The organism is Arthrobacter sp. Leaf337, assembly GCF_001423745.1.
In the GTDB taxonomy this organism is placed as follows: domain Bacteria; phylum Actinomycetota; class Actinomycetes; order Actinomycetales; family Micrococcaceae; genus Arthrobacter.
Genome location: NZ_LMPC01000004.1, coordinates 114334 through 170765, shown reverse-complemented (window position 1 = coordinate 170765; position 56432 = coordinate 114334). Strand labels below are relative to the sequence as shown.

Genomic DNA, 56432 nt, shown 5'->3' with positions numbered 1-56432 from the left:
AGTCTGCGGCAATCAGGAACAGGCCGGTCCAGACGGCGGCGTCCCCGAAGTAGTTGGGGTGCCGGGTGTAACGCCACAGCCCCGTCTTCAGCACTGTTCCCTTGTTGGACGGGTTCTTCTTGAACTGTGCGAGTTGCCAGTCGCCCACCGTTTCGAACACGAAGCCGATGACCCACAGCAGCACTCCCAGGAGGGCGACCCAGCCCACTGCACCGGTGGCGAACATCCCTACCTGAACCGTCAGGGACACGAAGAACATCACAAGGCCCTGGGGCAGGTAGACACGGCGCAGTGCGTACACATCGCGGGAGCCCGGGGCGTCGCTGAGCATTGCCTCGTAGCGGGGATCTTCATGGCCGCCACGGGCGCGCCAGCCGATGTGGGTTCCGAGGCGGAGGCCCCAGACGCCTGTCAGCAGCAACAGCAGGAGGCGCCTGCCGTCGTCGCCCGTGCCGGAGGACAGCAGCCATGAGGCGACGGCGACGGCAACGAAGCCGGGTCCCCATGCCACGTCCATGACGGAGTGCCGTTTCTGCACCACGGCCACGGCGAAGGTGACCGCGAGGACACCCGCCACGGCCAGCGCCGTCCAAGGCAGGCTGGCCAGGAATTCGTTCACGGGAAAGTCGGCCATGGTCACAGCACCACCGGAATACCGGGGGCGGCGCCGGCCGGAAGCAAGGCATCCAACCATGCCGAATCGCCGTCCAGTTCCACACCGGTGCTTTCCGCAAAGGCCTTGAGGACAAAGCCGGCGGCCAGCGTGTGCCACAGCCGGACCTTGCGGAACATGAAGTGACCTGCCCCGGCCAACGAGACATAGCGCATCTCGTCGGCCAGATCCGCTGCCCGTTGCGCAAATTTCAGCGATTGGGCCGGGCTTGTCCAGCGGTCCCTGGAACCGTGGACAATCAGCACCCTGCGGCCAGCCACATTTTCGGCCGGTGTCTCGGCGCTCAGCCAGGGGGCCAGGGCCACCACGGCGTCCACCTGGGGATCGTCGGCCGCGCACATGGCAGTGAGTCCGCCCATCGAGTGCCCCAGGAGGTAGACGGGCACTCCCGGGTGCCGGGCGTGGATCCGGGCCAGCGCCCATCGAGCATCCTGCAGCGGTGACATGTCCGGGCCGTTCCAGCCGCGTACGCTGTTCCGCAACGTCCAGACGGCAAGTCCGTGGCTGCCGCCGGCGCGGTGCAGGTGCTTGGCGAAGGGCACCATGCGGGCGGGGCTCAGGTGGCGGGCCTCTACGGGCTCGTAGCTGTGCGAGCGGCCGCCGTGCAGGACCAGGGCCACGCCGCGGGTAACGCCCGCCGCCTCGCGCACAGTTAGTACGGGCTTGTTGCTGCCTGCGTCATTCCTGCGATTACCCATGCGGGCCTCCAGACTCCTCGTCCTACATTTATAAACCCAAGGGTCCCGGCAATACGTCCAACCGGCCCTTCCCGGATCACAATGGGCATTCGGAGCCGCCGGGCCAGAAGATTGTGCGTGCTCCTAAAATCCCTTGACGGCGCCCGCTCAGAGGAGTAGGCCGGACGCGTAAGCTCCGGTCGTTAGCCCGATGGGAGGCGAAGTGGGCGGCCGGATCCGAGGTCGAAGAGGATCGGCGGTACTGGAAATGAACGCAACATCGTTCGATGCCCTGCGGGAACAGGTTCGCGGGCAAGTGATCACAGCGGATGATGCGGACTACGACGCTGCCCGCGCCGTCCACAACGGAATGATTGACAAGCGGCCCGCTGCCGTCGTGCGGGTGTCCCAGGTGGCGGACGTCATCGCTGCCGTCAACCATGCCAGGGACAACGGCATGCCCGTCGCCATCCGGGGCGGCGGCCACAGCGGGCCCGGGTTTGGCACGGCGGACGATGCAGTGGTCGTCGACTTTTCCGCCACCCGGGGGGTCCGGGTTGATCCGGCCGGCAAAACGGCCAGGACCGAGGCCGGCGCAACGTGGGCCGACTTCAACCACGCCACGCATGCCTTCGGGCTGGCGACCACCGGCGGCATCGTCGGTTCGACCGGTGTTTCGGGGCTGACCCTCGGCGGAGGCATTGGCTACCTTGACCGGAAATACGGCCTCAGCTGCGACAACCTCCTCTCTGCCGACGTCGTCACCGCGGACGGAAAGTTCCTCACCGCCAGCGAAACCGAGAACGAAGATCTTTTCTGGGCGCTGCGCGGCGGCGGCGGGAACTTCGGCGTCGTGACGTCGCTCGAATTCCGCCTGCATCCCGTGGATATGGTCCACGCCGGCATCATCATCTACCCGCTGGAGCACGCCGAAACCGTCGCGAAGTTCTACCGCGAGAACGTGGCTGCAGCCCCGCGGGAGTTCGGTGCCTTCCTCGCGTTCCACCAGGGGCCGCCGGTTCCGTTCCTTCCCGAGGAGTGGCATGGCAAGCCCGTCTGCATTGTCGTGGGTATGTGGACCGGGGATCCGGCCGAAGGACCGGCCCGCTGGCAGCCGTTCCTCGACGCCGCGCCGGTGGCGGGGTCCATGGTGGGGCCGATGCCCTACCCGGCCCTGAATTCGGCCTTCGACGGGATGTATCCCAAGGGGCTGCTCGCCTACTGGAAGGCGGCCTTCCTGACGGAACTCAACGACGGCGCCATCAACGCCCACTTGGAGTACGGGAAGCGGGTGCCCAGCATACAGACCGCAGTGCACATCTACCCGATCGACGGCGCCGTACACGATGTGGGAATTGCGGACACGGCCTTCCCCAACCGGAATGCCAGGTTCTCCCCGGTAATTGCGTGCCACTGGGCGGATCCCGCGGAAAGCGCGGCGAACATCGCCTGGGTGCGGGACTTCGCGGCGGCGCTTCAGCCCTACTCTGAGACTGCGGGCTACATCAATTTCATGGACGGCGATGACACGTCCCGGGTCGCGGAAAACTACGGACCCAATTACGGCCGCTTGCAGGAAATTAAGGGCAAGTACGATCCCGGGAACCTGTTCCGTGTCAACCAGAACATCCAGCCCCAGTAAAGTGCAGGCATGAGGTTTTACTGCTGATGGGTGCCGGACACTCCCACGGTCACACAGATCATTCGGAGCCAACACCCGGGGCTCTGGCTGCCCGTAAACGGGCCAACTGGCTTCTCGCGGCGGTCTTGATTCCGCTGACGCTCCTGACCCTGGCGGCCATGGTCATGATGTGGCCGTCCGGGAACAAGGAGGACCTGAAGCTGGCCAGCCCGTACGCGGCAGCCCCGGGCGTGACGTTCGACACCGGCAAGATCCAGCGGGTGGTGGTGGAAAGCTGCATCCAAGGAAGCGCCGGCCAAAACGCCACCGCGCAGCCAGGCACGGGCCAGGATGCCGCCCAGCAGGGGAGCGAGTGCACCTTCGCCTTTACCGAGCCGGACAAGGGCGGCAACCCGGTCAAGGTGGTGATCAACCCGGACGTGGTGAAGTCCCACGGCGTCAAGGTGGGTGACGACATCCGGTACCTGAACCTGTCCAACGCGCAGGGCGCATCCGCCGGCCAGGGCGGCGCGCCCGCCTATATCTTCGTGGACTTCGTTCGCACCCTGCCGATCATCCTGCTGGCCGTCCTCTACGCGGTGGTGGTGATCGCCGTGGCGCGCTGGCGCGGTCTGCGGGCGCTGATCGGCCTCGTGGGAGCCTACGGGGTGCTGGTGACGTTCATGCTGCCCGGGCTGGTGGAAGGGAAGCCACCCCTGCTGCTGGCCCTGGTGGGTTCCACTGTGATCATGATCGGCGTTCTCTACTTCGCCCACGGCTTCTCGGCCCGCACCTCCACGGCGTTGCTGGGCACCATGTTCGGCCTGGGCATCACGGCGCTCCTGGCTGCCTGGGCCACGGACGCGGCAAACCTGGCGGGCGTGGGCAGCCATGACGCCGCCACGCTCGCGAACATCTCGGACAACATCTCCATTTCCGGCATCATCCTGTGCGGTCTGATCATTTCCGGACTTGGCGTGCTGAACGACGTCACCATCACCCAGTCTTCCGCGGTCTGGGAACTGTATGAACTCGCGCCGGAGACAAGCGCCCGCCAGCTCTTCTCCGCAGCCATGCGGATCGGCCGCGACCACATCGCGTCCACTGTCTACACCATTGCGTTCGCCTACGCTGGCGCCGCGCTGCCCATCCTGATCATCGTGATGCTGTACGACCGTCCGCTCGGCGAGGCGCTGACCAGCGCGGAACTGTCCGAGGAAGTCATCCGGACGCTCGTCGGTTCCGTAGGGCTGGTGCTGGCCATCCCCGTCACCACGCTGATCGCGGTGCTCGTGGTCAAGGCCACCGGGATCAGGCAGGCCGCCGTCCCGGAAACGGGCGGCAACGGCTCCGGCACCACCGTTTCCGGCAGCATCCCTTCCCGCCGTGCATCCGTAACGCCCGACGACGTCGGGGACACCGGCGCGCTCGCGGCGGCAGCGGAGTTCTCCCGCGGCGGCCGGACGCGCGCAGCCGGCACCCCTGCCTCCCGTGAACCCGCGCGGGAACCCGTGCCCGGCAGCCGGCGTGCACGGCGGGCCGCGGAAGGGGAGTAGCAGGGGACAGGCCCGCGGTTGAACCCCTTTTCCGGCCGCCGGCTCGCCGACTTAACCGGCTGGAGGCCGATTTGCCCGGCTTTGAGACAATGAACGGGTGACTGTTGTAGCAACGCCTCCCGCCCCCAAGCTGGAACTCCCGCCCCTGAAGCTGGGCCCCATCACGGTGGACACCCCTGTGATCCTGGCTCCCATGGCGGGCATCACCAACTCCGCGTTTCGTCGCTTGTGCCGTGAGTACGGCGGCGGCATGTATGTGGCGGAGATGGTTACTTCGCGTGCCCTCGTGGAGCGCACCCCTGAATCCCTGCGGATCATCTCCCATGACCCCGACGAAAAAGTGCGGTCCGTCCAGCTCTACGGCGTGGACCCCGTAACGGTCGGCCAGGCTGTCCGGATGCTCGTCGAGGAGGACCGTGCGGACCACATCGACCTCAACTTCGGCTGCCCCGTGCCCAAGGTGACCCGGCGCGGCGGCGGCTCAGCCCTGCCATGGAAGATCGACCTCTTTACCTCCATCGTGCAGACCGCGGTGAAGGAGGCCTCCAAGGGCGGCGTCCCGCTGACCATCAAGATGCGCAAGGGCATCGACGAGGATCACCTGACGTACCTTGACGCCGGCCGGATTGCACGCGATTCCGGCGTCGCCGCCGTCGCGCTCCACGGCCGCACCGCGTCCCAGTTCTACTCCGGCCAGGCCGACTGGTCCGCCATCGCCCGGCTGCGCGAAGCGCTGCCGGACATTCCGGTGCTGGGCAACGGTGATATCTGGTCCGCTGAGGACGCGGTCCGCATGGTCCGCGAGACCGGCGTGGACGGCGTGGTGGTGGGCCGCGGCTGCCAGGGACGCCCGTGGCTGTTCGGCGACCTGCAAGCCGCGTTCGAAGGCAGCGACAAACGCCACAAGCCCAACCTGCGGCAAGTGGCCGAAGGTGTGTACCGCCATGCGGAGCTTATGGTCGAAACCTTCGGCAACGATGAAGGCAAGGCACTCCGCGAGATCCGCAAGCACATGGCCTGGTACTTCAAGGGTTATGTCGTGGGCGGCGAACTGCGGACGCGGCTGGCCCTAGTGACCAGCCTGCAGGTCCTGCGCGAAACGCTGGCCGAGCTGGACCAGGACTCTCCGTACCCCGGCGTCGATGCGGAGGGGCCGCGCGGACGTGCCGGTTCCCCGAAGAAGCCCGCGCTGCCGAAGGACTGGCTGGTCAGCCGGCAGATGGATGCCGACCAGACGCGCGACATCGCTGCTGCGGAACTGGACGTCTCAGGTGGCTGAAACCCGGACCACCGCGCCCGTGCTGCCAGGCTACGAGGCCCACGACTCCGCCCGCTGGGTGGAGGAACCGCCCAAAACCACCTACCGCTCCGACTTCGAACGGGACCGGGCACGGGTCCTGCACTCGTCCGCGCTGCGCCGGCTCGGCGCCAAGACACAGGTGGTTGCCCCGGACACTGACGACTTCGTCCGGACCCGGTTGACGCACAGCCTGGAAGTAGCCCAGGTGGGCCGCGAACTGGGCCGGACACTGGGCTGCGACCCGGACGTCGTGGACACCGCCTGCCTCAGCCACGACCTCGGCCACCCGCCCTTCGGGCACAACGGTGAATCCGCCCTGAACGAGATGGCGCACGGCATCGGCGGCTTTGAGGGCAACGCCCAGACCCTCCGGCTGCTGACCCGGCTGGAGCCCAAAGTCCTGGCCGCGGACGGAACCCCGGCCGGTCTGAACCTGACACGCGCCAGCCTGGACGCCGCCGCGAAGTACCCGTGGTCGGCGCTGAACGCCCCGGTGATCCACGGCCAGCGGACCAGCAAGTTCGGCGCCTACGAGGACGACCTTCCCATCTTCGACTGGATCCGCCAGGGCGCGCCGGAGCGCCGGTCATGCCTCGAGGCGCAGGTGATGGACCTCGCCGACGACATTTCCTACTCGGTCCACGACGTGGAGGACGCCATCGTCGCGGGCCACTTCCAGCTTCGCTGGATGGACAACCCGGACCACCGCGCCCGCGTGGTGGGATACGCCAAGCAGTGGTACCTGCCGCACAACGATCCCGCTGCCATCGACGCCGCCCTGGCCCGGCTCGAGGCCACCGACGTGTGGGTGCGCGAAGCCGACGGCAGCCGCAAGGCGATGGCCGCGCTGAAGAACATGACCAGCCAGCTGATCGGCAGGTTCTGCCAGAGCGCCCTGGAGACCACGCGGGCCGTCTACGGGCCCGAGGACCTCACCCGGTACAACGCCGAGCTGATGGTGCCGGACGAAACCGTGATGGAAATCGCAGTCATGAAGGGCCTGGCCACCACCTTCGTGATGACCACCGAGCACCGCCAGCCCATTTACGAACGCCAGCGCGAGGTCCTGCATGCCCTGGTGACGGCGCTGAACGCCACCGGAGACCGCCACCTGGAGCCGATGTTCGCTGCTGACTGGAGGGACGCGCCCGACGACGGCGCCCGCCTTCGCGTCGTCATCGACCAGGTCGCCTCGCTCACCGACGGTTCCGCGCTGGCCATGTACGAGCGGTTGGTGGGCAGCCTGCCGTCGCTTTGGTAAGGACTAGGATGGCTCTGTGGCCGGGCTGATTAAACGCGAAGATATTGACGAAGTACGCCAGCGCACGGACATCAAGGAAGTCGTCGACGGCTACGTGACGCTCAAGGGCGCCGGGCTGGGATCGTTCAAGGGCCTGTGCCCCTTCCACGACGAACGCTCGCCGTCGTTCACTGTCCGCCCCCAGGTGGGCAGGTACCACTGCTTCGGCTGCGGAGAAGACGGCGACGTCATCGCCTTCGTCCAGAAACTGGACCACACCTCGTTCCATGAGGCCGTGGAAAAGCTGGCCGCCCGGATCGGCTTCGAACTGCGCTACGAAGATGGCGGCACGGGCCCCAACCGCGAGGAAGTGGGCAAGCGACAGCGCCTCCTGGACGCCCACAAAGTGGCTGACGAGTTCTTCCGCGCCCAGCTGCTGACCCCCGGGGCCGCAGAAGGCCGCAACTTCCTCCACGGCCGTGGCTTCGACCGCGCCGCCTCCGAACAGTTCGGCGTGGGCTACGCCCCGCAAGGCTGGGACGCGCTGCTCAAGCACCTCCGCGGCCGCGGCTATACCGATGCCGAGCTGAAACTCACGGGCATGTTCTCGGAAGGCAACCGGGGGATCTACGACCGCTTCCGCGGCCGCCTGATCTGGCCCATCCGCGACATCGCCGGTGACACCATCGGCTTCGGCGCCCGGAAGCTCTACGAGGACGACCAGGGCCCGAAGTACCTCAACACACCGGAAACCACGCTCTACAAGAAATCCCAGGTGCTCTACGGCATCGACCTCGCCAAGCGGAACATCGCCAAGGATCGGCAGCTGGTGGTGGTGGAGGGCTACACCGACGTCATGGCCTGCCACCTGTCCGGAATTACGACGGCGGTGGCCACCTGCGGCACCGCGTTCGGCGCCGACCACATCAAGATCGCCCGGCGGTTGCTGTCCGACGACGGCACCGGGGGAGAGGTCATCTTCACGTTCGACGGCGACGCCGCCGGCCAGAAGGCTGCCCTCCGCGCCTTCGAGGAGGACCAGAGATTCGTCGCGCAGACCTACGTCGCGGTGGAACCCACCGGCGCGGACCCGTGCGACCTGCGGCAGGCCCGGGGTGACTCAGCGGTGCGTGACCTGATCAGCAGCCGCCGTCCGCTGTTCGAATTCGCCATCAGGGCCACGCTGAAGCGGCACAACCTGGACACGGTGGAAGGCCGCATTGCCGCTCTCCGGGAGTCCGCCCCGGTGGTGGCCCAGATCCGGGACGCGGGCATCCGCCCCGGCTACGCCCGCGAGCTGTCAGGCTGGCTCGGCATGCCCGTGGAAGAAGTCAGCCGCGCAGTGGCCGTTGCCGCCAAGCGTGCCGCTCAGGGCGAAGCGCCAGCCGGCAACAGCGGGGGACCGCAGCGTGCCGGAACCGGGCCGTCCGGCGGGCAGCACGGACGCCCCGCGCAAGGCACGGCGCCGGGCATTGCCGAGCTGCCGGCGTCGGGCGTGGTGCCGTCCTTCAACAGGCCGGACCCCCGGGACCCCGTGGCATCCATGGAGCGGCAAGCGCTGGAAGTGGCGCTTCAGGAGCCCTCCATGCTTGCTGGCGGGACCTGGGACCGGTTCAGTGCGGCGGGGTTCAAGACGCCCGCCTACCAGGCCGTCCACGACGCCATGCGCGCCTCCGGGCCGGGGCTGACCGGCGATCCGGTGCGTTGGGTGGAGCAGGTGATGAACGAGGTGCCGGAGCCACTCCGTCCGCTGGTCTCCGAGCTTGCGGTGGTGCCGCTGCCGGCGAGCAACGCCGAAGGCGTGCTCAGGTACTGCCGTGACATCCTGGCCCGGCTGTTCGAACTGCAGATCACGCGGGTCAAGGCGGACAAGATGGGGCAGCTGCAGAGGCTGGATGCCTCGGCCCATCCGGAGGAGTTCCAGCGGCTGAACCGGGAACTGATGATGCTGGAAATGGAGCGCCGTTCGCTGCGTTCCGATGCCTAGCTGACGCTCGACTCCGTTTCCCGATTTCACTTCCTGACGGGGGCTTGCTAGGCTAGTACCCGCTTCATTCCTCCTTAGCTCAATTGGCAGAGCATTCGACTGTTAATCGAAGGGTTGCTGGTTCAAGTCCAGCAGGAGGAGCGCGCAGTCCCCGTTCCGGGTAACCGGGGCGGGGACTTTTTTATACCCTGGAGGGGTATTTGGCGGCGCCGTGGGAGCCGATTTCACATTGGGGCAAAACCTTTGCTAATGTCATACCTGCTTCATTCCTCCTTAGCTCAATTGGCAGAGCATTCGACTGTTAATCGAAGGGTTGCTGGTTCAAGTCCAGCAGGAGGAGCGGACAGGCCCCGTGGCCGGCGAACAGCCGGGTACGGGGCCTTTTTGTGCCAGTAGGTCAGCCGGAAAGTCAGACGAAGTCCATCTCCACCTGCAGGAAGCGCTCCGCTTCTGCGATGGCGGCCCGGAACGCCTCGTCCTCGGTGGGTGACTTCCGCGGCTCGCGCGGGTGCCATTCGTGCGGCGCTGAATGCACCCTGGTGAATCCGCTGTTCGGCGGGGCGTAGAAGATGCCAAACCGCTGCACAGGCCATTCTGGGGACGTCTCAGGGGCCACCAGGAGCGCGGCGTTGAACGCCGGGTTGAACCACTGGGCGATGGGGCGGCGCCGGTCCTCAGTGAAGAGCCCGGCGGCGTACAGCGCTGCCGACTGCGGGCTTGTCTGCGAGCACAGCCTTTCCCACCACAGGGGCAGGATGCCGGCGTCGTCGCAGCGCTGCCACGTGGCCGGAAGGGGCGGATGATGCTTCTGCCAATCGGGCACAGAACAACTTTATCGCGTGGGCATTTGCCGGAACAGGGCCACTAAGCCCGTGCCCTGCCTCTGGAAGCGATTGCCTGTTGGGGCGTTCGTCAGGGCCGGTTCCAGGGGCCGGGGTTGACCCGGAAGAGCAGCGCGGAGCCAGCGATCGCCCCCAGGATGATGCCCATTGCCGGGTTCCCCATCGCCCGCCCGGCGAAGTAACCGGCGACGCCGCCAATCACCGCGCCGAGGAACAATCCCCTGCGGTTACGGTGCGGTCTCTTGGCCATGGGTCCAGCCTATCGGGATGGGTTCGGGGCCCTGTTGGACGAGTGGTGCCCAGTGGATGGAGCGAGCTCAGTGGATCGAAGGCACGGTGCGCGGGCGCACCACCAGCCACAGGGCAGCTGCTGCCAGCAGGATGCTCGAGGCCTGGACTCCGCCCATGACTGTCGCCGAGATGTCGCCGAACCAGCCCACCACGGGGGACACGATGCCGGCCATCATGAAGGTTGCCGCTCCCAGCAGGGACGCCGCGGTTCCGGCCTGGGCCCCGTGCTTGGAGAGTGCCAGGACCTGGACGCAGGGGAACGTGAAGCCGGTGCCGAGGATGTAGAACCAGAGCGGCACCATCACGCCCCAGAGCCCGAAGCCGAGCTGGTCGAAAATAACGATCAGCACGGCCATGACGAACATCCAGGCGGTGGAACAGGCCAGGATCCATTGCGGCGGGACGCGCCGGATCACCCGGGAGCTGGTCTGCACCCCGGCCACGATGCCCAGCGAATTGATGCCGAAGAGCAGGCCGTACTGTTGCGGCGTGAACCCGTACACATCCTGGAACAGGAACGGCGACGCGGACAGGTAGGCGAAGAGGCCGGCGAAGTTCATGCCGCCCAGCAGCAGCAGGCCCACGAAGATCCGGTCCGAAAAGAGCAGCTTATAGCGCTGGCCCGCCGTCAGGCCCGACCTGCCCCGGAGTTCGCGGGGGAGCGTTTCGCGCACCAGGAGGATGGCGGCAATGATCACCAGCGTGCCGTAGCCGGCCAGGAAGTAGAAGATGCCCGGCCAGGGCATGATCAGCAGCAGCTGGGAGCCAATCACGGGCGCCAGGATCGGAGCCAGGCCGTTGACCAGCGCCATCCGGGAAAACATCCGCACCATGGCGTACCCGGTGAAGAGGTCCCGCACCATGGCCATGGCCACCACGCCGCCGCCGGCTGCGCCGATGCCCATCAGCACTCGGAAGAGGCCCAGCGTGGCAAGGTCCGTGGACAGCGCCGCGCCGAGCGAGGCGGTGATGTGCAGCGCGGTGGCAAGGATGAGCGGGAGCCTCCGGCCGAACTTGTCGCTCAGCGGCCCCACCACCAGCTGTCCCAGGGCGAAGCCGATGGTTGTACCGGTCAGCGTGAGCTGGACTTCCGCCTCGGACACCCCAAGGCTCGCCTCCAGTGCCGGAAATGCAGGCAGGTAGAGGTCGATCGTGAAAGGGCCCAGTGCCGTAAGGGCGCCGAGGAGGAGGATGTACAGAAGTTTCCGCTTGCGGCTCAGGGAGTCGCCCGGATTGGCAGGAATGCTCACAGGGACCAATCCTATGGCCCTTGGATCATACTTTTACAGCGTTGGAGGGCGCGCCACGGGTTATTACCCGAAGGAGGTGCCGAAGCTGAATGATAGTTTTGACAACGGGGAGTGTGTGAAGCCGCGCAGGCCCCCGGAATCCACCGGAATCCGAATCAAAGATGGAACCAGTTAGGCGGGATCGATGAGCGGACGACACAGCGGCCGGGCAACAGGCGGACTGAGTATTGCGGCGCTGCCCAAAACTCTGAGGCTAGTTGCCAAGCTGGCACCACGCCAGCTCAACGACGAAATCGCCCTCGCGAAGATCGAGATCAAGCGCAAGGGCATCCAGGTCGGGGTGGCTGCAGCGTTCTTCGCCGTCGCGCTGGTGTTCCTCGCCTTCCTCGTCACCGGTCTCATCGTTGCCGCCATCATGGGGCTCGCCACCATCATGCCCGCCTGGCTGGCAGCCCTCCTGGTGTGCGCCGTGTTCCTGGTCATCGCCCTCATCGGCGGCCTGATCGGCATGCGTAAATTCAAGAAGGCCATGCCGCTGGTGCCCGAGGACACGATCCGCGGACTCAAACACGATCTCGGCATCGTCAAGGAAGGCTCGGAGTTCAACCCGGCCGTACTTGATCCGAGCTCCGAAGAGGCCAAGGCTGCCAAGGCCGCCAAGGAAGCGAAGGCAGCCAAGGAGAAGGCGGAGAAAGAAGCCAAGGAAGCGGCAAAGCCGGACCTTGGTCCCGCCCCCACGGAAGCTGAACTGAAGAGCCGCCTGGACAAGCGCCGCCGGCACCTCACGGGCGTCCGCGACGAGCTCGGCGAGGAGCTTGACGTCAAGACGCAGGCCCAGCTCCTGCTGGGTGCCGCCGAAGCTCAGCTGAAGGCCGGCAAGGAACGCGCGGGCCACCAGGCTGAATCCCTCAGCCGCTCTGCCTCCAGCCTCCTGAACCGCGCCGGCGAGAGCCCGGTTGGAACCCGATGGAAGCCGCTGGCCGCCCTGGTCGCGTCGGCCGCCGTCCTCGTCGTCCTCCTCCGCAAGCTCCTCAAGGGCTAGGACTTACCGGCACTACCCAGGTAGCCGTAGCGGAAGGGAAGGAGGTGGGGGATGAAGTTCATTAACGCAGGTGCGCGTCCGGGCCAGCGGCACGTAGACAGTGACGCCGTCTTCACCATCCCCAACATCCTGACGGTCGTCCGCTTCATGGGTGTGCCCCTCTTCATCTGGCTGGTCCTGGGGCAAAAGGAGTATGCCCTCGCCACGATCGTGCTGGTGGTCATGGGCAGCACGGACTGGGTGGACGGGTACATCGCCCGCCGCTTCAACCAGACGTCCAGGCTGGGCCGGATCATGGATCCGATCGCCGACCGTATGGCGCTCATTGCCGTGGCCGTCACCCTGGTGATCGCCGGCGTCGTTGAATGGTGGTACCTGACTGCCCTGGTGGTTCCGGACGCCATCCTGATGGCCGTGTCGCTGTACTACTTCCACAGCCACCCCGACCTCCCGGTCAGCCGGATCGGAAAGATCCGCACAGCGCTCCTCCTCGTGGGCACCCCGTTGCTGGTGCTTGCCAGGCTTCCCATCCCGCTGACGGAGGTCTACTTCGTGGCGGCATGGATCTTCCTCGGCCTGGGACTGCTCGGCCACTGGGTGGCCGGTTACAACTATTTCCGGGCCATCATCTGTAAGGGCCGGCTCAAGCTCTCGAACGACGGCGGACGCGGCTGATGGTGTGGCTCGCCGTCTTCCTGGCGGTGCTGGGCGCGTTTTGCCTGGCCATCGGCGCGCAGCGCCAGGGCAGCGCCGTCAAGGCGGACACCGGCGGCCTTGCGCTCAGCTCGCACGGCCTCCTGCGGCTGATCCGCAATCCGCGGTGGGTGTTCGGTCTGTTGCTGCTGTGCGCAGGCATGGCGATGAACGCCGTCGCCCTCGTGTCGGCGCCGCTGACGGTGGTGCAGCCAATCGGGGCCATCGCCCTGGTGATCACCACTATCGTCAATGCCAAAGACCAGGGTCTGAGCATCAACCGGGCCACCGTGGTGGCCATCTCGGCGTGCGTCACCGGCTCGGCCATCTTCGTCCTGCTGGCGGTGAACGTGACCCAGGAAAACCATCATGTAAGTTTCGACGACGAACTCACCATTGTGCTTCTGCTCACCCTTGCGGTGGGCCTCTTCGGCACGCTGGCGCTGGTGTTCAAGCACCGGATGAGCGCCTTCATCTACATCCTCGGGGCCGGAGTGCTATTCGGTTTCGTGGCGGTGCTGACCCGCATCATCGGCAAGCACCTGCTCGACCCGAACGGGCTGGCCCTGCTCAACGTGCAGTGGTATTCGGTGGTGGCGATCGCCGCAGCGGGCGGGCTGGGTTCATGGTTTGTCCAGTCGGCGTACTCCGGCGGGCCGCCGGATCTTGTCATCGCCGGGCTGACCGTCATCGACCCCATTGTCGGGATCGCCATCGGCATTGCCATCCTCGGAGAACTCCGCCCCGATGTCCACGTCGTGCTGGCGATTGCCATGGGGGCGGCCGCTTCGCTTGCTATCGTGGGGGTAATCGCCCTCTCGCGGCACCATCCCGAAGTGACCAAGCGCAAGAAGGACGCGCGCAAGGCCGCAGGGCGGGTGTCATAGGGCGGGTAATACCCAGACTTCACCAGAAGTCCCGGCGCTACTGCGCCGAGGGCCAGCCGGCCGCCACAGCCACCGCTGACCGCACCGTGACCACCAGGAGCTCTCCACGTGACCATGCCCGACAGCCAGCAACCACTCACCATCCTGATTGCTGCGGACACCTACCCGCCCCACGTCAACGGAGCCGCACAATTCGGATACCGCCTGGCCAAGGGCATGACGGCACGGGGACACGACGTCCACGTGCTCGCGTGCCGGCCGGACAAGGGCAAGAGCTTCACCGAGTTCCGCGCGGAGGGTACCGTGCACCGGATCCGCTCGCACTCAGTGCCGACGCACGAGTACTTCCGCATCACCTTTCCCTGGGAGATCAAGAAGGAGATCAGCCTCCTGTTTGACCGCGTCAAGCCGGACGTCGTGCACATCCAGAGCCACTACATGATCGGCGAGCACGTGCTCTACGAAGCCGAGCGGCGCGGAGTTCGGATCGTGGCCACCAACCACTTCATGCCGGAGAACCTGAACCCCTTCCTGCCGTTTCCGCAGTGGTTCAAAGACATCGTGGGACGCATCTCCTGGAAGGACATGGGCAAGGTCATGGGCCGGGCCGACGTCGTCACCACGCCGACGCCGCTGGCCGCCAAGGCCATGCACCAGCACGCCTTCCTGCGCAAGGTCCTGCCGCTCTCCAACGGCATAGACTCGGCCGCTTATGAACTCCGGGAGGGCGAGGTGATGGAGCGCCACCCGCACCCCACCGTGCTGTTCGCGGGCCGCCTTGCGGAGGAGAAGCACGTCAACGTCCTGATCGATGCCGTGGCGAAGACTCCGGCTGAGTTGAACGTCCACCTGGAGATCGTCGGCGGAGGCGAGGTCCGCGCCGCCCTGGAAGCCCAGGTGGCACGGCTCGGACTGGAATCGCGGGTGAAGTTCCTGGGCCTGGCCAGCGACGCCGAACTGCGCGAGGCCTACATCAAGGCAGACCTGTTCTGCATGCCGGGAACAGCCGAGCTCCAGTCCCTGGTCACGCTGGAGGCCATGTCCGCATCAACACCGGTGCTGTTGGCGGACGCCATGGCGCTGCCGCACCTGGTGCGAGACGGTGAGAACGGCTACCTGTTCACGCCAAACGACAGCGACGACCTCGCCGCCAAGATCACCAGGGTGCTGGAGCTCCCTGCCGAGGATCTTGCGGCAATGGGCAAGGCCAGCCGCTGCATGGTGGAGCCGCACAGCATCCAGGGAACCCTTCAGACGTTTGAGGACCTCTACCGCGGCGCCACCTACGACGACAAAGTGGTGTAGTCCCCGGATGAGTCATCCCCGGTGCGCCGCCGGTCGCCGGAGTGCAGGTGCGCAAATCAGGCCGCTACTATTGCTAGAGTGTTTTTTGCCCCGGAACTGCGGAGGCTCCCTGCGGAGCCGCCAGTCCGCGGGGCGCACGGGGCTATAGCTCAGCTGGTTAGAGCGCGGGACTCATAATCCTAAGGTCCTCGGTTCAAGTCCGAGTAGCCCTACGAAAAGGTCCAGCCGCCGGCACTGCCGGAGCAGGGACTCTGTGCCGACAGCACCAGTACCGCGGAGCCGTGGACGATGTTCAGACATCGTCCACGGCTCTTTTTGTTTGGCGTCCTGACCCGGCAGCGCTTGCCCGGCACCTCGGCCTGCGGTATGTTACTCGTGAGTAACTTAATCGCCGGCGCGACGTCCGTGCCTGTGGTCGCTGCTGATCACCCGTGAAGGAACAACATGTCCAAAGCTGCAATCGACATCAACAACCTGCCGTACGCCGACGGCGACTTCTTCGCGTTCGAGCAGTTGCTCGGCGGCAAGGAGCAGGACCGGCTGGCCGAAGTCCGGGAGTTCCTGGCCCGCGAGGTCAAGCCGATCGCCGTTGACTGCTGGAACCGGGCCGAGTTCCCGATGGACCTGATCCCCAAGCTGGCCGAGATCGACCTCGTCAGCCCCGTCCGGCGCCAGGGCTACTCCAACCTCTTCGCGGGTATCCTTCACGCAGAGGCCACGCGCGCGGACACCTCCATCGCCACCTTCCTGGGTGTGCACGACGGTCTCTTCACCGGCTCCATCGAGACCCTCGCTTCGCAGGAACAGCAGGAAGCCTGGCTGCCGGACATCTACTCGCTGAAGAAGATCGGAGCCTTCGGCCTGACCGAACCGCTGGGCGGTTCCGATGTTGCCGGCGGCACGCGCACCACCGCGCGCCGCGAGGGCGACAGCTGGATCCTCAACGGCGCCAAGCGCTGGATCGGCAATGCCACGTTCTCTGACTGGGTGGTCATCTACGCCCGCGACCTCGCGGACAACCAGGTCAAGGGCTTCCTCGTCGACACCAAGACCGAGGGCTACAGCGCCACCAAGATTGAAAACAAGATCTCGCTGCGCACCGTCCAGAACGCCGACATCACGCTCGAAAACGTCGTCGTGCCGGACTTCTTCAAGCTTGCCAACGCCAACAGCTTCCGCGACACCAACAAGGTGCTGAAGGTGACCCGCCTCGCCGTGGCCTGGCAGGCGGTCGGCCAGCAGCTCGCGGCCTTCGACGTCGCCCGGCGATACGCCGTTGAACGCAGCCAGTTCGGCCGACCGATCGCATCCTTCCAACTGGTCCAGAACCAGCTCGTGCAGATCCTTGGCAACGCCGTCAGTTCCATGGGCATGATGGTCCGCCTCTCCCAGCTTGAAGACGCCGGCGAGGCGAGGGATGAGCAGTCGGCCTTGGCCAAAGCCTTCACCACGGCGCGGATGCGCGAAAGCGTGGCCATCGGCCGCAGCCTCCTCGGCGGCAACGGCATTGTCACGGACTTCGAGATGGCCAAGATCTTCTCCGACGCCGAAGCGATCTACTCCTACGAGGGCACGCATGAGATCAACACGCTGGTGACGGGGCGTGCCATCACGGGGATTTCCGCAATCGTGTAGCCGGCGCTGGTGGCCGATCGCGCGGCCGCCCGCCGCTGGTCCGTAGCGGCCCTTCATCCTGAGCCCCGTCCACCAACGGGAAGCAGGATGGAGGGCCGCAGGTCTGTCACCAGGGAGAGTGGATTGATGTACTCCTCACCCCGCCGCACGCCCCAGTGAATGCACGGCAGCGACGCACAGTGTCCCTGCACCACCGTCCCGACGACGTCCCCTTTCGACACCGCGGCGCCGGTCGCCAGGCTGCTTTCGACGGGCTCGAAACTGCTGCGCAGGCCGTTGCCGTGATCGATGGTGATCACGGGCCTGTCCACTACGATGCCCACGAAGCTGACGGTTCCGGACTCCGGAGCGGTGACCGGGCCGCCGTCGGCCGCTGCCTGCAGGTCCACCCCGCGGTGCCCGCTCATCCACGGCTTGTCCGGGGGGTCGAACGCGCGGAGGACCGCCGGCCTGGGCGCCAGGGGCCAGTCCCAGCTGCCGGGGGCGGCGGCTGCGGCAGATGAGGCGGCTGCGCCAGGTGTGCCCGCCGCGCCGGCGGAGGGCGCGATGGCGGAAACGGCGAGCAGGACGGCGGCCGGGATGGCTCGGAATTTCATGACTCCAGCCTGTTATCCCGACACTGCGGCAGGAAGGGGTTTCCGTCGCTATGTGGACAACGCGGCGCCCCCGGAAATGGTCTGATTCAGTGGGGCCGCTGTAGTACACTTGACGGAGCAGTTTGCTGTGCCCTCAACGATGCCCGGCCGGCGGTTCAAGCCACCTATTGGTCGCTTGGTCCTTCCGGCAGTTCTAGTCAGCACGTCTCATTCAGAGGTGTGGGGGAGCAGCGGCTGACTACGCGTATCCAGCCCTCCTCACAAGAAGCCGAAAACTTCCCGTGCGAAGGACTGTGCCTCCTGCGGTCCGTGCCATATGGAACGGATGGGAAGCGCAGTGGATGCCAGGAGCAGCGCCCGCCTGGGCGAAGCTATTCAACCGTCAACTATTGGCAGGGTAAGAGAGCCATGGGCTCTCTCATGAATGACCTGCCGGAAGGAGCGTCGGCATGCCCGTCGTAACTATGCGCCAGCTGCTTGACAGCGGCGTCCACTTTGGACACCAGACCCGTCGTTGGAACCCGAAGATGAAGCGATTCATCTTCACGGAGCGCAACGGCATCTACATCATTGACCTGCAGCAGTCACTGTCCTACATCGACCGTGCCTACGAGTTCGTGAAGGCCACCGTTGCACACGGCGGCACCGTTCTCTTCGTCGGCACCAAGAAGCAGGCTCAGGAATCCATCGCCGAGCAGGCTACCCGCGTTGGCCAGCCGTACGTCAACCAGCGTTGGCTTGGCGGTATGCTGACCAACTTCCAGACGGTATCCAAGCGCATCCAGCGCATGAAGGAACTCGAAGAGATCGACTTCGACGACGTCGCCGGTTCCGCTTACACCAAGAAGGAACTGCTGCTCCTTCGCCGTGAACTCACCAAGCTGGAAACCAACCTTGGCGGTATCCGCAACCTGACCAAGGCACCGTCCGTGCTCTGGATCGTGGACACCAAGAAGGAACACCTCGCCGTTGACGAGGCCAAGAAGCTGAACATCCCGGTTGTTGCCATCCTGGACACCAACTGCGATCCGGACGAAGTCGACTTCCCGATCCCGGGCAACGACGACGCCATCCGCTCCGTCAACCTGCTGACCCGCGTTGTTGCCGACGCCGTTGCTGAGGGCCTGATCGCCCGCAACCAGCGTGCAACCGGCACCACGGAAGCACCGGAAGAGCCGCTGGCCGAGTGGGAGCGCGAGCTCCTCGAAGGCAGCAAGGCTGAAGAGGCTGCCGCTCCGGCCGCCGCAGAAGCTGCTGCTCCGGCGGCCGCAGAAGCTGCTGCTCCGGCTGCCGAGGAAGCCCCGGCCGCTGCCGAGGCTCCCGCCGCAGACGCGGACAAGTAAGACAAATAAATCCGGATTCCCGGTGCTGCCAGCAGCGCCGGAACTGCTGACAGGATGGCCGCTCACTCGGTGAGCTGCCGTCCTGTCAGTCCGTACACCACACAAAATTTCTAGACAGAGGGGTTCACATGGCGAACTACACTGCCGCTGATATCAAGGCTCTGCGTGAGCGCACTGGCGCCGGCATGATGGATGTCAAGAAGGCTCTTGACGAAGCCAACGGTGACGCCGAAAAGGCCATCGAGATCATCCGCATCAAGGGCCTGAAGGGCGCTACCAAGCGTGAAGGCCGCTCCACCGCAGAAGGCCTGGTTGCTGCCAAGGTCGACGGCGGCGTCGGCGTGATGATCGAAGTCAACTGCGAGACCGACTTCGTTGCGAAGGCTGACAAGTTCATCCAGCTCGCCGACAAGGTCCTGGCCGTTGCAGTCGAGTCCGGCGCTGCCGACCTCGAGACCCTGCTGGCAACCGAGGTTGACGGCAAGCCGCTGTCCGAGGTCGTCGTCGAAGAAGGCGCCGTTCTCGGCGAAAAGGTTGTTGTCCGTCGCATCTCCCGTATCGAGGGCGCAACGGTCGACGCTTACCTGCACAAGACCTCCAAGGACCTCCCGGCCCAGGTCGGCGTCCTGTTCGCTGTCGACGGTGAAGGCGAAGCCGCTGCCACCGCAGCCCACGACGTCGCCGTGCACGTCGCCGCGATGTCCCCGAACTACCTCTCCCGCGAGGATGTTCCGGCCGAGCTCGTCGAGTCCGAGCGTCGCATCGCCGAGGAGACGGCCAAGGCTGAAGGCAAGCCCGAGGCTGCAATGACCAAGATTGTGGAAGGCCGTGTCACGGGCTTCTACAAGGGCGAGGTCCTCCTCGACCAGGCATTCGCCAAGGATGCCAAGAAGTCTGTCGCGCAGGTCCTCGAAGAGGCCGGCGTCAAGGGCACCGCGTTCACGCGTTTCCGCGTCGGTTCCTAGTTAGACACGCAAAGGGGTGGTCACTTCGGTGGCCGCCCCTTTTGCATGCAACCGCTGCCTTAAGGGCTGCACCTATGGCCGGGGGGAATGACACCTTTGGCCATCCGGCACGATAACCTAGCTCAGAGCTCATTTACGGGAAGGCACCATGGAAACCGTCAACAATTCTGTCCAGTCAGAGAAGAGCCGGCGTCGCGTCCTCCTGAAACTCTCCGGCGAGGTCTTCGGCGGCGGAAAGCTGGGCGTGGACCCGGACACCGTCCGCGGGGTCGCCAAGCAGATCGCCGCAGCAGTACCCGACGTCGAGGTTGCCATCGTTGTGGGCGGCGGTAACTTTTTCCGCGGCGCCGAACTGTCCCAGAGCGGCATGGACCGGTCCCGCGCCGACTATATGGGCATGCTGGGTACCGTGATGAACTGCCTGGCCCTCCAGGACTTCCTGGAACAGGCCGGCGTCGAGACCCGCGTGCAGAGCGCCATCACCATGGGCCAGGTGGCTGAGGCATATATCCCGCGCCGCGCCATCCGCCACATGGAAAAGGGCCGCGTCGTGATTTTCGGCGCAGGTGCCGGACTGCCGTACTTTTCCACCGACACCGTGGCTGCCCAGCGTGCGCTGGAAGTGCATGCCGACGTCGTCCTGATGGCAAAAAGCGGAGTGGACGGCGTCTACACCGCCGACCCCAAGAAGGATCCGGGCGCCGAGAAACTGGACCGCCTAAGCTACGATGACGCACTGCGCCGTGACATCCGCGTGATGGACCAGACCGCCATGACCATGTGCAAGGACAACAACCTCACCATGGTGGTGTTCGGCATGGAAGGCGAAGGCAACGTGACCCGGGCGATCCGCGGAGAGCAGCTGGGCACCGTAGTCACCCCCTAGTAACAGCTAGGATGATTTGAGGAAGGCCGGCCCGCAGGGCGGGCCGCAAAGACGGAACGAACCGTGCATTCCGGCCAGCCGGAATGCACCAATTTCTGAGGAGAGACCGTGATCGAAGAGACCTTGCTCGAAGCCGGGGACAAGATGGACAAGGCAGTCGAGGTAGCCAAGGAAGACTTCGCCTCGATCCGGACCGGCCGCGCTACGCCAGGACTCTACAACCGGGTGCTGGTGGACTACTACGGTTCACCCACCCCGCTGCAGCAGCTGGCATCGTTCGCCGTTCCCGACGCGCGGACCATCCTGATCACCCCCTTCGACAAGACGGCCCTGCGCGACATCGAGCGGGCCCTCAGCGACTCCGAGGTGGGCGCAAACCCGTCCAACGACGGCAACGTCATCCGGATCACCATTCCGGAGCTGACCAAGGAACGCCGCAAGGAATACGTCAAGATCGTCAAAGCAAAGGGCGAGGACGCCAAGGTGTCCATCCGGAACATCCGCCGCAAGGCGAAGGAAACCCTGGACAAGCTGGTCAAGGACGGCGAAGCAGGCGAGGACGAGGGCGCGCGCGGCGAGAAGGAACTCGACGCCATGACCAAATCGCACGTTGACGGCATCGACGACCTGCTCAAGCGCAAGGAAGCCGAGCTGCTCGAGGTCTGATGGATCAGGCACAGCAGGCGCCCGGACCCAGGGTCCGGGCCCGGGGGAAGCAGCGCTCCAACCCAACGCCCAAGGCCGGCAGGAATCTTCCGGCCGCCACCGTGGTGGGTCTTGCAATGCTTTTCGCCGTATTGGGGGGTCTCCTGTTCCTGCCGCTCGGATTTGTGCTGGTCACCACCACCTTCGCGGTGTTCGGCGTCTGGGAGATCTTCCGTGCCCTTGAAGTAAGCGGAACCCGCCTGCCCATCGTTCCGGTGATGGTGGGCACGGTGGGTATGCCGCTGGCTGCCTACTTCGGCGGACTGGAGAGCCTGCTGTTTGCGCTGCTGGCCAGCAGTGTGGCGGTGCTGTTGTGGCGGACCATTGAGAGTGCCGCCGGATCAGCCCGCAGCATCTTTGCCGGCGTCTTTACGCTGGCCTGGGTGCCGTTCTTCATCAGCTTCGCGATCCTGCCGCTGCACGGGGTGGGAAGCGTGACACCGGTGGGCCTGTGGCCGGGCGGCGTGATTCCGGCCGGCGCGTGGCAGATCGCCACCATGCTCCTGCTGGTCGTTTCCAACGACACCTTCGGCTATCTTGTCGGGGCGTCCTTCGGGAAGCACCCCATGGCGCCCAAGATCAGCCCCAAGAAGTCGTGGGAAGGGTTCGCCGGATCCATCGCCGGCGCCATTGCCGTGGGTGTCCTGGCCTGCATTTTCCTGCTGGACAAGCCCTGGTGGGTCGGTGTGGTGCTGGCCGTGGGCATGGTGGCCGCGGCCACCATCGGCGACCTCTCCGAATCCATGGTCAAACGGGAACTCGGTATCAAGGACATGAGCAGCATCCTGCCCGGCCACGGCGGTGTGATGGACCGCCTGGACTCAATCGTCTTCGCCTCGCCGGCAGCGTTTATCCTGTTCACAGCTGTTTCGGGAGCCTGAGGCCTCCTGCCCGGCAACAGATCCGCACCTTAGACTGGTGCGGAGCAAAACAGCTGAACAGCACTGAAGGAAGCAAAGTGACAGTGGACATTCAACGGCAGATACCTGCGTCATTTGACCGCGTGCAGCGGAATGAATACGGCTACAACGCCAAGCAAGTGGACGAGTTCCTCCAGCGGGCGCGGGTTTCGTTCGAGAATGCGGGAGCAGCAGGACGGGATGTCAAGAGCGCCGACGTCCGCGCCGTCTGCTTCGATCCTGTCAAGGGCGGCTACGCCGCGGCCGGCGTCGACGCGGCCCTGGACCGCCTGGAGGACGCCTTCGCACGGCGGGAGCGGGATGAGCTTATCGCGGCCCGCGGCGAGGAAGCCTGGCTCCGTGAAATCGGCAAGCTGTCCGGTCTGCTGCGGGGAAGGCTGCACCGTCGCGACGGTGAGCGGTTCCGCCGGCCCGCAGGCAGCCGGGGCCGGAGTTACAACACCGTGGACGTGGACAACCTGTGCCACGACCTCATCGGCTACCTCGAGTCGGACCAGCCGCTCAGCGTCGATAATGTCCGCCGCGCGGTCTTCCGTCAGGCCAAGGGCAAGGACGGTTACGAAGAAACCCAGGTGGACGCCTTCCTGGACCGCGTGGTCGAGCTTATGGCAGCCATCGACTGACCGTTTTGCGGCCGGTTTGTGACCGGCGGTCCGTAGCGGCCGTAGCGCTGCTGGCGGTCCTGTAGTCCTTTCGGTTCTAGCGGTCGGAGGCTCCCTGCCGTTCAGTGGCCAGCGGGCGTTCCGGCGTGTGCAGCCTGGTCATCACCTTCGTGAGCGTCCTCGGCACGCGCCCCTTGGTGGCACGGGAGACCAGGACCATCACGGCGAACGCCGCCGGGACCGTCCAGGCTGCCGGTTGTGCCAGCCACTGCGGCATCGCGGCGCCGGAGGCGGCCGGACCGGACAGGGCGCCTGCAACCAGGGCGCCGCCGCACAGGACGCCCCCAGTCACCATCCCGGCGATGGCTCCGGCGTCCGTGAGGCCGCGCCACCAGATCCCCAGCAGCAGGGCGGGGCAGATGGTTGAGGCCGTGAACGCGAACACGAGGCCCACGCTGCCCGCCAGTGCCAGTGAATCGGTCATAAACGCGAAGCCCAGCGGAACAGTCGCCGAAATCAGCGCGGCCAGGCGGAAGCCGCGGACGCTCCCGCCCAGGACGTCCTGGCTGATGACGCCTGCGAGCGAGACCACCAGCCCTGAGGTGGTGGACAGGAAGGCCGCGAACGCTCCCGCCACCACGAGTGCTGAGAGCATGTCCCCGGCCGGGCCGCCGATCAGCCGCCCGGGCAGGAGCAGGACCAGCGCATCGGACCGGCCGCCCTGGGCCAGGCCCGGGGCGAACATTCGCCCGAGCAGTCCGTAGGCGGTGGGAAAGAGATAGAACACGGAGAGCAGCCCCAGCACGATCAGGGTGGTGCGGCGGGCCGACTGTCCGTCAGGGTTGGTATAGAACCGCACCAGGACGTGCGGCAGCCCCAGCGTGCCAAAGAGCAGCGCCACCAGCAGCGAGATGTTCTGGTAGGGCCCGGTGGGCGCCAGCCCGGTGGGGTTCGTGTTGGCTTCGGCCAGGGCCGGTGTCCCGTTGCCCGCCAGCACGAGGGCGATGAACACAATGGGCACCGCCAGGGCCGTGAGCTTCAGCCAGTACTGGAACGCCTGCACAAAAGTGATGGAGCGCATCCCGCCGGCCACCACCGTCAGGCACACCACTATGACTACCGCTACGGATCCCACCCAGGACGGAAGCCCGGTGGTGATGCGGATCGTCAGGGCTGCGCCGTGTAGTTGCGGCACGATGTAGAGCCAGCCCACCACCACGACCACCAAGCTGGTGACCCGGCGGACTGCCCGTGAATCCAGCCGCACTTCGGTGAAATCCGGAATCGTGTAGGCCCCGGAGCGGCGGAGGGGAGCGGCAACAAAGAGCAGCAGCATCAGGTAACCCGCGGTGTAGCCGATGGGAAACCAGAGTGCGTCCGTGCCGGAGAGGAGGACCAGGCCGGCCACGCCCAGGAAACTCGCGGCAGAGAGGTATTCGCCGCCGATCGCCGAAGCATTCCACCATGGCCGGACCGTCCGCGATGCCACGTAGAAGTCGCCCGTGGTGCGTGAAATCCGCAATCCGTAGAACCCGACGACGGCGGTGGCCACGGAAACGGCAACGAACGCCGCGATGCCGACCACCGGGTTCACTGCCGCGTCACCTGTCCTCCGCCAGGTCCCGGTATCGGGCCTCGTTGCGGGTTGCCGTCCGGATGAAAAGCCACGCGCTCAGCCCGATCACCGGATATATCCCGGCTCCGAGAAGGAGCCAGCCGAAGGGCAGGCCCGCGATCTTCGCTTCGGCAAGCCCGGGAACTAGTCCCAGCATGAGGGGAAACGCCAGCAGGATCAGTAGGAAGCCGGCGGCCACCACGAGGGACAGGCGCAGCTGGGAGCGGATCAGGGACCGGACGAACACCTGGCCCACATCGGATTCTTCGGCGGCCACACGCGAATCCATCACCGGCTTGGCCTCGGACCTGGGCGCCGTTACCTTGACGCGGGTCATGCCTGCGGCCGGATCCGGGTGGTTTCCAGTTTCTCCCGGACCGACGGCAGGTGGCGGCGGCTGATCGGCAGTTCGGCTCCTGCCACCGTGACTGTAGGCCGCGCTGCGGCAAGCTTCATGTGGCTTACGTGATTGAGCGCAATGAGGTAGGACCGGTGCGTGCGGAGGAAGCCGGCCTCTGCCCACTGCTGCTCCAGATCGGCCAGCGGGACGCGGATGAGATAGCTGGCTTCCGCCGTGTGCAGCCGGGCGTAGTCGCCCTGGGCCTGGACGTACGTGACGTCGTCGCGCCGGATCATCCGCGTGGTGCCGCCGAGGTCCACCGTGATCATCTCCGGCGGTGCTCCGCCGTCTTTCATCAGTTCGCTGATGCGGCCCACGGACCTTGCCAGGCGCTCGGCCCGCACGGGCTTCAGCAAGTAGTCGACGGCAGCGAGTTCGAAGGCTTCAAGCGCGCACTCCTCATCCGCCGTCACGAAGACGACGGCCGGGGGATTGCTGCTCCGGGAAATAGCGCGGGCAATGTCCAAGCCGGACAAGGCGGGCATGTGGATGTCCAAAAACACCGCGTCCACCGTCTCGGCGTCCAGGACCCGGAGTGCCTCGGCCCCGGACGATGCCCGGTGGATGGCTCCGATCCGGTCGTCCCGGCCCAGCAGGAATGCCAGTTCCTCTACGGCAGGCAGCTCGTCGTCGGCGACGAGGACGTTAATCATGGTTCTAGGTTAGCCCCGAGACGCCCATGCCCGCGTCAGGACCATGGTCCGCGGACACCAGCCCGCTCACGCGTCGTGGCTTGGCTGTGACTTGGGAACGCGCATGGTGATCAGTGTTCCCTCGCCGGGCGCCGTCTCGATGACCAGGCCGTTGTCCTCGCCGTAGACCTGCCGGAGCCGGGCGTCCACGTTCCGCAGCCCCACATGGTCCCCGTCGCTGTGCCCGGCCAGCATCGACCGCAGCTGTTCGGGATCCATCCCCACGCCGTCGTCCTCGATGGTTACCTCCGCGAAGGCACCGGAATCGTTCGCTGCAATGGTGATGTGGCCCGGACCTTCCTTGGCCTCCAGGCCGTGCCGGACGGCGTTTTCGACGAGGGGCTGCAGGCTCAGGAACGGGATCACCGTGCTCAGCACCTCGGGTGCGATCCGCAGGCTCACCTGGACGCGGTCGCCGAACCGCGCGCGTTCCAGCAGCAGGTAACGGTCGATGCAGCGGAGCTCTTCGGCAAGGGTGGTGAAGTCCCCGTGGCGGCGAAAGGAGTAGCGGGTGAAGTCGGCAAATTCCACCACCAGTTCCCTGGCCCGGACGGGGTCGGTGTTGATGAACGACGCGATGGCGTTGAGGGAGTTGTAGATAAAGTGCGGGCTGATCTGGGCGCGGAGGGCGCGGACCTCGGCCTCCATCAGGAGGGTGCGTGAGGCGTCGAGTTCGGCGAGTTCGACCTGGGCCGCCACCCAGTCGGCCACTTCGCCCGTGGCCCTGACCAGGCCGGCCCCCGCGGACGGCGCAAAGGCCGCCACAACGCCCACCACGCGCGCGCCGGCCTTGATCGGGGCAATGACCACTGCACGTTCGATGTCGGGCGTGATCGGGCCGGAGGCGGTGTCGCCGGCGAGCATCAGCAGCTCACCTGCCGGGATCACTGCCGTGTGGCCGCCGTCGAGCACCTTGGCGGCAAGTCCCATCAGGGATGGTTTCAGCCCCTCGGCGGCGCCGTCCCAGGCGAGCACCCCCGAGGTGTCGGTGATGGCCAGGGCATCGCAGCCCAGGATGGTGCGAAGCTGCCGGCTCGCTTTCGCCGCGCCTGCAGGGTTCAGCCCGGTACGCAGGTGCTGGCCGGCCCGGGAAGCCGCGTGCAGGGTCTTGTAGGTGGCCCGTTCCGCGTCCGTGCCGAGCTCACGGAAGGACCGCAGGACTTTGAGGCCCACGCCGACGACGACGGCGATCGCCATGGCGATCACGGCGATCGCGGCGGCGGTGAACAACGGGGAGTCCGGCATGGGCCCAGCGTATCGCGGCACTCGCCGGGCCGCTGCCCGGAGCCCTTCGGACCCTGCTTGAGGCACCGTTGAGCGCAGCATCAGGACCGCTGAGCGACGGCCCTGCGGGCTTCTCTGGAATGTAAGCACCATCACGGGGCACAGTGATTGCAGTCACATTGGCTGGGACTGTCTGTGGGAGGCAGGGGCAGCAGGTGTGGACGGCAAGTCTCAATGAGGAGGAATGATGGGTAACGATGCCCCAACTCCGGACGCAGCGGCGTCCGTGGACTTCAAGCAAGTCCAGTCGACCAAGCAGTTCCAGGAACTGCGCAAGCGTCACCGCAGCTTTGTCTTTCCGATGGCCGTTGCGTTCCTGCTCTGGTATTTCGCATACGTCCTCCTGGCCGACTACGCGGTCGGCTTCATGTCCACGAAAGTCTGGGGCAACATCAACATCGGGCTGATCCTGGGCCTGCTGCAGTTCGTTTCCACGTTCGCCATCACCGGCTGGTACGTGAGCTACTCCAACCGGCGGCTCGATCCCATTGCGGCCGAAATCCGCCACGAAATCGAAGGCCACGAGTTCGACAAGGAAGGCAACAAAATCAGCGGGGTAACGAAATGACGCTTATGGTTCCCGCAGTAAACGTTGCGGATCTCAAGGACACCACCCTGCTGAACATGGGCATCTTCGGCCTGTTCGTGGCCATAACCATGGTCATCGTGATCAAGGCCAGCCGCAATAACAAGACGGCGGCAGACTACTACGCCGCCGGACGCTCCTTCACTGGTCCGCAGAACGGCACCGCCATCGCCGGCGACTACCTCTCGGCGGCCTCGTTTCTGGGGATCACCGGCGCCATCGCCATCAACGGCTACGACGGCTTCATGTACTCCATCGGCTTCCTGGTCGCCTGGCTGGTCGCCCTGCTCCTCGTCGCCGAACTGCTCCGCAACACCGGCAAGTTCACCATGGCCGATGTGCTCTCCTTCCGGCTCAAGCAGCGCCCGGTGCGCATCGCGGCAGCCATCTCCACCCTTGCGGTCTGCTTCTTCTACCTGCTGGCGCAGATGGCCGGAGCCGGCAGCCTGATCTCCTTGCTCCTCGGCATCAGCGACTGGGGCGGACAGGCCCTGGTGATCATCGTCGTCGGCGCCCTGATGATCATGTACGTACTGATCGGCGGCATGAAGGGCACCACCTGGGTGCAGATCATCAAGGCCATGCTGCTGATTGCCGGCGCCGCCGTGATGACCTTCTGGGTCCTCGCCATCTACGGCTTCAACCTCTCCGACCTGCTGGGCGGGGCGGTGGAAACCTCAGGCAACCCGAACATGCTCAACCCGGGCCTGCAGTATGGCAAGACCGAGACCTCCAAGCTTGACTTCATGTCCCTGGGCCTGGCGCTCGTGCTCGGCACCGCGGCCCTGCCCCACGTGCTGATGCGCTTCTACACGGTTCCCACCGCCAAGGAAGCCCGCAAGTCCGTGGTCTGGTCCATCTGGCTGATCGGCCTGTTCTACCTGTTCACCCTGGTCCTGGGGTACGGCGCCGCGGCACTGGTCGGCGCGGACACCATCAAGAGTGCCCCGGGCGGCGTCAACTCGGCCGCACCGCTGCTGGCGTTCCACCTCGGCGGGCCGCTGCTGCTCGGCTTCATCTCCGCGGTGGCCTTCGCCACCATCCTGGCCGTCGTCGCCGGACTTACCATCACCGCGGCGGCATCGTTCGCCCACGACATCTACGCCAGCGTTATCGCCAAGGGGAAGGCCGACGCCGACACCGAGGTCAAGGTGGCGCGGCGCACCGTGGTGGTCATCGGGCTTCTGGCTATTGCGGGCGGCATCTTCGCCAACGGCCAGAACGTGGCGTTCCTTGTCGCGCTCGCCTTCGCGGTAGCCGCATCGGCCAACCTGCCCACCATCGTGTACTCGCTGTTCTGGCGTAAGTTCACCACCCAGGGCGCAATCTGGAGCATGTACGGCGGGCTGGGCTCGGCGATCATCCTGATTGCCCTGTCGCCGGTGGTCTCGGGTGCCAAGACGTCCATGATCCCGGGTGCCAACTTCGCGATCTTCCCGCTGAGCAACCCCGGCATCGTCTCCATCCCGCTCGCGTTCTTCCTGGGCTGGCTCGGTTCGGTGCTGGACAAGAAGCTGGAAGACACCACCAAGCAGGCCGAAATGGAAGTACGTTCCCTGACCGGCGTAGGCGCCGAGAAGGCCGTGGACCACTAGTCCCTGCCGGTTGACACGAAAAACAGGAGCTCCCGCGAAAACTGCGGGAGCTCCTGTTTTGTGTTTGAACCTTGGGATCAGGCCTTGGGCCGGAGCTTGATGTTGATCATCTTCATGTCCTTGTTGCCGTCGAAGCGGTAGGCCAGGTCCACTTCCTTGCCGTCGCAGCTGATGACCCCTGCGACGTCGGCAGCGTTATTGCCGTTTTCCGTGCTGACCTTGAGGTCGTTGTAGCTCGGTTTGCAGGTACCGTCCAGCTTGAGGCTTTGGACGCCGGCGGCGAATTCTTCCTTCGAGAGCTTGTCCTGAAGGGCGGGGTCGAGGAAGTCGTCGTAGGCGGCGTCGGTGTCCCCGGCGATGACGAGCTTTGTAAAATCGTCCGCCAGCCCTTTGGCTTTCGCGGTGGCGCCACCCACGAGGTTAAGCAGCAGCGCCACACCCACGACGGCGAGGAGCACGACTCCGCCCAGGATGATCCACAGTTTCCTGCGGTTCCTGGCCGGCGGCTGCTGGCCGGGAGCGCCGTAAGGCCCGGGGACGGCAGGAGCGCCGTACGGGGAGCCTTCGTACTGCGGATGGCCGCCCTGCGGGGTTCCGTATTGCGGCTGCCCGGCAAGGGGATCCGTGGGCGGCGGCGGTCCGTACTGTGGCTGTCCGTGCTGCGGCTGCCCGTAGTCGGGGGTTCCGTAGTGCGGAGTCCCGTAATGAGGAGCGGATGGCTGCTGGCCGGAGGGTTCATACGGCGGAAGGGGCGGCTGCCCGGGGACTTCCGGTTGAGGGCCGCCTGGCTGAGGGGTGCCTTGTTGGGGTTCGGCGCGCGGCGGGACGGGAGGTGGCTGCTGCCGCCGACGGCCCACGCCGGGGCCCGGTTCGGCAGGCTGGTACGGTTCCTGAGGATTGCTCAAGATCAAGCCTTTCCGGCAGCCGGCCTGGCCACTGCCTGATTGCACGGACCGGTCACGGCCGCGATTCATTCAACTGCACCCAGCCTATAACCCCGCGCCCTTAGCCCGGGCGCGTCACCGGCCCCGGGGCGCCTCACCTCACCCTTCGGCGTGGCCCCGCTCGAGCAGCGGCTGGACCCGGAAGGGGATCAGCTCTCCCATGGCGAGGGCGGTGTCCGTCCGGTCCACTCCTTCACAGGCCAGGATCTTGCCGTTGATCCGGAAGAGGTCCTCGGCGTCCAGTGCCACCACCCGCAGCAGAAGGTCGGCGGAACCTGTCAGCCCGTAGCCTTCCAGGATTTCCGGGATGCCGGCGAGGTCCACCGCCAACTGGCCCAGCTTCTGCTGCTGTACATGGACGGAGATGAACGCCATCAGCGGGTATCCCAGCGCCGCAGGATTGATGCGCCGTTCGAAGGACAGGAAGACGTGCTTCTTCTCCAGCTGGGCCAGCCGGGCCTGCACGGTGTTGCGCGAGAGCCCAAGCTTCTGCGCCAAGGCCACCACCGTCCGCTTCGGGTCCTTGGCGAGGGCGGAAAGGAGCCGGGTGTCGGTGCCATCCAAAGCTTGCATAATGCGCAAGATTAGCACGACAGATGCCACCGGGGCAGTGCATTCTGCTCAGTTTTATCCATGGTGGTTGTACCCAATGAGCATTGTGAGTATCGTCACAATTATCCGGGGCAACGGCGCCCGGGCGGCTGGCGTGCACGGGGATCACGAGTTCCCTGAGCGCCGGTGACACGACGTATGAAGGTTGCGTGCAACTGTGTTTACAGACGAGTTGGGTCAGGGCGGCAACGCCGCCGGTGGCCCGGACAACAGTGCAGGACATCACAGCGGGACGGGCGAGAGCCTGGTCCAACTCATCACTCCGGGGGGTGAACGCGTCAGTCATCCGCAGTACGACGCCTGGGTCCGGGAGGTCACTGATGAGCAGCTAGGTTCCCTTTATGAGGACATGGTGGTCATCCGGCGGATCGATACCGAAGCCACCGCCCTCCAGCGCCAGGGGGAGCTCGGCCTGTGGCCGCCGCTCCTGGGGCAGGAGGCCTCCCAGGTTGGTTCCGCGAGGGCGCTCCGCGACGATGACTTCGTGTTTTCCAGTTACCGCGAGAACGGTGTTGCTTACTGCCGCGGCGTGGACCTGGCCGACATCCTCAAGGTGTGGCGGGGCAATGCGTCGTCGGGCTGGGATCCGTACACCGTCAACATGGCCACTCCGCAGATCATCATCGGAGCCCAGACCCTTCATGCCACGGGCTACGCCATGGGCATCCAAAATGACGGCGCAGACTCCGTGGCCGTCACGTACTTCGGCGACGGCGCCACCAGCGAGGGGGACGTCAACGAGGCCATGGTCTTCGCCGCCAGCTTCCAGTCCCCGGTGATCTTCTTTTGCCAGAACAACCACTGGGCCATCTCCGAGCCGGTCCGCCTGCAGTCCCACATCAGGATCGCCGACCGTGCGGCAGGGTTCGGGATTCCGAGCGTCCAGGTTGATGGCAACGACGTGCTTGCGGTGATGGCGGCCACCCGCGAGGCAATCGAACGGGCCCGCCACGGCGGCGGCCCGACGTTCATCGAAGCGGTCACATACCGGATGGGTCCGCACACGACTGCCGACGATCCCACGCGGTACCGGGATGCCAACGAACTGGAAGACTGGGCGGCCAAGGACCCGATTGCCCGGGTCAAGGGCCTGCTGGAACGTAAGGGACTCCTCACGGAGCAGCTCGAGGCCCAGGTGGCTGCCAAGGCCGACGCCGTTGCCCGGGAGCTGCGGGCCGGTTGCATCAACATGCCGGATCCGCAGCCGCTGGACATCTTCAAGCACGTCTACAGCACCCCCAACTCCTGGCTGGACCGCCAGGAGGACCACTACTCCCGTTACCTGGCTTCCTTCGGCGATCCCGCGGGTGCCAACTCTGAAGAAGGTGCTCGCTGATGACCCAGATGACCTTTGCCCGGGCAATTAACTCCGGCCTCCGAAAGTCCCTCGAAAACGACCCCAAAGTCATCCTGATGGGCGAGGACATCGGCACCCTCGGCGGCGTCTTCCGCGTGACCGACGGTTTGCAGAAGGACTTCGGCAAGCACCGCGTGGTGGACACCCCGCTCGCCGAATCTGCCATCATGGGCACCGCCGTCGGCCTTGCCTACCGCGGCTACCGGCCAGTGGTGGAGATCCAGTTCGACGGGTTCATCTATCCGGCGTTCGACCAGATCGTGTCCCAAGTGGCCAAGATCCACTACCGCACGCAGGGCGACGTCAAGATGCCCATCACCGTGCGCGTTCCCTTTGGCGGCGGCATCGGATCCCCGGAACACCACTCCGAGTCGCCCGAGGCGTACTTCACCCACACGTCCGGCCTCCGCGTGGTCAGCGTTTCCAACCCGCAGGACGCACACACCATGATCCAGCAGGCCATTGCCTGCGACGATCCCGTGCTGTTCTTCGAGCCGAAGCGCCGCTATCACGACAAGGGCGAAGTCGATGAGTCGATCGATCCCGCCACTGCGCTGTCAATGGAGAAGGCCCGGGTAGTCGCCGAAGGCAAGGACGTCACGCTCGTCGCCTACGGTCCGCTGGTCAAGACTGCGAAGGACGCCGCCCTGGCCGCAGCGGACGAAGGCGTTTCGATTGAGGTCATCGACCTGCGCTCGCTGGCGCCGGTGGACTTCGCCACGCTGGAGGCCTCGGTGCGCAAGACGGGACGGCTCGTGATTACGCACGAGGCCGGGCAGTCCGGCGGGCTCGGTGCCGAAGTGGCCGCGAGCATCACCGAACGCTGCTTCTACCACCTCGAAGCCGCCCCGGTCCGGGTCACCGGCTTCGACGTCCCGTACCCGTATTCGAAACTTGAAATGCATCATCTTCCGGGTCTGGACAGAATCCTTGACGGTGTGGACCGTGCCCTGGGCCGTCCCAACTCCCTCAGCGGGCTGGAAGGATGAGCGCCGCCATGATCAAGGAATTCAGGCTCCCGGACCTCGGCGAGGGGCTGACGGAATCGGAAATCCTCAGCTGGAAAGTGGCTGTGGGCGATACCGTGGCGTTGAACCAGGTCATTGCTGAAGTGGAAACGGCCAAGGCCGTCGTCGAACTGCCGTCGCCGTTCGCCGGTGTGATCACCGCCCTCCACGAGCAGCCGGGAACCGTGGTGGAAGTAGGCAAGCCGATCGTTTCCTTCGAGGTTGAAGGTGACGACGGCGGGCCGTCCACCGGCGGCCCGGCTCCGGCCGGAACCGGCAAGCGGGAACCCAACCTCGTGGGGTACGGCGCCGTCGTCGAAAGTTCCGGCCGTCCGGCACGGCGTGCACGTGCGTTCGCTGCGCCGGTGGCTGAACCGGTCGAAACCACGGCCCCGGCTGCGCCGGTGGTCGAGCCGGTAGAAACCCGGGCCACGGCTGCGCCGGTGGTCGAGCCGGTAGAAACCCGGGCCACGGCCGAACGTCCGCGGTCCACGCCGCCGGTTCGGAAGCTGGCGAAGGATCTTGGCGTTGAGCTCATGGCAGTGACCGGCACCGGCGCGGGCGGGTTGATCACACGCGACGACGTGCGGAACTTCGTTGGCGGGGGAGACCTCCCTGCGGCTGCGCGGGCTCTGGCCGGAGCGGGTGAGGGAACCCGGACCGCGGGGGAGCGCGAAACGCGGACGCCGATCAAGGGGGTCCGCAAGCTGACGGCCGCGGCGATGGTGTCGAGTGCGTTCACGGCACCGCATGCCACGGAATTCCTGACTGTTGACGTCACGCCCACCATGGAATTGCTGGCACGGCTCAAGGCAAGCCGGGCTTTTGAGGGCTTCAAGCTGACGCCGCTGACGCTTGTGGCCAAGGCATTGCTGATCGCCCTCCGCCGCCAGCCGTCGCTGAATTCGCGGTGGGACGAAGCGAGCCAGGAGATCGTGCAGTTCAACTACGTGAACCTTGGCATCGCCGCGGCCACTCCCCGGGGACTGACCGTACCGAACATCAAGGACGCCGACCGGCTGTCCCTGACCGAGCTGTCCACGGCGCTTACGGCTCTGACCGAGACCGCCCGCGCGGGCAAGACCAGCCCGGCCGAGCTCTCCGGCGGCACCATCTCCATCACGAACATCGGAGTTTTCGGCATCGATGCCGGCACGCCGATCCTCAACCCGGGCGAAGCGGCCATCCTCGCCATGGGCGCCGTGCGGAAGATGCCCTGGGAGTACAAGGATGAAGTGGCGCTTCGCCAGGTCATGACCCTGAGCCTGTCCTTCGACCACAGGCTGGTCGACGGCGAACAGGGGTCACGCTTCCTGGCGGACATCGGGGCGATCCTCGCGGACCCGGGCATGGTCCTGGCAATGGTTTAGCCAATCCACAAAAAACTGCCGGCCGCGTCTTCCGAAAGGAAGCGGCGGCCGGCAGCTTTGATTTTCAGGCAGTCTTAGCTGAGCGGCTGAGGCGTCGCCGCCACCAGCAGGGCGGCGAGGGCCATGCTTTCGAGCAGGGGGCGGGCCGACTTGACCGCGACCCGCCGGCCGTGGCTGCGGACCGAATGCGGCGTCGAGTTGATGAGGCCGAAAGCCGCGTGCGCGCGCATCCGGAGTTCGGCGGTATCTGTGCCCGTGTGCAATGCCTGCAGCACCTCAACCCACAGCTCCACGTAGTTGCGCTGCAGGGTGCGGACCTCAGCCTGGTCGTCGTCGGAGAGATTGCTGAAGTCGCGGTCCTGGACCCGGATGACGTCGGGATTGCTCAGGGCGAAGTCCACGTGGAATTGAACCAGGCGGGCCAGGGCCGCGGCAGGATCACCGGCGTCTGCAACCACCCGGCGGCCGCCGTCCAGCAGTTCCTGGCTCACGCTGAGCAGCAGTGCCCCCAGGACCGCCTGCTTGCCCGCGAAATGGCGGTAGACGGCGGGACCGCTGACGCCTGCCGCGGCGCCCAGGTCCTCCAGCGAAACGCGGTTGAAGCCGTCTACGGCAAAAAGGGTGGCGGCGGAGGACAGCAGCGCCTGCCGCCGGCTTTCCTTGGCCTGGCTGCGCTGGGTTGTCTGGCTGCGTTGGGTCGCCTGGACCCGCTCGCCCGCCGGGCTGCCGGGACCGCGCTCGATGATCGGCACATTTCCTCCTTGGAACTGCAAATCCTAGCAATGCCGGCGGGTGTTGGACATCACAGTTAATAGAGACTAACCTAAATCTCAGTTATGCGGTACTAACCGAATCGCTCAGGACGGCCTCGCCAGGGCGTCCGGGAACGGAAGCAGTCAATGGAGACAATCGCCAGCCTGGTGGACACCGGCAGCGCCGCCTACGCCGCGAACCGCGAGGCCCAGCTGGGGCTGGCCCGCGAGCTGAAGGAACGCCTCGCCACAGCAGCGCTCGGCGGTCCGGAGAAGTCCCGGGAACGCCATGTGGCCCGCGGCAAGCTGCTGCCCCGCGAACGCATCGACCAGCTGCTCGACGACGGCAGCCCCTTCCTTGAGATCGCGCCTCTCGCGGCGAACGGCATGTACAACGACGACTCGCCGGGGGCCGGTGTCATTGCGGGGATCGGACTCGTGCACGGCCGGCAGGTGCTGGTCATCTCCAACGACGCCACGGTCAAAGGCGGCACCTACTATCCGATGACCGTGAAGAAGCACCTCCGGGCGCAGGAAATCGCGCTGGAGAACCGGCTGCCCTGCATCTACCTCGTGGACTCGGGCGGAGCGTTCCTGCCCAAGCAGGATGAGGTCTTCCCCGACAAGGAGCACTTCGGCCGGATCTTCTTCAACCAGGCGAAGATGTCCGCGGCCAAAATCCCGCAGATCGCCGCCGTGATGGGCTCCTGCACGGCCGGCGGCGCCTACGTCCCGGCCATGAGCGACGAAACCGTAATCGTCCGCAACCAGGGCACCATCTTCCTGGGCGGCCCGCCGCTCGTGAAGGCCGCCATCGGCGAAATCGTCACCGCCGAGGAACTCGGCGGCGGCGACGTCCACTCAAAGATCTCCGGCGTCACCGACCATCTGGCCGAGAACGACGAGCACGCCCTCCAGATCGTCCGCGACATCGTCTCCACCCTGCCCCTGCCGGCCGCCCCCTCCTGGGACGTGGACACCGCCGTCGAGCCCGCGGCAGACCCGGAGGAGCTGTACGGTGCCGTTCCCACGGACGTCAACGCCCGGTACGACGTCCGGGAGGTCATTGCCCGGCTCGTGGACGGCAGCCGCTTCCACGAATTCAAGAAGAACTACGGCACCACCCTGGTCACCGGTTTCGCCAAATTGCACGGACACCCGGTGGGTATCGTGGCCAACAACGGCGTGCTGTTCAGCGAGTCCTCGCTCAAGGGAGCCCACTTCATCGAGCTCTGCGACCAGCGCGGCATCCCGCTGATCTTCCTGCAGAACCTCTCGGGCTTTATGGTCGGCAAGGACTACGAGCAGGGCGGCATTGCCAAGAACGGCGCCAAGATGGTCACCGCCGTCGCCACCGCCAGGGTGCCGAAACTGACCGTGGTGATCGGCGGCTCCTTTGGCGCCGGCAACTACTCCATGTGCGGGCGGGCCTACTCGCCGCGGTTCCTCTGGATGTGGCCGGCAAGCCGCATCTCGGTGATGGGCGGCAACCAGGCCTCCAGCGTGCTCGCCACCGTCAAACGGGACCAGTACGAGGCCCGCGGCGAGGAATGGTCAGCCGAGGACGAGGAAGCCTTCAAGGCCCCGATCAAGCAGCAGTACGAGGACCAGGGCAGCCCCTACTACTCCACCGCGCGCCTCTGGGATGACGGCGTCATCGACCCCGCGGACACCCGCACCGTCCTGGGACTGGCGCTTGACGTCGTCTCCCGCACCCCGCTGCCGGAGACCTCCTTCGGCCTTTTCCGGATGTGACAGCCATGACTACTCCAGCAACTCCCCAGCAGCCGGCGCCCGCCGCGAAGCCGCTCTTCGGCACCGTGCTCGTCGCCAACCGCGGCGAGATCGCCTGCCGCGTGATCCGCACCCTGCGCGCGCTCGGCATCCGTTCGGTGGCCGTCTACAGCGACGCCGACGCCGGTGCCCGCCACGTGCGCGAAGCCGACGTCGCCGTGCGGATCGGCCCTGCCGCGGCAGCCGAGAGCTACCTGAAGATTGACGCGATCATCCAGGCGTGCCGCGAGACGGGCGCCGAAGCCGTGCACCCGGGCTACGGCTTCCTCAGCGAGAACGTCGACTTTGCCCGTGCCTTGGAAAAGGCGGGCATTACCTTCATCGGCCCCGGCGTTGAATCCCTCAACGTCATGGGCGACAAGATCCGGTCGAAGAACCACGTCGCCGGCTACAGCGTGCCCGTGGTTCCGGGCATTGCCGAACCCGGCATGACGGACGCGCAGTTGATCGAGGCCGCGGCCGGCGTCGGTTTTCCGCTGCTGATCAAGCCCTCCGCCGGGGGCGGCGGCAAGGGCATGCACATCGTCGAACGCGCCGAGGACCTGGAAGCCACCCTGGCCACCGCCCGCCGGGTGGCGGCGAGCGCCTTCGGCGACGACACCTTGTTCCTTGAGCGACTGGTGCTGACGCCCCGGCACATCGAGGTGCAGGTCCTCGCCGACAACCATGGGAACGTCATCCACCTCGGGGAGCGCGAGTGCTCCCTGCAGCGCCGCCACCAGAAGGTCATCGAGGAAGCCCCGTCCCCGCTGCTGGAGTCCCTCCCCGACGGGGCGGCTATCCGGGCCCGGATCGGCGAGGCTGCCTGCAACGCCGCGCGCAGCGTGAAGTACAGCGGCGCCGGCACTGTGGAATTCCTGGTTTCGGACAACGCCCCGGACGAGTTCTTCTTTATGGAGATGAACACCCGCCTGCAGGTCGAGCACCCGGTCACCGAGATGGTCACCGGCGTGGACCTTGTCGAATGGCAGGTCCGCATCGCCGCCGGCGAGGAACTCACGGTGGCCCAGGCCGACGTCGTGCTTAACGGGCACTCCGTGGAGGCACGCGTCTACGCCGAAATCCCCGAGCGGAACTTCCTGCCGTCAACCGGGACAGTGCTCCAGCTCGACGAAGTTCCGGGCCCAAGGCAGCGTCCCGGCGCCCCCGCCCGCAACGAAGTCGAGACCGCAGGCGGCCGCGTGCGCGTCGATTCGGCTCTGGTTCAGGGCTTGGAGATCTCCTCCAGCTACGACCCCATGATTTCCAAGGTGATCGCCTGGGGCAAAGACCGAACTGCCGCCCTGGACACCCTGGACGGGGCGCTCGCCGGGTACACCGCGCTCGGCATCGACACCAACGTCGAATACCTGCGCCTGCTCATCAACGACGCCGACGTCCGGGCCGGGCGCCTCGACACCGGGCTGATCGAGCGTAAGATGCCGGACTTCAGCTTCCGGCGCGTGGGCGACGCCGAACTTGTTGTCGCCGCCTTGTACGCCCTGGACCAGGCGGACGAACAGCTCCGGAGCGAACCCGTGGCTGGTCCGTGGCGGCGCCGCGACGGCTGGCGAATCGGTGCCGCGGCTCCGCGACGGATCAGCCTGGGAACCTCCGACGGCGGCGTCGCCACCGTGGAGGTGACCCGGCCGGCGGCGGGGGAACCGGCCACTGTGCGCGTGAACGGAGGGCCGCAGCTCACGGCCCTCCTGCAATACTCTGGCCGCCAACTCCCGGTGCTCACCCTCGACGGCGAAGTCGGCAGGTATGAACTTGCCCCCGTTCACACCGGTCCTCCCGCCCAGAGCTGGCTCGAGCCTGATCCCCGCGTCCTCTCGGAACTCTTCCTCGGCAACGAGGGCTGGTCCTGCCGGCTCGAGGTGCTCACCCGCGAGGCCCGGCTGGTCCGGGTGCTGGCCGCGATCGAACGCGAGGAGGGCGCGGCCGACCCGGCGGTGCGCTCGCCGATGCCGGGCACAGTGGTATCGGTCTCCGTCAGCAACGGCGACACCGTGCAGGCCGGCCAGGTCCTGGTCTCGGTGGAGGCGATGAAGATGGAGCACCAGCTCGTGGCGCCGCTCGACGGCACAGTCCACATCAGCGTCAGGTCCGGAGACCTGGTCAAGGCAGACCAGGTCCTTGCCACGGTCCACCCCGCCACCGCGGCCGAACTGCCTACGGCGGAGAACGCAGCCGAAGACGCGGTGGAGGAATCCGTCATCGCCATGGGCGCCGCGGAATAGCACCCCCGCTTCAACACCAAATACATCAAACAGACCCGATCCACAGTTCAGACAAGGAAGTCCCAACATGGCTGATTTTGAGCTCAGCGAGGAATACCAGGACCTCAGCAACACCGTCCGCGAATTCGCCGATGAAGTGGTGGCGCCGGTTTCCGCCAAACACGACGAGGAACACAGCTTCCCCTACGAAGTCGTGAAGCAGATGGCGGACATGGGGCTCTTCGGCCTCCCCTTCCCGGAAGAGTTCGGCGGCATGGGCGGTGACTACTTTGCCCTCGCACTGGCCCTGGAGCAGTTGGGGCGGGTGGACCAGTCCGTGGCCATCACGCTGGAAGCGGGAGTTTCACTGGGCGCCATGCCCGTGTACCGTTTCGGCACTGATGCCCAGAAGGAGGAATGGCTGCCGTCACTGGCGTCGGGCCAGGCGCTCGCCGGCTTCGGCCTGACGGAACCCGAAGCCGGGTCCGACGCGGGCGGAACCAAGACCACGGCCCGGCTCGAAGGCGGTGAGTGGATCATCAACGGCAACAAGGAGTTCATCACCAACTCCGGCACGGACATCACCAAGCTGGTCACCGTGACAGCTGTCACCGCAAAGCAGGAGCGCGCGGACGGCAGCATCAAGAAGGAAATCTCCACCATCCTGGTGCCCACCAGCACGCCCGGCTTCAAAGCGGAGAAGGCGTACAACAAGGTGGGCTGGAATGCCTCCGATACCCACCCGCTTACGCTCAAGGACGTCCATGTGCCCGAGGCGAACCTCCTCGGCGAGCAGGGCCGCGGCTACGCCAACTTCCTGTCCATCCTGGACGAGGGCCGCATCGCCATCGCCGCCCTGGCCACGGGAGCTGCCCAGGGCTGCGTGGACCTGTCGGTGAAATACGCGAAGGAACGCAGCGCGTTCGGGCAGAACATCGGTAAGTACCAGGCCATCGCCTTCAAGATCGCCCGCATGGAAGCACGGGCCCACACGGCACGCCTGGCCTACTACGACGCCGCGGCGAGGATGCTGGCCGGGAAGCCGTTCAAGACGCAGGCGGCCATCGCTAAGATGGTCGCAGGCGAGGCAGCCATGGACAACGCGCGGGACGCCACCCAGGTGTTCGGCGGCTATGGCTTCATCAACGAATTCACCGTGGCGCGCCACTACCGCGACTCCAAGATCCTTGAGGTCGGCGAGGGCACCACGGAGGTCCAGCTGATGCTGATCGCCCGCGAACTCGGCCTCTAGCTTCCCGCCAGGGAGCAGCGCAGGGAGCAAAACAGGGAGCAGACCAGGAAGGATCGACGATGATTGACAAGGTTGTTGCCAGTGCCGAGGCCGCGGTTGCCGATATCCCCGACGGCGCCTCGCTCGCCGTCGGCGGTTTTGGACTGTGCGGCATCCCGGTTGCCCTGATCGATGCCCTCCACCGGCACGGGACCACGGACCTGGAAACCGTCAGTAACAACTGCGGCGTCGACGACTGGGGGCTGGGCATCCTGCTGAAGGACGGCAGGATCCGCCGCACCGTCAGCTCCTATGTCGGGGAAAACAAGGAGTTCGCCCGCCAGTACCTCTCCGGCGAACTCGAGGTGGTGCTGACCCCGCAGGGAACGCTCGCGGAGAAACTGCGTGCCGGCGGCGCCGGCATCCCGGCGTTCTACACGCCGGCCGGCGTCGGAACCCAGGTGTCCGACGGCGGCCTGCCGCAGAAGTACGACGCCGACGGGAGCATTGCGATCGCCTCCGCGCCCAAGGAAGTCCGCACCTTCAACGGCGCCGACTATGTGCTGGAGGAGTCGCTCACCCCGGATTTCGGACTCGTCCACGCCTGGAAGGGCGACCGGCACGGAAACCTCGTGTTCCACGCCACGGCCATGAACTTCAACCCGCTGTGCGCCATGGCCGGGCGGATCACCATCGCCGAAGTTGAGGAACTGGTGGAGCCGGGTGACCTGGATCCGGAGCACGTCCACGTTCCCGGCATCTTCGTCCAGCGGGTTGTCCTTGCACCGCAGGGCGAGAAGCGGATCGAAAAGCGGACCGTCGCAGTGTCCGCCAGTGCCCCCGGCACACCCGGCGCCCCCGGCGCCCCCGGCACACCAAAACAGGCAGCAGAGCAGGCAGGAGCATAGCCGTGGAATCGATCAACACGCCGGGCGCCCCGCCCCGCCCCGAAGCCGTCCGCCACGAATACCGGCCGCCCGCCGTCGGACATCCCGAGGGCACCAGCCCCGAAACGAAAGGCTGGACCCGCAACGAGCTCGCCGCCCGGGTGGCCCGCGAACTCCACAACGGGCAGTACGTCAATCTCGGCATCGGGATGCCCACGCTGATCCCCAACTACATTCCGGCGGGCATTGAAGTGGTCCTGCATTCGGAAAACGGCATCCTGGGCGTGGGGCCGTACCCCGCGGAGGACCAAGTGGACCCGGACCTGATCAACGCCGGCAAGGAAACCGTCACCGTGAACAAGGGGGCCGCCTTCTTCGACTCCGCAACCTCATTCGGCATGATCCGCGGCGGCCACGTGGATGTTGCCGTGCTCGGTGCCATGGAAGTGGCGCAGAACGGCGACCTGGCCAACTGGATGATTCCAGGCAAGATGGTCAAGGGCATGGGCGGCGCCATGGACCTGGTGTTCGGGGCCAAGCGGGTGATCGTGATGATGGAGCATGTGGACCGCAGCGGCAAGCCCAAGATCGTCCAGCAGTGCACCCTGCCGCTGACCGGCAAGGGGTGCGTGGACCGGATCATCACCGACCTCGCCGTGATCGACGTCGTCACCGAAGGCGGCTCCTCCCGCCTTGTGCTGCGCGAACTGGCCCCCAACGTGACAGCCGAGGAAGTCGCCGCGGCCACGGGGGCGGAACTCTTCGAAGAGGACCAGGAACTGACCGTATGACCAGTGCTGACGAGGTTTCGACGGGCTCAACCACCGCCGGCCCACGCGTCGTCGAACAGCGGGGCCTCTACTTCGAGGAGCTGGAGGAAGGAGTGGTCTACGCCCACCGCCCGGGCCGGACGGTGACCGAGACGGACAACGTCATCTTCACCACGATGACCATGAACACCCAGGCCCTGCACCTTGACGCCGCCTGGAGCGCCGGGCAGCCGTTCGGGCAGCGGCTGATGAACTCGATGTTTACCCTTGCCACCGTGGTGGGGCAGTCCGTCCCGCAACTGACCCAGGGAACCATCATTGCGCAGCTGGGACTGACTGATGTGTCGTTCCCTCATCCGCTGTACCACGGCGACACCCTGTACACGGAGACGGTCATTACCGGTAAGCGCCTGTCCTCGTCGCGTCCGGGGCAGGGAATCGTGACCATGCAGCACACCGGCCGGAACCAGGACGGCGTGGTGGTGGCGCTGGCCTCGCGCAGCTGCCTGATGTGGACGCGCGAGGCGCATGAAGCCGCCGAAAAGAGGACAATCTAAGCATGACTTTCCTGATGGGGCCCGCCCTGCTCTTCTGCCCTGCCGACCGTCCCGAGCGCTACCAAAAGGCCGCAGAGCGTTCCGACGCCGTGATCGTGGACCTGGAAGACGCCGTCGCCCCTGCCGACAAGCAGCGCGCCCGCGGCGCCATCCTCGCCCAGCTCGGTGCCACCGGCGACGTTCCGGAGCTGGATCCCAGCCGGACGATCATCCGGATCAACCCGGCCGGGACGGAGGAGTTCGAGAAGGACCTGCACTGCCTCAAGCACACCCCGTACCGGCATGTGATGCTCGCCAAGGCCGAAAACGCCGGCCAGCTCAAGGCGCTGGAGGGCTACAGCGTGATTGCGCTGTGCGAGACGGCCGCCGGAATCCTCAACGCCGCCGCCATCGCCGCTGAACCCAACGTGGTGGGCCTGATGTGGGGTGCCGAGGACCTGCTCGCATCGCTGGGCGGGACCTCCAGCAGGAACGACGACGGCGGGTACCGGGCAGTGGCGCTGCACGCCAGGTCCGCCGTGCTGCTCGCGGCGGGGGCCTTCGGCAAGGAGGCCATCGATGCGGTGTACGTCAACATTCCGGACCTTGACGGGCTGGCAGCCGAGTCCCGCGACGCCGTCGCCTCGGGATTCGGTTCCAAGGCCTGCATCCACCCCAGCCAGGTGGCCGTCGTCCGGGGAGCGTACGCACCCGCGGAGTCGGACGTTGCCGCGGCCAAAGAGCTCCTGAACGCTGCCGCGGCTGCCGGCACCGGCGTATTCCAGTTCAACGGAAAGATGATCGACGGCCCCATCCTGAAGCACGCGGAATCAACCCTGCGGCGGGCCGGCCGGTAGGAACGCCCTGCGAAGCGAAAGCCACAGGCCGGGAGTCGCTGGACTCCCGGCCTGTGGCTTTTCCCGGTGTGGCTTCCCGATCAGGCAGCAGTGCTAACCGGCCTTCACCGCCAGCACCGGGCAGTCCGCCTCGAGCAGTATCCGTTGGGACGTGCTGCCCAGGATCAGCTTGCCCACCGGGGTGCGGCGGCGCAGCCCGATCACAATCAGCTCGGCATTGTGCTCCTCCGCGGCGTCCAGTACCTCCGCGGCCGCATCATGGCCACGGACCGGCTGCTTGATCACGTGGTCAATGCCCTGCGTCGCGAGCCGGTCCTCGATGCTCTGGATCTCAGGTTCCTGTGCGTACCGGTTATCCACCAGCGCATCACCCTTGGAGGAGTTGATGACCAGCAGCCTGCTGTTGCTCTTCCGCGCCTCGGCGATGGCCTGGGCGAGCGCCGCTTCGCCCTCAGGTGTCGGGACGTATCCCACCACGATCGTCATGGTTGCTCCTTGTTTCTGCTGAATGGTTTCTGCTGATTGCGGGTAGGGGGTCGGCAAAATGCCCGGCGGCTGTTCAGTCGCTGTAGTCGGCTGCGCCGGAATTGGCGGGAAGCAGCGAGCTGCGCCCCGGGCGGGCCTTGCGCCAGAGCCGCATCAGCAGCGGCCAGAGGAGGATGACCGCCACGATGACGTAGATCCCGACGGCGATCGGCTCGCTCCACAGCCCGGCCGGATTGCCGGCGCTGAGCTGGAGGGTCTTGCGGAGCTGCCCTTCGAGGCGCGGGCCCAGGATCACGCCCAGGATCAGCGGCAGCACGGGGAGTCCGAAGCGCCTCATCATGAAGCCCAGCGCACCAAGCACCAGCAGGATGACGAGGTCGAACGCCTGCAGGTTCACCGAGTAGGCGCCCAGCGTGGCGAAGAACAGGATCCCGGCGTAGAGGTACGGCCGCGGGAGCTGCAGGAGCTTCGCCCACAGCGGCGCCAGCGGAAGGTTGATGATCAGAAGCAGCAGGTTGCCGATGAAGAGGCTGGCAATCAGTGCCCAGACCAGCGGTCCCTGGCTCGCGAACAGCTGCGGACCGGGCTGGATGCCGTAGGACGTGAACGCTGCCAGCATGACGGCGGCAGTCGCGTTGGTGGGCAGGCCCAGCGCCAGCATGGGGGTCAGTGTGCCCGCAGCCGCGGCGTTGTTGGCTGCTTCCGGCCCGGCAACACCTTCGATGGCGCCGTGGCCGAACTCCTCGGGGTGCTTGGAGAGCCTCTTCTCCGTGACGTAGGAGAGGAACGTGGGGATCTCGGCGCCGCCCGCGGGGAGTGCCCCGAACGGGAAGCCGAATGCTGTGCCGCGGAGCCAGGGCTTCCAGGACCGCTTCCAGTCCTGCTTGCCCATCCACGGGCGTCCCACCGGAATGACGTGCAGGGGAGTGCGGCGCAGGTGCGCGGCCACCCACAGGGCTTCACCGACGGCGAAGATGGCCACGGCCACCACCACGATGTCCAGGCCGTCTGCCAAAAGCGGCATCCCGAAGGTGAGGCGTTGCTGGCCGGTGACCGAATCCATGCCCACCAGGCCGATCGCCAGGCCCAGGCCCAGGGCCGCGAATCCGCGCAACCGGGAGGAACCCAGCACGGCCGTGACGGCCAGCAGGGCGAGCACCATGATCGCGAAGTAGCTGGGTGAGCCCAGGCTGACGGCGAACTGGACCACGATCGGCGCGCAGACGGCGAGCAGCGTTGTACCGATGGTGCCGGCAACAAAGGAACCGATGGCGGCGGTGGCCAAAGCCTGGGCTGCCCTGCCGGCCTTTGCCATCTTGTTGCCTTCGATGGCGGTGACCACCGACGAAGACTCACCGGGAGTGTTGAGCAGGATGGAGGTGGTGGAACCGCCGTACATGCCGCCGTAGTAGATGCCGGCGAACATGATGAAGGCGCTGGTGGGCTCCAAGGCGTACGTGACCGGGAGCAGCAGGGCCACGGTCATCGCCGGGCCAAGGCCCGGGAGGACGCCGACGGCAGTGCCGAGGACCACGCCGATGACGGCGTAGAGGAAATTCATGGGGGTCAGCGCGGTGGCGAAACCATCCATGAGGGAGGAGAAGACGTCCATTAGAGAATCCCTTCCAGCAGGCCTGCAGGCAGTGCGATGCCGAGGCCCAGGAAAAAGCCGTAGAAGGTCAGGATGGACATGGCCAGGGAGATGAGGCCGTCACGGACGTAGTGCCGTCCGCCGAGGGCCCACACGCTGCCCCAGAACAGCACGGTTCCGGAGATAACCCAGCCGGCCCAGTCGATCAGCAGGATGTTCGCGACGAAGGCGCCCACCAGGGGGAGTATCGTCTTCCAGTCCGCGGGGTGCGCCAGGTCAACGTCCTCGCCGCCTTCCGCCTCGCCCTTGCCGCCGCGCAGCACATTCACTGCAAGGAGCACGGCGCAGACGATGAGCAGGCCGGCCACGATGAAGGGGACCGTCTTGGGACCCACAGGGTCCGACTTGGAATAGGGCGTCGCCAGGCCGTTGGCGTCGAGGAAGACCATGACCCCGGCCGCCCCGAGCAGGAGGGCAACCCCCAGCTCGGAGCGGCCTTTGAGCCGTGAGGCCACCGTTGGTGAAGAGCTCACGCCAGGCCAAGCTTCGTGAGGACGTCCGCCACCCGCTTGTCCTGCTCCGTCAGGAAGGTCTTGAATTCGTCACCGGTGACAAAGGCGTCGGTCCAGCTGTGCGTCTTCAGCGTCTCCTTCCAGGCCTCGGTGCCGTGCATCTTCTCGAGGGCTGCGATGAGGGTTGCTTTGTCGGCGTCGCTGATTCCCGGAGGGGCAACGATGCCGCGCCAGTTGGTGAACACCAGGTCGATGTTGGATTCCTTCAGGGTGGGGGCATCAACGCCGTCCAGCCGCTCCGCGCCGCTGGTGGCCAGCACGCGGACTTCGCCCGATTCAATCTGCTTGAGGTACTCACCGGCGCCGGAGGCCGCAAAGCCGAGCTTGTTGCCGAGGATGGCCGGGAGAAGGTCTCCGCCGCCGTCGTAGGAAACAAAGTTGACCTTGGTCGCGTCGATTCCCACTGCTCCCGCGAGCTGCATCGGCAGCAGGTGGTCGGGGCCGCCGGGGGAGGAGCCGCCGCCGACGGCGATGGAGCCGGGATCGGCCTTCCATGCCTTCACGAGGTCGTCGATGGTCTTGTACGGCGAGTCCTTGCTGACCATGATGGCGCCGGGCTCTTCAATGAGCTTGGCCAGCGGAGTGGTGTCCGTCAGCTTGGATGCGGACTTGTTGGTGTAGCTGGCGCCCACCACACCCAGGCCCATCAGCATGGTGAGGTCGCCGTTGCCCTTTTCGTTGACCACGCGGGCCAGGCCCACGGTTCCGCCGGCGCCGGCGAGGTTGAAGACTTCGGTGTTGGTGGCGATCTTCTCGTCGTCGAGAACCTTCGCGGCAGCACGGGCGGTGGTGTCGTAGCCGCCGCCAGGCGTGTTGGGGACGAGGATCTGCAGCCCGGTGACGGGGCCGGCGGCAGCGCTGGAGCTGCCGCTCGTCGAACTCTTGCCGGTGGCACCGCAACCGGTGGCCATCAGGGCGATGCCGGCGGCGACGGCGGCAATGCGCAATGCGCGGATCTGGCGCATGGTGTTCCTCTTCTCAGTAAAGTTCTTGGCCAAGCTGGTCAGCAAAACTGACTGTGCATCTGATGCTAGGTGCGGAAGTGAGCGGCATCACTCTTGTGTAAGCAGAGAAAGTTAAGTTCATTTCGTTCACGTTTCCGGCACTCAACCGGAGCTCCGGCCGGTCTCACGGAGGCGCGGGCCCGGCGTCCGCCCGGCAGGGTGCGTTGGGGTATAGTTCCGGTACCCCACCCACCAGAGGAAAGAACCACAGTGACTCGACGAAGAGGAATGTCCCTCGCCGGGCAATATCTGGGCCTCCAGCTGCTGATTGTCCTGGCCGTCCTCGTCGCCGTCGTCGCCATCTCCCTCGCCCAGTCCGCGGCCGCGTTTGAAAGGATCGAGGGGCGCCGCGCACTGTCCGCCGCTGAAGCGCTGGGCAGCAATCCCGCCGTCAGGGCTTTGCTTCCCTCGGCCGAACCGCGCGGCAGTGCGGCGCTGTCCGCCGTCGCCGAATCCGTCCGCACGGTCTCCGGGTCCGCGCAGGTGGCGCTCGCCCGGACGGACCGCACCGTCGTGGCGTCGTCGGACCCCGGACTTCTCGGCCGCCCGCTGGAACTTGGCCCGAGCAGGGTGATGGAAGGCCGTGCCTGGACGGGCGTGGTGGGCGGAACAGCCACCCCGGTCCTTTCGGCCCACGTGCCGGTCCTTGACGATTCCGGGAAAATGATCGGCATCGCGTCCATCAGCCGGAACTACCCGTCCACGTGGGAGCGGCTGGGGGATGCGGTGCCAAACCTGCTGACCTACCTGGGAGTGGCCAGCGTCCTGGGGGTTGCCGGCTCCCTGTTGCTGGCCCGCAGGGTCAAGCGGCAGACCCTTGGCATGGAGCCCAGCGAAATCTCCGGCCTGGTGGAGAACCGCGAGGCGATGCTGCACGGACTGAAGGAGGGAGTGGTGGCGCTGGACCTCCACGGACGGATCACCGTGGCCAACGACAGCGCCCGGGCGCTGCTGGGCCTGCCGGCGGACTGCGTGGGCAAGGACCTTGCCGGCCTGCCCGTTGAACCTGCGCTCAAGGACGTGCTGACGGGTGAGCAGCCCGGGCAGGACCAGATGGTGCTGGTGGGTGAACGCCTGGTGGTGCTCAACCGGGTGCCCATCCGGTCCAAGGGCCGCGTGATGGGTTCGGTCGCCACCTTGCGCGACCGGACGGAGCTGTCATCCCTGGAACGCGAGCTCGGGGCAACGCGTACTGCGACGGACACGCTCCGGGCGCAGGCCCATGAGTTCGCCAACCAGCTGCACGTTATCTCGGGCCTGATCCAGATCGGCGAGTACGATTCCGTGGTGCAGTTCGTCAACGGCGTCACTGTGGACCGGACACGCCTCAACGACGACGTGACCAGCCGCATCCAGGACCCGGCGCTCGCCGCCCTGCTGATCGCCAAATCCAGCCTCGCTGCTGAGCGTGGTGTGCCATTGCAGCTGGATCCCGGTTCGGTGCTGGCGCCGGTGGGCGATGAGCTCTCCCGGGACCTGACCACCGTGGTGGGGAACCTCGTGGACAACGCGCTCGACGCCGTCACAGGAGTCACCGAGGGGTCCGTCCGGGTCCGCGTTGAGGACACTCCCGAGGAAGTGGTGGTGACAGTCCGGGACACCGGCCCCGGCATTGACGGGGCAGCGGCCGATGAGATCTTCCGGCAGGGGTTCAGCACCAAGAAGCCCGGCCCTGCCGGCGGCCGGGGCTTTGGCCTGGCGCTCTCGCGCGTAGTCTGCCGGCGGAGCGGCGGCGAACTTACGGTCGCCAACGACGGCGGGGCCGTCTTCACCGCGAGGCTGAAGCGGGCGCCGCTGACGCGGACGCCTTTAAAAGGGATGCCGGCTAAGGGAAAGGTGACCCGGCCATGATCAACGTCCTGATCGTCGACGACGACTTTATGGTGGCCAAAGTCCACGCCGGGTTCATCCAGCGCACGCCGGGATTCGCCGTCGTCGGAGTTGCGCACACCGGAGCCCAGGCCATGGCGGAGACCGCCCGGCTGCAGCCCGACCTTGTCCTCCTGGATATCCACCTGCCCGACATCAACGGCCTGGACCTCATGGCCAGGCTGCGGGAAGCGGCGCCTGAACTGGACGTGCTGGTGATCAGCGCGGCCCGCGAGGTGGAGACCGTCCGCCGCGCCCTGCGCGGCGGCATTGTCCACTACCTGATCAAACCGTTTTCGCAGGCGGACCTGCAGGAACGGCTGGAGCACTACCGCAGCGCTTACCAGGGACTGGACCTGTCCAAGGACGTGGCCGAGCAATCGGACGTCAACCGGGTCTTCGGGCTGGAAAGCGCGGAACGCGCCGAACGGACGGAACCGCGCCTCCCCAAGGGCTGCAGCCCGGAAACCCTCAGCCGTGTGGTCGCGGTGCTGGAGTCCGCCGGGGCGGACTTTTCGGCTGCCGAAGTCGCGGACCTGCTGGGCACATCCCGGGTCAGCGCCCGCCGGTATCTCGAATACCTCCACGACGAGGCTCGGGTCGAGGTCCGCCTCAAATACGGCGCGGGCCGTCCCGAGCGCCGTTACGGACTCAAGTCACCGTGACCCCGGCGGGAGGGACAGTGGCGGAATGGCCTCGTAGAGCAGGGTCCTGATCCACCGCTGGCCCGTCTCGCGGTGTTCCGCCCGGCTCGCGAAGCGGTACAGGTAGCTGTGGACGCGCACCCAACGGGGGCGGGCGCCGTCGAACGGGTCCTTGCGCAGCAGCCGCAGGACAGCTCCGTCGGCTTCGAGCAGCTTCGCCAGGAAGGCGTAGAACCACTCCTCATGGACGGTGCGCAGGGGCAGGAACCACATGAGCCAGTCCAGCCGGAGGTGGTACGGAGCCCACTGGCGCGGCAGCCGGCGGACGTCGCCGGGCTTCCCGCGGAAACCGTACTCGCGCCAGTCCGCGTCGTCGTCGGGCTGGTCGTCTAGCGTGCCTTCCACCACAATCTCGATCCGCAGTTTGGTCACCGTGCCGAATGCCCCGTAGGTGTTGACCAGCTGCCAGCGGTTGAAGCTGGCGTTCATCAGCTGCCGGTGCTGGAGGAGGTTCCGGGCCGGCCAGTAGCTGAGTACCAGCAGGAGCACCGTTACGGCGAGCACAACGGCGAGCCACCACACAGGGGTCCGCGCACCGCCGTCGGCGGCACCGTAGGTGTGCCAGTCCAGCGGGATGACGGGGAGCACCGCGTGGGCAACCGGATCGCTCACTGCGGCGAAGGCCAGCAGGATTGCCATCCAGTTCAACCAGGCGAAGTTTCCGCTCGCCACGAGCCACAGCTGGGTGAAGATGACGATGCCCGCGGCGATGCCGGCCAGCGGTTTCGGGGCGAACAGGAAGAACGGAACCACCAATTGCGCGAAGTGGTTGCCCAGGACTTCCATCCGGTGCACAGGCTTGGGGAGGAGGTGCGCCTGCCGGCTCAACGGACCCGGCATCGGCTGGGTCTCGTGGTGGTAATACAGGGCGGTCAGGTCGCGCCACTCGCTGCCTCCGCGGATCTTGATCATGCCGGCGCCGAACTCGAGCCGGAACAGCAGCCACACCAGCAGGATCAGGATGGTCCGGGGCGGCGGCGTCTGGTCCGAGCCAAGGAAGGCCACCGTGAAGCCGGCCTCCAGGAGCAGCATCTCCCATCCGAAACCGTAAAAAGTCTGGCCCACGTTGACGATCGACATGTACAGCAGCCACAGTGCCAGGAAGGCGATCATCGGCAGCCAGGGCGGTCCCAGCTGCGGAAGCCCCAGAATGAGCGTGGCCGAAACGGCCATGCCGCACCAGCAGACAAGGCGAAGCAAGCGGTCCGAGTAGCGCCACAGGAACAGGCTGGGCCGGCGCCGGCGCCGGAAGCTGTCCAGGTAGTCGGGGACCGGGAGCAGGCCGCGTTCACCGAGCAGTGCCGGGAACTGGTTGCGGCAGGAGAGGAACGCCACAAAGAAGATCGCCGCGACGCCGCGCTGCAGCACCTGCCGGGCAAACTCATACTCCGGCGCGTCGAACCATGCGGCCCACTCCACGATGTTCACGTTACGCCTGCGGCGCACGGCGTCAATGTCCCCGGGTACCTGCCCGCCGGCGCATGCCACCGGCAGGTCCCGCCGGCGGGCGGGACCCATACGTGCGGGATACTTAACGGATGCAGCCACGCAGAATCGTTCTCCTCGGATCCACCGGTTCCATCGGCACCCAGGCGATTGACGTCGTCGACGGCGCCCCGCACCTTTTCGAGGTTGTGGCACTAAGCGCCGGCGGCGGGAACCTGGACCTCCTTGCCCGCCAGGCCGTCCACACGAAGGCCAGGGCCGTGGGTACGGCCAGCGGCGATGCGGCCGCCTTGCAGGAACTGATTGACGACGCCGCCCGCGCGGCCGGCGTTACCGGCTACCGGCCGGAGATCATCACCGGCCCGGACGCCTCCACCAGGATTGCGGAGATCGAGGCGGACGTGGTGCTCAACGGCATCACAGGCTCGATCGGCCTGGCGCCAACCCTGGCGGCCCTGAAATCCGGTGCCACGCTGGCGCTCGCCAACAAGGAGTCGCTGATCGTCGGTGGCGCCCTCGTGAAGGCTGCCGCACGGGAAGGCCAGATCGTCCCGGTCGATTCCGAGCATTCGGCGATCGCGCAGTGCCTGCGGTCCGGGACAGCCGACGAGGTGGACCGGCTCATCCTGACCGCCTCCGGCGGACCCTTCCGCGGCAGGACCCGCGAGGAACTCCACAGCGTCTCGCCGCAGGATGCCCTCGCGCACCCCACCTGGGACATGGGCCTGATGGTCACCACCAACTCCGCCAGCCTGGTGAACAAGGGCCTTGAAGTGATCGAGGCGCACCTGCTGTTCGATATCCCGCTGGACCGCATCGACGTGGTGGTGCACCCGCAGTCCGTGGTCCATTCCATGGTGCAGTTCGTGGACGGCTCCATCATCGCCCAGGCCTCGCCGCCGGACATGCGCCTGCCCATCGCCCTTGGACTGGGCTGGCCGGACCGGGTCCCGAAGGCGGCCGCGCCGTGCGACTGGACCCAGGCAACCAGCTGGACGTTCGAACCGCTGGACACAGAGGCGTTCCCCGCTGTTGGCCTGGCCAAGGACGCCGCCAAACAGGGGAGCACCTACCCTGCCGTGTTCAACGCCGCCAACGAAGAGGCCGTGATGGCGTTCCACTCCGGCCGGATCCGGTTTACCGACATTGTGGATACCATCGAAGCGGTGCTCAGCGAACACCCAGGATCCTCCGGGCTGACAGTTGAGTCCGTACTGGATGCTGAAGCGTGGGCACGAGCGCGCACCCACGAACGTTTAGCAGTGAGCAGTCTCTAGGAAGCAGCAGATCTCAGCATGAGTCCCGTCATTCTCTTTATCCTCGGTGTCGTCTTTGTGGCGATCGGCATCGCAGTCTCCATCGCGCTGCACGAGGTGGGCCACCTCGTTCCGGCCAAGCTGTTCAAGGTGCGGGTCACCAAGTACATGATCGGCTTCGGCCCCACCCTGTGGTCCAAGCGCAAGGGGGAGACCGAGTACGGCATCAAGGCGATCCCGCTGGGCGGCTACGTGTCCATGATCGGCATGTATCCGCCGAACAGGGACGACGGCACGGTGCGTCCCTCCAGCACCGGCATGTTCCAGACCCTTGCCACCGAAGCGCGTTCCATGGCCCACGAGGAAGTGGGGCCCGGCGATGAGAAGCGGGTTTTCTACCGGCTGCCGGTGTGGAAGAAGGTCATCGTGATGCTCGGCGGCCCTGCCATGAACCTGCTGATCGGCGTGGCGCTGACGGCCGTGCTGTTGATGGGCTTTGGGATCAGCACCCCCACCACCACCATCGCGGACGTCTCCAAATGCCAGGTCAAGGCCGGGGAAACCGTGGATCCGGATTCCGCCGACTGCAAGCTCACTCCCGCAGCTGCGGCGCAGCTCAAGCCCAACGACACCATTACCTCGTTCGACGGCAAGGCGGTGACCAGCTGGGAGGAACTCACCGGGTGGATCCGCGCCTCCGCGGGACGGGAAGTCAGCATCACGGTGGTACGCGACGGTTCGCCCGTCACCGCTACCGTGACCCCGGTGCTCTCGGCGCGGCCGGTCGTCGGCGCGGACGGGCGGCAGGCCACTGATTCGAACGGGACCCTGCAGTACCAGGAAGTCGGTTTCCTGGGGATCGGTGCCCAGACCGCCCTGGTGGCCCAGCCGGCGTCGTCCGTGCTGCCCATGGCGGGGGAAAACATCCAGCAGGTGGCCGGCGTCGTCCTGAATCTCCCCGCACGGGTGGTGGGCGTCGCCAAGGCGGCCTTCAGCGAAGAACCCCGCGATCCCAACGGGCCCATCAGCGTTGTTGGTGTTGGCCGCGTGGCCGGTGAAGTTGCCGCCATGGAGCAGGTGCCGTTGCAGTCCAGGCTGGCCGCCCTGGTGGGATTGCTGGCCGGACTGAACTTCGCGCTCGCGGTCTTCAACCTGGTCCCGCTGCTGCCGCTGGACGGCGGCCACGTTGCCGGCGCCCTGTATGAGGGAGCCCGACGGCGGCTGGCCAAGCTGTTCGGCCGGCCGGACCCCGGAGCGTTCGATATCGCCAAGCTCCTGCCCGTGACGTACGTAGTGGCTGCGCTGCTGATGGGTATGAGTGTCCTCCTGATCTACGCGGACATCGTCAAGCCCGTCAACCTGTTTGGCTAATCAGCTCATTCAGACTTGGATTCGGTAATCACCTCTTTTTGACTGATATTTATAAATCAGCCGAAAATGATTGATGTTTGGAAATCAGTCGATTATGTTTGCGGTATGTACGTACTCACCATCGACCAGCGCGGGAGCACCGGGGACAGGGACCGAGTGCCCGGCCTGCTGGCCGAGCTACACCGGAAGTCCACCGCCGGCCGGTTCGAACGCTCCGTCGGCGACGAAGTCCAGGGTGTGGTGGAAAAGCCTGCTGAAGTGGTGGACATCGCCCTTCATTGCCTGCGTAGCGGCCAGTGGTACGTGGGAATCGGAGTGGGTGCTGTTGACCTCCCGTTGCCGGCCAGTCCGCGGGAAGGATCCGGTGCGGCGTTCGTCGCTGCGCGGCTGGCAGTGGAAAGAGCCAAGTCCGCCGCCGCCCATGTGCCGTTGTCCGTGGTTCCCGGAGGACTGCGCCGCGGCGGTGCGGCGCCACCGGAGGCCGGAACCGGCATCAGAGCCTGCGCGAACGCCGAAGCGGTCCTCCGCCTGATTGGCCGGCTGGTGCAGGACCGCACGGAGGCCCAGTGGAAAGTGGTGGACACCCTCCGCGGACTGCAGCAGGACGCGTCAGCCAGGCACGGCAGCCAGAAGCTCGCGGCAGCGAAACTCGGAATCACGGAGCAGTCGGTGAGCCGCGCCGTCCTGAGGTCCGGCTGGCAGGAAGAATGGGCGGCGAGGCCCGCCGCAGAGATGCTCCTGGCGGTGGCCCATGACGCAGTGCTGGAAGGAAACAGGTGAACGCTCTCTGGATTACCCTCGCCCTGCTGACGGCTGGGTTCGCCGGGTGGCCTGTCACCGCGCTGGTGTTCCGGTTAGCCCGGACCATCGACGACAAGGCCGACGCGGCCAAGGCGGCCGCAGACCGCGCCGCCCGGGACCGTGCCGCCGACGAAGCTGCCAATGACCCCGCCGCCGATGTCACGGTGGACCGGGCAGCCGCGGACCGTGCATCGGCGGACCGTGAACCAGTGGACCGGGCAGGCGTCGACGGCGAGATCACCGTTGCCGCCGACGTAGCCGAAGGCGGGGCCGGAAAGGTGCCCGCAGGGGCGGCCGCTCCGCCGGCACCAACCACGCGGATCCTGCGCGGCGGAGCCATCATCGGCGTCCTGGAACGGCTGGCTGTGTGCCTGGCCATCCTGACGGGGCAGCCCGTGGCGATCGCCTACGTGGTGGCCATCAAGGGCCTGGGGCGCTTCGCGGAACTGAAGGAGACCCCTGTTGCCGCCGAGAGGTTCATCATCGGAACGTTGTCATCCATGCTGTGGGCCGCCGGAGTCGCCGCCCTCGCCAAGATCCTCTTCCTGAGCTAAACCGGATACGTACTCCGGCGGGCAGGGCGATAGGGTATCCGTATGACTGTTTTTGCTGTTGAGTACGTATACGCCGCCGAGTCCACCGAAGCACGGAACGCCGCCCGTCCGGCACACCGGGAATGGACCGCCGCCCTTGCCGGTGAAGGCGCACTCCTGGCCAGCGGGCCTTACGGCGATGGAGCCGGTGCCCTGCTGATCTTCAAGGCCGCCGACGAAAACGCGCTGAACGGGATCCTCAAGCAGGATCCTTTCGCTGTGGCCCAGGTCATCGCGGGCACGCGCACCACCGAATGGAACCCGGTGACCGGCCTCCTGGCCGAGCACGCTGCCTAGCCCGCCGGAACCACCCACCATCGATACCTCGACCTAAATAGGAGTCCACGTGACCTCGGTCAGCCTGGGAATGCCGTCAGCACCGCCCCCCGTCCTCGCACCGCGCAGGAAAACCCGCCAGATCAAGGTGGGCTCGGTGGGCGTCGGCTCGGATTCGCCCATCAGCGTGCAGTCGATGACCACCACGCCCACCACGGACATCAACGCCACGCTGCAGCAGATTGCTGAGCTGACGGCCTCGGGCTGCGACATCGTGCGCGTCGCCTGCCCGTCCGCGGACGACGCCGAGGCGCTTCCGATCATCGCGCGGAAGTCCCAGATCCCCGTCATCGCGGACATCCACTTCCAGCCCAAGTACGTCTTCGCTGCCATTGAAGCGGGCTGTGCCGCGGTGCGCGTCAACCCAGGGAACATCCGCAAGTTCGATGACCAGGTCAAGGAAATCGCCCGCGCCGCCAAGGACCACGGCACGTCCATCCGGATCGGCGTCAATGCCGGATCGCTGGAGCCCGGAATCCTCAAGAAGTACGGCAAGGCAACCCCCGAGGCTTTGGTGGAGTCAGCTGTCTGGGAAGCCTCGCTGTTTGAGGAGCACGGCTTCCACGACTTCAAGATCTCCGTCAAACACAACGACCCCGTGATCATGGTTGCCGCGTACGAGATGCTGGCCGAGCAGGGCGACTGGCCCCTGCACCTGGGCGTCACCGAGGCCGGCCCGGCCTTCCAGGGCACCATCAAGTCCGCCACGGCCTTCGGTGCCCTCCTGTCCCGGGGAATCGGCGACACCATCCGCGTTTCCCTTTCGGCTCCTCCGGTCGAGGAAATCAAGGTGGGCAACCAGATCCTGCAGTCGCTGAACCTGCGTCCCCGCAAGCTCGAAATTGTCTCCTGCCCGTCCTGCGGCCGGGCCCAGGTGGATGTGTACACGCTGGCCGA

General features: G+C 66.3%; 54 protein-coding genes and 3 tRNA genes (2 of these 57 only partly in view). 39 read left to right on the top strand and 18 right to left on the bottom strand.

Annotated features, from left to right (window positions below):
- Positions 1-634: the 5' portion of a DUF1295 domain-containing protein gene (locus ASF98_RS05570; protein ID WP_055798616.1), read on the bottom strand. It extends 179 nt beyond the left edge of the window; only the first 634 of its 813 coding nucleotides appear in the window; the start codon lies at positions 632-634; its stop codon lies off the left edge, out of view.
- A 2-nt stretch (positions 635-636) separates the two neighbouring features.
- The gene (locus tag ASF98_RS05565; RefSeq protein WP_055798614.1) at positions 637-1371 is read right to left on the bottom strand and encodes an alpha/beta hydrolase; all 735 of its coding nucleotides are present in this window, start codon (positions 1369-1371) and stop codon (positions 637-639) included.
- Positions 1372-1618: 247 nt separating this feature from the next.
- Here ASF98_RS05565 and ASF98_RS05560 point away from each other — a divergent pair, with 247 nt between their 5' ends.
- From ASF98_RS05560 to ASF98_RS05530, 7 genes are all read left to right on the top strand, one after another.
- Positions 1619-2992: an FAD-binding oxidoreductase gene (locus tag ASF98_RS05560; RefSeq protein WP_055798612.1), complete on the top strand. Its 1374-nt coding sequence runs from the start codon at positions 1619-1621 to the stop codon at positions 2990-2992.
- A 26-nt stretch (positions 2993-3018) separates the two neighbouring features.
- Positions 3019-4527, top strand: a complete 1509-nt coding sequence (locus tag ASF98_RS05555) for a YibE/F family protein (RefSeq protein ID WP_055798609.1) — start codon at positions 3019-3021, stop codon at positions 4525-4527.
- A 97-nt stretch (positions 4528-4624) separates the two neighbouring features.
- Complete coding sequence (gene dusB / locus ASF98_RS05550) at positions 4625-5806, top strand: tRNA dihydrouridine synthase DusB (protein WP_055798606.1); 1182 nt, start codon at positions 4625-4627, stop codon at positions 5804-5806.
- A complete protein-coding gene (locus ASF98_RS05545; RefSeq protein WP_055798603.1) occupies positions 5799-7088 on the top strand; it encodes a deoxyguanosinetriphosphate triphosphohydrolase in 1290 nt (429 codons plus the stop codon). The genes dusB and ASF98_RS05545 overlap by 8 nt, the downstream gene beginning before the upstream one ends.
- A gap of 16 nt (positions 7089-7104) precedes the next feature.
- Positions 7105-9054, top strand: coding sequence for a DNA primase (gene dnaG / locus ASF98_RS05540; protein ID WP_055798600.1), 1950 nt, complete (start codon positions 7105-7107; stop codon positions 9052-9054).
- A gap of 68 nt (positions 9055-9122) precedes the next feature.
- Positions 9123-9195, top strand: a tRNA-Asn gene (locus tag ASF98_RS05535).
- Positions 9196-9321: 126 nt separating this feature from the next.
- Positions 9322-9394: transfer RNA gene (locus tag ASF98_RS05530), tRNA-Asn, on the top strand.
- A gap of 69 nt (positions 9395-9463) precedes the next feature.
- Here ASF98_RS05530 and ASF98_RS05525 read toward each other — a convergent pair.
- The 3 genes from ASF98_RS05525 to ASF98_RS05515 form a co-directional block, all read right to left on the bottom strand.
- The gene (locus ASF98_RS05525; RefSeq protein WP_028272120.1) at positions 9464-9877 is read right to left on the bottom strand and encodes a hypothetical protein; all 414 of its coding nucleotides are present in this window, start codon (positions 9875-9877) and stop codon (positions 9464-9466) included.
- An 89-nt stretch (positions 9878-9966) separates the two neighbouring features.
- Positions 9967-10146, bottom strand: a complete 180-nt coding sequence (locus ASF98_RS05520) for a hypothetical protein (RefSeq protein ID WP_028272121.1) — start codon at positions 10144-10146, stop codon at positions 9967-9969.
- Positions 10147-10213: 67 nt separating this feature from the next.
- Entirely contained in the window at positions 10214-11437 is a 1224-nt protein-coding gene (locus ASF98_RS05515) for a multidrug effflux MFS transporter (RefSeq protein WP_200939310.1), read from the bottom strand.
- Between the two features lie 184 nt (positions 11438-11621).
- Here ASF98_RS05515 and ASF98_RS05510 point away from each other — a divergent pair, with 184 nt between their 5' ends.
- The 6 genes from ASF98_RS05510 to ASF98_RS05485 all read left to right on the top strand — a co-directional run bounded on the left by ASF98_RS05510 (position 11622) and on the right by ASF98_RS05485 (position 16999).
- Positions 11622-12479 carry a phage holin family protein gene (locus ASF98_RS05510; RefSeq protein ID WP_055798595.1) on the top strand — a complete coding sequence of 286 codons (858 nt, stop codon included), beginning with the start codon at positions 11622-11624 and terminating at the stop codon, positions 12477-12479.
- Between the two features lie 51 nt (positions 12480-12530).
- Positions 12531-13154 carry a CDP-alcohol phosphatidyltransferase family protein gene (locus ASF98_RS05505; protein ID WP_055798593.1) on the top strand — a complete coding sequence of 208 codons (624 nt, stop codon included), beginning with the start codon at positions 12531-12533 and terminating at the stop codon, positions 13152-13154.
- Positions 13154-14059, top strand: a complete 906-nt coding sequence (locus tag ASF98_RS05500) for a DMT family transporter (protein ID WP_055798590.1) — start codon at positions 13154-13156, stop codon at positions 14057-14059. The genes ASF98_RS05505 and ASF98_RS05500 overlap by 1 nt, the downstream gene beginning before the upstream one ends.
- Before the next feature lie 108 nt (positions 14060-14167).
- Entirely contained in the window at positions 14168-15364 is a 1197-nt protein-coding gene (locus tag ASF98_RS05495) for a glycosyltransferase (RefSeq protein ID WP_055798587.1), read from the top strand.
- Positions 15365-15502: 138 nt separating this feature from the next.
- Positions 15503-15576: transfer RNA gene (locus tag ASF98_RS05490), tRNA-Ile, on the top strand.
- Between the two features lie 232 nt (positions 15577-15808).
- Positions 15809-16999, top strand: coding sequence for an acyl-CoA dehydrogenase family protein (locus ASF98_RS05485; protein WP_055798585.1), 1191 nt, complete (start codon positions 15809-15811; stop codon positions 16997-16999).
- Between the two features lie 53 nt (positions 17000-17052).
- Here the strand turns inward: ASF98_RS05485 and ASF98_RS05480 are convergent, their stop codons facing one another.
- A complete protein-coding gene (locus ASF98_RS05480; RefSeq protein ID WP_055798582.1) occupies positions 17053-17595 on the bottom strand; it encodes a M23 family metallopeptidase in 543 nt (180 codons plus the stop codon).
- Between the two features lie 449 nt (positions 17596-18044).
- Here ASF98_RS05480 and rpsB point away from each other — a divergent pair, with 449 nt between their 5' ends.
- The 6 genes from rpsB (at position 18045) to ASF98_RS05450 (ending at position 23037) form a co-directional block, all read left to right on the top strand.
- Complete coding sequence (gene rpsB / locus ASF98_RS05475) at positions 18045-18938, top strand: 30S ribosomal protein S2 (protein ID WP_055798579.1); 894 nt, start codon at positions 18045-18047, stop codon at positions 18936-18938.
- Between the two features lie 128 nt (positions 18939-19066).
- A complete protein-coding gene (gene tsf, locus ASF98_RS05470; RefSeq protein WP_055798576.1) occupies positions 19067-19903 on the top strand; it encodes a translation elongation factor Ts in 837 nt (278 codons plus the stop codon).
- A 148-nt stretch (positions 19904-20051) separates the two neighbouring features.
- Positions 20052-20789: a UMP kinase gene (gene pyrH, locus ASF98_RS05465; RefSeq protein WP_028272131.1), complete on the top strand. Its 738-nt coding sequence runs from the start codon at positions 20052-20054 to the stop codon at positions 20787-20789.
- Between the two features lie 108 nt (positions 20790-20897).
- The gene (frr, locus tag ASF98_RS05460; protein WP_028272132.1) at positions 20898-21455 is read left to right on the top strand and encodes a ribosome recycling factor; all 558 of its coding nucleotides are present in this window, start codon (positions 20898-20900) and stop codon (positions 21453-21455) included.
- On the top strand, positions 21455-22375 hold the full coding sequence (locus ASF98_RS05455; RefSeq protein ID WP_028272133.1) for a phosphatidate cytidylyltransferase: 921 nt from the start codon (positions 21455-21457) through the stop codon (positions 22373-22375). The genes frr and ASF98_RS05455 overlap by 1 nt, the downstream gene beginning before the upstream one ends.
- A gap of 77 nt (positions 22376-22452) precedes the next feature.
- The gene (locus tag ASF98_RS05450; RefSeq protein ID WP_055798573.1) at positions 22453-23037 is read left to right on the top strand and encodes a DivIVA domain-containing protein; all 585 of its coding nucleotides are present in this window, start codon (positions 22453-22455) and stop codon (positions 23035-23037) included.
- Positions 23038-23113: 76 nt separating this feature from the next.
- Here the strand turns inward: ASF98_RS05450 and ASF98_RS05445 are convergent, their stop codons facing one another.
- The 4 genes from ASF98_RS05445 to ASF98_RS05430 all read right to left on the bottom strand — a co-directional run bounded on the left by ASF98_RS05445 (position 23114) and on the right by ASF98_RS05430 (position 26968).
- Positions 23114-24610, bottom strand: a complete 1497-nt coding sequence (locus tag ASF98_RS05445) for a sodium/solute symporter (protein ID WP_055798570.1) — start codon at positions 24608-24610, stop codon at positions 23114-23116.
- A 7-nt stretch (positions 24611-24617) separates the two neighbouring features.
- Entirely contained in the window at positions 24618-24968 is a 351-nt protein-coding gene (locus ASF98_RS05440; RefSeq protein ID WP_055798567.1) for a hypothetical protein, read from the bottom strand.
- A complete protein-coding gene (locus ASF98_RS05435) occupies positions 24965-25684 on the bottom strand; it encodes a LytR/AlgR family response regulator transcription factor (RefSeq protein ID WP_055798566.1) in 720 nt (239 codons plus the stop codon). Before ASF98_RS05435 ends, ASF98_RS05440 begins: the two co-directional genes overlap by 4 nt.
- A 66-nt stretch (positions 25685-25750) precedes the next feature.
- Entirely contained in the window at positions 25751-26968 is a 1218-nt protein-coding gene (locus ASF98_RS05430) for a sensor histidine kinase (protein ID WP_055798563.1), read from the bottom strand.
- Between the two features lie 226 nt (positions 26969-27194).
- Between ASF98_RS05430 and ASF98_RS05425 the strand changes: the two genes are divergently transcribed.
- Both ASF98_RS05425 and ASF98_RS05420 read left to right on the top strand, forming a co-directional pair.
- Complete coding sequence (locus ASF98_RS05425; RefSeq protein ID WP_028272139.1) at positions 27195-27575, top strand: DUF485 domain-containing protein; 381 nt, start codon at positions 27195-27197, stop codon at positions 27573-27575.
- Complete coding sequence (locus tag ASF98_RS05420; protein WP_055798558.1) at positions 27572-29188, top strand: solute symporter family protein; 1617 nt, start codon at positions 27572-27574, stop codon at positions 29186-29188. Before ASF98_RS05425 ends, ASF98_RS05420 begins: the two co-directional genes overlap by 4 nt.
- A gap of 77 nt (positions 29189-29265) precedes the next feature.
- On the opposite strand, the gene ASF98_RS23615 is transcribed toward ASF98_RS05420, so the two are convergent.
- Together ASF98_RS23615 and ASF98_RS05410 are read right to left on the bottom strand one after the other, a co-directional pair.
- Entirely contained in the window at positions 29266-30093 is an 828-nt protein-coding gene (locus tag ASF98_RS23615) for a hypothetical protein (protein ID WP_082506724.1), read from the bottom strand.
- Positions 30094-30231: 138 nt separating this feature from the next.
- Entirely contained in the window at positions 30232-30705 is a 474-nt protein-coding gene (locus tag ASF98_RS05410) for an Lrp/AsnC family transcriptional regulator (RefSeq protein ID WP_055798555.1), read from the bottom strand.
- 196 nt (positions 30706-30901) lie between these two features.
- On the opposite strand from ASF98_RS05410, the gene pdhA reads away from it, so the two are divergent.
- The 3 genes from pdhA to ASF98_RS05395 are packed head-to-tail and all read left to right on the top strand — an operon-like array spanning position 30902 to position 34478.
- Positions 30902-32080, top strand: a complete 1179-nt coding sequence (pdhA, locus tag ASF98_RS05405; RefSeq protein ID WP_055798552.1) for a pyruvate dehydrogenase (acetyl-transferring) E1 component subunit alpha — start codon at positions 30902-30904, stop codon at positions 32078-32080.
- Positions 32080-33090, top strand: coding sequence for an alpha-ketoacid dehydrogenase subunit beta (locus ASF98_RS05400; protein ID WP_055798549.1), 1011 nt, complete (start codon positions 32080-32082; stop codon positions 33088-33090). Before pdhA ends, ASF98_RS05400 begins: the two co-directional genes overlap by 1 nt.
- Complete coding sequence (locus ASF98_RS05395) at positions 33087-34478, top strand: dihydrolipoamide acetyltransferase family protein (RefSeq protein WP_055798546.1); 1392 nt, start codon at positions 33087-33089, stop codon at positions 34476-34478. Before ASF98_RS05400 ends, ASF98_RS05395 begins: the two co-directional genes overlap by 4 nt.
- A 74-nt stretch (positions 34479-34552) precedes the next feature.
- On the opposite strand, the gene ASF98_RS05390 is transcribed toward ASF98_RS05395, so the two are convergent.
- The gene (locus tag ASF98_RS05390) at positions 34553-35221 is read right to left on the bottom strand and encodes an SACE_7040 family transcriptional regulator (protein ID WP_326949349.1); all 669 of its coding nucleotides are present in this window, start codon (positions 35219-35221) and stop codon (positions 34553-34555) included.
- A 156-nt stretch (positions 35222-35377) separates the two neighbouring features.
- On the opposite strand from ASF98_RS05390, the gene ASF98_RS05385 reads away from it, so the two are divergent.
- The 7 genes from ASF98_RS05385 to ASF98_RS05355 all read left to right on the top strand — a co-directional run bounded on the left by ASF98_RS05385 (position 35378) and on the right by ASF98_RS05355 (position 43506).
- On the top strand, positions 35378-36985 hold the full coding sequence (locus ASF98_RS05385) for a carboxyl transferase domain-containing protein (protein ID WP_055798540.1): 1608 nt from the start codon (positions 35378-35380) through the stop codon (positions 36983-36985).
- 5 nt (positions 36986-36990) lie between these two features.
- Positions 36991-39246, top strand: coding sequence for an ATP-binding protein (locus ASF98_RS05380; protein ID WP_055798537.1), 2256 nt, complete (start codon positions 36991-36993; stop codon positions 39244-39246).
- Positions 39247-39313: 67 nt separating this feature from the next.
- Positions 39314-40477 (top strand): acyl-CoA dehydrogenase family protein, encoded by a 1164-nt coding sequence (locus ASF98_RS05375; protein WP_055798534.1) that lies wholly within the window; start codon positions 39314-39316, stop codon positions 40475-40477.
- A 59-nt stretch (positions 40478-40536) separates the two neighbouring features.
- The gene (locus ASF98_RS05370; RefSeq protein WP_055798532.1) at positions 40537-41364 is read left to right on the top strand and encodes a CoA transferase subunit A; all 828 of its coding nucleotides are present in this window, start codon (positions 40537-40539) and stop codon (positions 41362-41364) included.
- Positions 41365-41366: 2 nt separating this feature from the next.
- Entirely contained in the window at positions 41367-42134 is a 768-nt protein-coding gene (locus ASF98_RS05365) for a CoA transferase subunit B (protein WP_055798529.1), read from the top strand.
- Positions 42131-42670: a MaoC family dehydratase gene (locus tag ASF98_RS05360; protein WP_055798526.1), complete on the top strand. Its 540-nt coding sequence runs from the start codon at positions 42131-42133 to the stop codon at positions 42668-42670. Before ASF98_RS05365 ends, ASF98_RS05360 begins: the two co-directional genes overlap by 4 nt.
- A 2-nt stretch (positions 42671-42672) precedes the next feature.
- A complete protein-coding gene (locus ASF98_RS05355) occupies positions 42673-43506 on the top strand; it encodes an HpcH/HpaI aldolase/citrate lyase family protein (protein WP_055798523.1) in 834 nt (277 codons plus the stop codon).
- A gap of 93 nt (positions 43507-43599) precedes the next feature.
- Here the strand turns inward: ASF98_RS05355 and ASF98_RS05350 are convergent, their stop codons facing one another.
- The 4 genes from ASF98_RS05350 to ASF98_RS05335 form a co-directional block, all read right to left on the bottom strand.
- Positions 43600-43992: a universal stress protein gene (locus tag ASF98_RS05350; RefSeq protein ID WP_055798520.1), complete on the bottom strand. Its 393-nt coding sequence runs from the start codon at positions 43990-43992 to the stop codon at positions 43600-43602.
- A gap of 73 nt (positions 43993-44065) precedes the next feature.
- Positions 44066-45604 (bottom strand): tripartite tricarboxylate transporter permease, encoded by a 1539-nt coding sequence (locus tag ASF98_RS05345; RefSeq protein ID WP_055798517.1) that lies wholly within the window; start codon positions 45602-45604, stop codon positions 44066-44068.
- A complete protein-coding gene (locus ASF98_RS05340; protein ID WP_055798515.1) occupies positions 45604-46116 on the bottom strand; it encodes a tripartite tricarboxylate transporter TctB family protein in 513 nt (170 codons plus the stop codon). The genes ASF98_RS05345 and ASF98_RS05340 overlap by 1 nt, the downstream gene beginning before the upstream one ends.
- Positions 46113-47120 carry a Bug family tripartite tricarboxylate transporter substrate binding protein gene (locus tag ASF98_RS05335; protein ID WP_028272156.1) on the bottom strand — a complete coding sequence of 336 codons (1008 nt, stop codon included), beginning with the start codon at positions 47118-47120 and terminating at the stop codon, positions 46113-46115. The genes ASF98_RS05340 and ASF98_RS05335 overlap by 4 nt, the downstream gene beginning before the upstream one ends.
- Positions 47121-47387: 267 nt before the next feature.
- Here ASF98_RS05335 and ASF98_RS05330 point away from each other — a divergent pair, with 267 nt between their 5' ends.
- Together ASF98_RS05330 and ASF98_RS05325 are read left to right on the top strand one after the other, a co-directional pair.
- Positions 47388-49010, top strand: a complete 1623-nt coding sequence (locus tag ASF98_RS05330) for a sensor histidine kinase (RefSeq protein WP_055798512.1) — start codon at positions 47388-47390, stop codon at positions 49008-49010.
- Entirely contained in the window at positions 49007-49693 is a 687-nt protein-coding gene (locus ASF98_RS05325; protein ID WP_055798509.1) for a response regulator, read from the top strand. The genes ASF98_RS05330 and ASF98_RS05325 overlap by 4 nt, the downstream gene beginning before the upstream one ends.
- On the opposite strand, the gene ASF98_RS05320 is transcribed toward ASF98_RS05325, so the two are convergent.
- Positions 49685-51151, bottom strand: coding sequence for a lipase maturation factor family protein (locus ASF98_RS05320; protein ID WP_055798746.1), 1467 nt, complete (start codon positions 51149-51151; stop codon positions 49685-49687). The two genes, ASF98_RS05325 and ASF98_RS05320, sit on opposite strands and share 9 nt — an antisense overlap.
- Before the next feature lie 119 nt (positions 51152-51270).
- Between ASF98_RS05320 and dxr the strand changes: the two genes are divergently transcribed.
- The 6 genes from dxr to ispG all read left to right on the top strand — a co-directional run.
- On the top strand, positions 51271-52455 hold the full coding sequence (gene dxr / locus ASF98_RS05315; RefSeq protein WP_055798506.1) for a 1-deoxy-D-xylulose-5-phosphate reductoisomerase: 1185 nt from the start codon (positions 51271-51273) through the stop codon (positions 52453-52455).
- Between the two features lie 18 nt (positions 52456-52473).
- Positions 52474-53805 carry a M50 family metallopeptidase gene (locus tag ASF98_RS05310; RefSeq protein ID WP_055798494.1) on the top strand — a complete coding sequence of 444 codons (1332 nt, stop codon included), beginning with the start codon at positions 52474-52476 and terminating at the stop codon, positions 53803-53805.
- A 105-nt stretch (positions 53806-53910) separates the two neighbouring features.
- Complete coding sequence (locus ASF98_RS05305; protein WP_055798492.1) at positions 53911-54585, top strand: hypothetical protein; 675 nt, start codon at positions 53911-53913, stop codon at positions 54583-54585.
- Positions 54582-55160, top strand: coding sequence for a hypothetical protein (locus tag ASF98_RS05300; RefSeq protein WP_055798489.1), 579 nt, complete (start codon positions 54582-54584; stop codon positions 55158-55160). The genes ASF98_RS05305 and ASF98_RS05300 overlap by 4 nt, the downstream gene beginning before the upstream one ends.
- Before the next feature lie 42 nt (positions 55161-55202).
- Positions 55203-55496: a YciI family protein gene (locus tag ASF98_RS05295; RefSeq protein ID WP_055798486.1), complete on the top strand. Its 294-nt coding sequence runs from the start codon at positions 55203-55205 to the stop codon at positions 55494-55496.
- Between the two features lie 49 nt (positions 55497-55545).
- A protein-coding gene (ispG, locus tag ASF98_RS05290) for a flavodoxin-dependent (E)-4-hydroxy-3-methylbut-2-enyl-diphosphate synthase (protein ID WP_028272164.1) crosses the window boundary here: on the top strand, positions 55546-56432 show its 5' portion. Its footprint extends 280 nt past the window's final position; the window shows 887 of its 1167 coding nt (coding positions 1-887); it begins with the start codon at positions 55546-55548; its stop codon lies off the right edge, out of view.

Bases quoted from the DNA above. Each gene is read 5' to 3' on its own strand.
- ASF98_RS05565 (WP_055798614.1), bottom strand. From the start codon at position 1,371: ATGGGTAATCGCAGGAATGACGCAGGCAGCAACAAGCCCGTACTAACT.
- ASF98_RS05560 (WP_055798612.1), top strand. From the start codon at position 1,619: ATGAACGCAACATCGTTCGATGCCCTGCGGGAACAGGTTCGCGGGCAA.
- ASF98_RS05555 (WP_055798609.1), top strand. From the start codon at position 3,019: ATGGGTGCCGGACACTCCCACGGTCACACAGATCATTCGGAGCCAACA.
- ASF98_RS05520 (WP_028272121.1), bottom strand. From the start codon at position 10,146: ATGGCCAAGAGACCGCACCGTAACCGCAGGGGATTGTTCCTCGGCGCG.
- ASF98_RS05510 (WP_055798595.1), top strand. From the start codon at position 11,622: ATGAGCGGACGACACAGCGGCCGGGCAACAGGCGGACTGAGTATTGCG.
- ASF98_RS05505 (WP_055798593.1), top strand. From the start codon at position 12,531: ATGAAGTTCATTAACGCAGGTGCGCGTCCGGGCCAGCGGCACGTAGAC.
- ASF98_RS05500 (WP_055798590.1), top strand. From the start codon at position 13,154: ATGGTGTGGCTCGCCGTCTTCCTGGCGGTGCTGGGCGCGTTTTGCCTG.
- ASF98_RS05485 (WP_055798585.1), top strand. From the start codon at position 15,809: ATGTCCAAAGCTGCAATCGACATCAACAACCTGCCGTACGCCGACGGC.
- ASF98_RS05480 (WP_055798582.1), bottom strand. From the start codon at position 17,595: ATGAAATTCCGAGCCATCCCGGCCGCCGTCCTGCTCGCCGTTTCCGCC.
- rpsB (WP_055798579.1), top strand. From the start codon at position 18,045: ATGCCCGTCGTAACTATGCGCCAGCTGCTTGACAGCGGCGTCCACTTT.
- tsf (WP_055798576.1), top strand. From the start codon at position 19,067: ATGGCGAACTACACTGCCGCTGATATCAAGGCTCTGCGTGAGCGCACT.
- pyrH (WP_028272131.1), top strand. From the start codon at position 20,052: ATGGAAACCGTCAACAATTCTGTCCAGTCAGAGAAGAGCCGGCGTCGC.
- ASF98_RS05455 (WP_028272133.1), top strand. From the start codon at position 21,455: ATGGATCAGGCACAGCAGGCGCCCGGACCCAGGGTCCGGGCCCGGGGG.
- ASF98_RS05440 (WP_055798567.1), bottom strand. From the start codon at position 24,968: ATGACCCGCGTCAAGGTAACGGCGCCCAGGTCCGAGGCCAAGCCGGTG.
- ASF98_RS05435 (WP_055798566.1), bottom strand. From the start codon at position 25,684: ATGATTAACGTCCTCGTCGCCGACGACGAGCTGCCTGCCGTAGAGGAA.
- ASF98_RS05430 (WP_055798563.1), bottom strand. From the start codon at position 26,968: ATGCCGGACTCCCCGTTGTTCACCGCCGCCGCGATCGCCGTGATCGCC.
- ASF98_RS05425 (WP_028272139.1), top strand. From the start codon at position 27,195: ATGGGTAACGATGCCCCAACTCCGGACGCAGCGGCGTCCGTGGACTTC.
- ASF98_RS05420 (WP_055798558.1), top strand. From the start codon at position 27,572: ATGACGCTTATGGTTCCCGCAGTAAACGTTGCGGATCTCAAGGACACC.
- ASF98_RS05410 (WP_055798555.1), bottom strand. From the start codon at position 30,705: ATGCAAGCTTTGGATGGCACCGACACCCGGCTCCTTTCCGCCCTCGCC.
- ASF98_RS05400 (WP_055798549.1), top strand. From the start codon at position 32,080: ATGACCCAGATGACCTTTGCCCGGGCAATTAACTCCGGCCTCCGAAAG.
- ASF98_RS05395 (WP_055798546.1), top strand. From the start codon at position 33,087: ATGAGCGCCGCCATGATCAAGGAATTCAGGCTCCCGGACCTCGGCGAG.
- ASF98_RS05385 (WP_055798540.1), top strand. From the start codon at position 35,378: ATGGAGACAATCGCCAGCCTGGTGGACACCGGCAGCGCCGCCTACGCC.
- ASF98_RS05380 (WP_055798537.1), top strand. From the start codon at position 36,991: ATGACTACTCCAGCAACTCCCCAGCAGCCGGCGCCCGCCGCGAAGCCG.
- ASF98_RS05375 (WP_055798534.1), top strand. From the start codon at position 39,314: ATGGCTGATTTTGAGCTCAGCGAGGAATACCAGGACCTCAGCAACACC.
- ASF98_RS05370 (WP_055798532.1), top strand. From the start codon at position 40,537: ATGATTGACAAGGTTGTTGCCAGTGCCGAGGCCGCGGTTGCCGATATC.
- ASF98_RS05360 (WP_055798526.1), top strand. From the start codon at position 42,131: ATGACCAGTGCTGACGAGGTTTCGACGGGCTCAACCACCGCCGGCCCA.
- ASF98_RS05355 (WP_055798523.1), top strand. From the start codon at position 42,673: ATGACTTTCCTGATGGGGCCCGCCCTGCTCTTCTGCCCTGCCGACCGT.
- ASF98_RS05350 (WP_055798520.1), bottom strand. From the start codon at position 43,992: ATGACGATCGTGGTGGGATACGTCCCGACACCTGAGGGCGAAGCGGCG.
- ASF98_RS05345 (WP_055798517.1), bottom strand. From the start codon at position 45,604: ATGGACGTCTTCTCCTCCCTCATGGATGGTTTCGCCACCGCGCTGACC.
- ASF98_RS05335 (WP_028272156.1), bottom strand. From the start codon at position 47,120: ATGCGCCAGATCCGCGCATTGCGCATTGCCGCCGTCGCCGCCGGCATC.
- ASF98_RS05330 (WP_055798512.1), top strand. From the start codon at position 47,388: ATGTCCCTCGCCGGGCAATATCTGGGCCTCCAGCTGCTGATTGTCCTG.
- ASF98_RS05325 (WP_055798509.1), top strand. From the start codon at position 49,007: ATGATCAACGTCCTGATCGTCGACGACGACTTTATGGTGGCCAAAGTC.
- dxr (WP_055798506.1), top strand. From the start codon at position 51,271: ATGCAGCCACGCAGAATCGTTCTCCTCGGATCCACCGGTTCCATCGGC.
- ASF98_RS05310 (WP_055798494.1), top strand. From the start codon at position 52,474: ATGAGTCCCGTCATTCTCTTTATCCTCGGTGTCGTCTTTGTGGCGATC.
- ASF98_RS05305 (WP_055798492.1), top strand. From the start codon at position 53,911: ATGTACGTACTCACCATCGACCAGCGCGGGAGCACCGGGGACAGGGAC.
- ASF98_RS05295 (WP_055798486.1), top strand. From the start codon at position 55,203: ATGACTGTTTTTGCTGTTGAGTACGTATACGCCGCCGAGTCCACCGAA.